The organism is Microcoleus sp. K4-B3 (genome assembly GCF_036704615.1).
GTDB lineage: Bacteria > Cyanobacteriota > Cyanobacteriia > Cyanobacteriales > Microcoleaceae > Microcoleus.
In genome coordinates this window covers 1-54,064 of record NZ_JAUBSF010000040.1, presented here as the reverse complement: position 1 = coordinate 54,064, position 54,064 = coordinate 1, and the positions used below count along the sequence as shown (strand labels likewise).

Sequence of the window (54,064 nt, the reverse complement as noted above, 5' to 3'; positions counted from 1 at the left end):
ACTAATTATGAAATGGAACCGAAAGATAAAAAATAAAGGCAACTTAGTTAATGCAGTTTAGATGTTTAACAGCTTATATCAAGGTAAGTTTAGATCGTCGAATTTTTTTGTATTTTCACTAAAAAAAGCGCCTGAGTTCCCTCAGACGCATACCATAAAATCAACAAATTGTCAACCCTAACCTAACCGTTCAAAGCCTCAGCACCGCCGCAAACTTCCAGGATTTCCTGAGTAATTGCCGCTTGCCGCGCCTTGTTATAAGTCAGCGTCAAACTACCTATCAAATCGCTAGCATTCTCACTAGCATTGTTCATCGCCGTCATCCGCGCCGCCAACTCGCTAGCAGCAGACTCTTGCAAAGCCCGCAGCAATTGGTTGTTCAAATACAAGGGCAAAAGAGCATCCAGAATTTGCGCCGGATCTTGCTCGAAAATCATGTCGCGGGGCAAACTCTTCATAGTAGGTGCAGAAACCTTTTCGCGCGATACTTGAAACTCTCCGCCTTTCGTAGTCAAGCGGAAGATTTCATCGTCTTGCACTTCAAAACCTTGGGGGTCGAGGGGCAGCAAGGTTTGAATTACCGGACGCGAACTAATTAGCGACACAAACTTGGTGTAAATTAGCTCAACTCTGTCCACAGTTCCCGACAGGAACAAAGAAAGCAATTCGTCAGCAATTTGTGCCGCTTCTGGTGCTGTGGGAATTTGTTCTAAGTTAGCGTAAGTAGCATCAATCGGCTGTTCGCGGCGCTGGAAATACTGAGTAGCTTTGCGTCCTACCAACACGTATTTGTAGTCTAAGCCTTCAGCTTTGATTTCCTTAGCGCGATTTTCGGCGTATCTGATGATGTTGCTGTTGTAGCCGCCGCACAAACCCCGATCGCCCGAAACTACCAAAAGTCCCACACATCGCACTTCGCGTTTTTTCAGCAGCGGCGAATCCAGGTTTTCAAACTGCAAGCGTTCCGCCAAACCGTACAATACCTCTGCCAGCCGATCGGCAAAAGGCCGAGTTGCAGTCACCTGTTCTTGAGCGCGGCGCACCTTAGCAGCGGCCACCAAGCGCATTGCTTCTGTAATCTTTTTAGTGTTCTTGACCGACTTAATGCGATCGCGAATAGTTTTCAGATTTGCCATAACTTTCTCCTTACATCCTTGCCCGCATCTTCTTAATTAAAACCGCAGATTAACGCAGAGTAACGCAGATCAACTTCAGATTATCTGCGTTAATCCGCGTTCATCTGCGGTTCAAAATTTCTACTTTTCTACGCAGAAACTAGAAAACTTTGCTTGTATTCAGTGATGCCTTCTTTCAGCAGCTTCTCAGCTTCATCAGTCAAGGCTTTTCCGCCTTGAACAATTTCGCCGTACTTCGGCTTGCTAGTCCGCAAATAGTCGCGCAAACCAACAGTAAACTTGCTGACTTTTTCCACCGGAATGTCATCCATATAGCCGTTAATACCGGCATAGATTACAGCCACTTGTTCGTTCATCGGCAGAGGCGAACTTTGCGGCTGTTTCAACAGTTCCCGCAAGCGCTGACCGCGCGACAATTGATTCTGAGTAGCTTTATCCAAGTCAGAAGCAAACTGAGAAAATGCTGCCAGTTCTTCAAACTGCGCCAATTCCAGTTTCACCTTACCGGCTACTTTTTTCATCGCCTTAGTTTGAGCCGCCGAACCTACCCGCGATACCGAAATACCGGGGTTTACTGCCGGACGCAAACCAGCGTTAAACAAGTCAGAAGAAAGGAAGATTTGACCGTCGGTAATCGAAATTACGTTCGTCGGAATGTAAGCAGAAACGTCACCAGCTTGGGTTTCGATAATTGGCAAAGCAGTCATGCTGCCTTCTCCTAAATCGTCGCTCAATTTAGCAGCGCGTTCTAGCAAGCGAGAGTGCAGGTAAAACACGTCTCCGGGATAAGCTTCGCGACCGGGAGGACGGCGCAGCAACAAGGACATTTGGCGGTAAGCTTGTGCTTGTTTGGAAAGGTCATCGTAAATGACCAAAGTGTGCTTGCCTTTGTACATGAAATACTCGGCTAAGCTGGCCCCTGTGTAGGGAGCCAAATATTGCAGTGTTGCGGGGTCGCTAGCATTGGCTGCTACGACGATCGTGTAGTCCATCGCGCCCTTTTCTTGCAGGACGTTGACGATGTTAGCTACTGTAGAAGCTTTTTGACCGATCGCCACGTAAACGCAGATCACGTTTTCCGATTTTTGGTTAATAATCGTGTCGATCGCGATCGCAGTTTTACCGGTTTGTCTGTCACCGATAATCAGTTCCCGCTGTCCTCTTCCCACCGGAATCATCGCATCAATAGCGGTAATTCCTGTTTGCATCGGTTCGTAAACAGAACGGCGAGAAACAATCCCCGGTGCCGGAGATTCAATCAAGCGAGATTCAGTAGTTTTAATGTCTCCTTTGCCGTCAATCGGACGGGCCAAAGCATCAACTACCCGTCCCAACATTGCTTCACCCACGGGGACTTCAGCAATTCTGCCAGTAGCTGTTACCACCGAACCTTCTTCGATGCCGAGTCCTTGTCCCATCAGCACAGCGCCGACGTTATCTTCTTCCAAGTTCAGTGCAATACCAACAGTGCCGTCGGCAAATTCTAGCAATTCCCCGGACATTGCTTTATCTAAGCCATAAATCCGGGCAATACCGTCGCCTACTTGCAGAACCGTACCGACGTTAGAAACTTTAACATCTTGGTCGTACTGCTCAATTTGCTGGCGAATAATGCTGCTAATTTCGTCTGGTCTGATTGCTGCCATGTCAGTTGTCAGTTATTATTTGTCAGTTGTCCGTTGTCAGTTGTCCATTGTCAGTTGTTCAAAACTACTAACAGTTAACCGCTAACTAAATTAGCTAATAGTTATCAGCTATTAACTATTAAGAATTCAAGCGAAATCCCAAGCGGCGCAATTGTCCTCGCAGGCTGGCATCAATCACTTGAGAGCCTACTTTAATCACGACTCCGCCGATTAAATCTGCGTCTATTTTGGTTTCAATTTCTACTTGCCTGGCGCTTGTCATCGCCTGCACTTTCTCGCGAACAGTTTGCTGCTGAGCGTCTGAAAGCGGGACAGCCGAGGTAACTTCCGCCAAAACAGTTTGGTTGAGTTCTCGGAGCTCGGTCAAGTATTTTTTGCCAATTCCTTCTAAAAAAAGAATCCGTCCTTTGTCTACTAACAGCCGCAAAAAGTTCCGCATCAACGGGTTCATTTCTGATCCCGCTATTCGATCGATTACGGCTTTTTTATCCTGCGGTTTCACCAGTGGACTGCCTAGAAATAGGCGGAGTTCCTCCGAATTTTCTAGCAGGTTCAGCAAAGAGCGGATATCTTCGCCGAACTGCTCTGAGAGGTTGTTAGACTTAGCCAGTGACATCAAAGCGGATGCGTAAGGCTGTAAGACTTCGGTGCTGACTTTACTCACTTTCTAGCCTCCCAGTAACGCAATGCTGCGATCGATTAATTGGTGTTGAGCGTTTTCGTTCAAGCTAGTTTTTAGCTGGCCTTCCACCCTTTCTAATGCCATAGATACAACTGCCGATCTGAGTTGGGCGATCGCTCTTTCTCGATCTGCTTCCAACTCTTGACCCGCTGTTGCTTTCATGCGTTCAACTTCCTGCGCTGCCTGAGCTAGAATTGCTTCTTTGGCTTTCTTCGCATTTTCTTCAGCAGCGGATCGGATCCGTTCCGCTTCTGCTTGCGCTTGAGTCAATTTTTGCTGTTGCTCTGCTAGAGCTGCTGCTGCATCTTTTTGGCGAGTTTCTGCTTCTTTAATTGCCTCTTCGATGCCGGAGCGTCTTTCGCTGAGGATGTTCCCTAAAAAGCCGCGCCCGAAGTAAAACAGCAATCCAATAACAATGATCAGGTTAATCAGGTTGGTTTCTAAAATATCGAAATTTAAACCGAAACCACCTTCCCCGCTAGCTTCTGTGGCTAGCAATAAAACAGTCCCCATGATACTCTTCCATAATTGCGCGTGCAGGTTTGGTGAACCGATTTTAGATTTGAGTATTTACCCAAAATCTAAAACTGTTCGATCGAGCTATTTGACCAGTGCAGTGCCTAATAGCTTTTCAAGAATTTGTCGGCTCAGGACATCTACTTCTTGCTCCAGCGAGCGCATTGCCTCTTGTTTTTGTTGCTCAATCTCTTGTCCTGCCTTTTCTCGCGCCACTTGAGCTTCTTTTTGAGCCTCAGCTACTTTTGCCGACGCGGTTTTTTGGGCATCTGCTTGAGCCACAGCAATTACTGCTTGAGACTGTTTGCGAGTTTCTCCCAGTTTTTGTTCGTATTCCTGCGCTAATTTCTGAGCTTTCGCCAAGCGTTCCCCAGCAGACACTTGAGTGGTGCGGATGTATTCATCCCGCTCGTCGAGCATCTTTGTCAGGGGCTTATAGAAAACAGCGTTCAGGACTACCATCAAAACTAGGAACTGCAACGCCATAAAGGGCAAAGTTGCATCAAAATCAAACACTTTTAGTTCCTCCTTTGTTTTGGGGCGGAAAGACATCCGCCCCTTTTTGCAGTCCTTCAGTATTAAGCGAAGGGATTAGCAAACAGCAGCACCAATGCAATAACCAGACCGTAGATGGTCAGGGATTCCATGAATGCTAAGCTCAGCAGGAGAGTACCGCGAATTTTGCCTTCTGCTTCCGGCTGGCGGGCAATACCTTCTACTGCTTGACCCGAGGCATTACCTTGACCGATGCCAGGTCCAATAGCGCCCAAACCAATAGCTAAACCTGCGGCGATAACTGAAGCAGCAGCAACTGTCGGATTCATGATAAATTTCCTTAACTTTGTGTACAGATTGAAAAACAGATAGTGCGTAATTGGTAATTGGTAATTGGTAATTAGTCATCAGTCATTAGTCGTTGGACTGCTGATTTCTGACATATCGCTATTAGCCATTAACCAATTCCAGAGTGTTAATCGTGGTGTTCGTCGCCGTGCCCTTCCAATGCTTCGTGAATGTAAGCTCCTGCCAAGGTGGCAAATACCAAAGCTTGAATCGCACTGGTAAACAGACCCAACATCATTACGGGCAGAGGTACAAACAGGGGAACTAACAGCACCAGCACCGCTACCACTAATTCATCCGCTAAGATGTTACCAAATAAACGGAAACTTAGGGAAAGAGGCTTGGTGAAATCTTCCAAAATCGCGATCGGCAACAAAATTGGGGTTGGTTCGATGTACTTAGTAAAGTAACCCAAACCCCGCCTGCTGAAACCCGCATAAAAATATGCCAGAGAAGTCAGCAAAGCAAGTGCTACCGTCGTGTTGATGTCGTTAGTCGGAGCAGCTAGTTCGCCTTCTGGCAACCTAATTAGTTTCCAAGGAACTAAGGCCCCCGACCAATTCGATACAAAAATAAACAGGAACAAAGTGCCAATAAATGGCAGCCAGGGACGGTACTCTTTCTCGCCGAGTTGATTTCTAGCCAAGTCTCGAATGAATTCTAAGGCGTACTCCATGAAATTTTGCATTCCGCGCGGAATTCTCTGCATATTGCGAGTTGCCGCCAGGGAAGCTATCAGGAGGAGAGCAATCACAATCCAGGAGGTGATGAATACCTGCCCGTGAACTTTGAGATTGCCTATGTGCCAGTAGAAATGCTTGCCAACTTCCAACACAGCGAAGGGAAGAGCATTAAAGGCATTTAAGACATTTAGCATTTCCATTCACAAGAAGTTCACACAGTGGAGGGTTCACCGACTGCCTGACCCATTGACGGGATCGGGAATGAACAGGCTTTGCAGCATATAAAACACGAGCGCGCCCTTATATGTCAGAAATCCCAAAAATACGGGCAAAATGTGTAGCTGATTCCACTGAGTTGCTACTACAATCAACCCAATAAATACAGCCAACCGATTTTTACTCAGACTCCTCTTTTGCGGGCCGAGGCGCTCAACGTCTTTGGCCAACATTCTCAAGTAAACCACACCTACGATCGCCCCAATCAAGTAATTTAGGGCAATGTTGAGCGAATAAAAAATCCACACAGAGATAAAAATTATTCCCGTGAAAGCGAGTGTGACTACAAACAACTGTTGCTGAAGTTTGTAGAAATCTTGCATAGCATCAGTGGACTCCGGTTCGGACGAACCTGTCTGAGAGATGTCCTGCGTTTGGGCGGTGGATGCGCGAGATTGATCTGACAAGGTTACTTGACTTTCAAAGCAGTCGGTGTTAGTTGACTCCCACTACAATTAATTCGGTTGAAACCGTCTTGTAGCGACAAGTGTGACAAACGTTACAGATCGCACACTTCACATCGAATAATACCACGTGCAGGTAACATAACTTAAAAAAAATGAATTTTTTGATGGGTTTATCAGAACGGTCTGCCTGAGCCACTTGACCTCGCTCGGCAAGCGTGCCGAACCGTTCCGAATCCTGAAGCTACAAGGCTTTTATGCAGACAGCCGCAGATTTTATGAATATTTATAATGTTGTCGCGATCGCCCGGACTCTGGACTCAACTTTAGCACTTTTGCGGCGACAGCGATGAACGGTGAGGTTCTAACCAGCAACCAGCGTCAATCGCTGCGGTCGAAACTACTCCCAGTTGGTGAGGGCAGCGGGGTACGGGATCGTTCTCCAGCCTGATGGGGGTACCATCATCGGTTCGTAGCAAGCAACAGTATCAAAGGTTCCAGGCTGTGCTTTGAACTCAACTTGTTGTCCGGGCCGATAGCCGAATGCTTCGTCCCAGTCTACATCTGCACAGAAGTCCACGATCGGCTTCCTGTAATTAGTAGTCTTTGATACTGATTTTAGAGACGATTTGTGAACGTTGCCAGCATTTAGTAGTTTTAGATACAAAAAATCAATTGACAGGAGTGTATGTACAGGCGGTTCGTGCAGTCTTGTGCGGGACGGTTAGCCAGAGTAGGAACTAGAGGCAGGGCAAGTGACCTATGATTCAACGAGGTGAAACTCTTTAACAGCCGGGAGAAAGTTTCTATTTTCGTGGCTCGATCGACTAAGCTTGATCAAAGCAAATCGCTGTAGAGGCTGCAAACTCGCCCACTGTGCCAAAGAAATTGTCACCCCGAGCTCTTGCGCTTTTGCAGAAACAGACTCCGGTACAGTTGCAGCATCCATCCACGGGGGATTTTCATCAACAGCCAAATCAGTTCCCGGTTTGCCTGTATGTTGAATTAATATTTTATTTAGCTGTTCTCGGTAATCAATAATTTCTGCTGGTGTCAAGCAAGGTTTCTCTACAAGGATTTCACGTTCTGCTTGGTTAAAATGATTCCAATCCTGCAACTTTAATTTAATACCGCAAGTATCTAACTTGAGACGTACCTGCATCGGGATGCAGCGCAGGGCTTCTACAAAGTCAGCTTCAAATTCAAAGAACATATATTTAGCAAGTTTATTTGAGTTGTGAATGATCTTTTTTTTATTAACCGCAGAGGGCGCAGAGGGCGCTGAGTAAGAGAGGAGGGGGAAGGTGAAAAGAAATTGATGGAGGTTTATTGCTCTCTATCAATAATTGCAGAAAATCGAGTCAGCATTTATAATTAAATAATATTACAAACTATTGACATGGATACCGTAGACTACCTTCGGATTAGCTTGATAGACCGCTGCAACTTCCGCTGTCTCTACTGTATGCCGGAAGGTAGCGAGTTGGACTATGTATTGCAGCAGCAGTTGTTAACTCACTCGGAATTGCTAACTCTGCTGCGGGAAGTTTTTATACCCGTGGGATTTACCAAGTTTCGGTTGACTGGTGGGGAACCGCTGCTGCGACCTGGGGTGGTCGAACTGGTGAGGTCGATCGCCTCGATGCCCGAAACGCGAGATTTATCCATGACAACTAACGGATTTTTGCTGGCGGGAATGGCGGAAAATCTCTACAATGCTGGTTTGCGCCGGATTAATATTAGTTTGGATTCCCTGGAACCGGAGACTTTTGATAAGATAATTGGTAGTCGGGGACGATCGCGGTGGACGCAGGTTTGGGAGGGAATTCAAGCGGCTTATCAAGCAGGATTCGACCCGCTGAAACTGAATGTGGTGGTAATTCCCGGTGTGAATGACAGCGAAATATTGGATTTGGCTGCATTAACTATTAACCGCAATTGGCACGTTCGTTTTATTGAGTTTATGCCGATCGGGAATGGGGATTTATTTGGCGATAAAGGTTGGGTAGCTTCGGCCGAATTGCGGCAACAAATTAGCGATAAATACGGGTTAGCCGAGTCGGGAGTGCGCGGAAATGGGCCGGCGGATGTGTTTCAAATTCCGGGGGCGAAGGGCACTTTAGGATTTATCAGCCAAATGTCCGAGTGTTTTTGCGATCGCTGCAACCGGATGCGTTTGTCTGCTGACGGGTGGCTGCGGCCTTGTCTGCTGAACGAAACGGGGCAAATTGACTTAAAAACTGCTCTCCGCAGCGGGACTCCTACAAGCGAATTGCGCGATCGAGTGCGGCACATATTAGAGATTAAACCGGAGATTAATTTCAAGCAGCGAGATTCGGGAACTACTCAAGGAAATTACAGCCGCACAATGTCTCAAATCGGTGGCTAAAACTCCCCTTCCAGGACTTGTTGGGCCGTCAAGTTCAACTGCGGAAAAGTCGGCGATATCAGCGCTTGTTCCCCTTGAAAAACCCCAACTTCGACATACTCACCTGATTCTAGTCGTAGTACCGCTACTATCTCCTCTTGAGGGTCAACAATCCAATATTCAGGGATACCCCGCGCTGCATATTGAGCTCGTTTACTAATGTAATCGCGATCGCGCCCAACTCTACCTGGACTAACAACCTCGACAACCAACTGAGGAGGTGGCATAGTTTGGGTGATGGTTAGCCTGGTTGCTGTCAGCAAGATGTGTTCGGGGCGCAAAACCACCAAATCTGGGTAGCGGTTAGCAGCATCGCCCTCCCGCAAGATAGGAACTTGGATTTCGCACAGGTGAAGTTTGATACACCGCCAAGGGATGCCAGTATTAACAAGCACTAAAAACAGATAGCTGACAATGGCGGTGTTGGGTTCGGATTCGGGCGGCAATGTTACTAACTCTCCATCAATTAATTCGTAGCGGTTGTCGGTGTCGTCCTCATAGGTGAGGTACTCTTCAAAGGTGAGTTTTTGTTTTTGGGCTTGTGTCATCTTTTACCTTCCAGGATTGCTATTGTTATTAAAATATTTACACATCCATTTTCTCCTTGTAAATCGGTGGCTAAAACTCCCCTTCCAAGACTTGTTGGGCCGTCAAGTTCAACTGCGGAAAAGTCGGCGATATCAGCGCTTGTTCCCCTTGAAAAACCCCAACTTCGACATACTCACCTGATTCTAGTCGTAGTACCGCTACTATCTCCTCTTGAGGGTCAACAATCCAATATTCAGGGATACCCCGCGCTGCATATTGAGCTCGTTTACTAATGTAATCGCGATCGCGCCCAACTCTACCTGGACTAACAACCTCGACAACCAACTGAGGAGGTGGCATAGTTTGGGTGATGGTTAGCCTGGTTGCTGTCAGCAAGATGTGTTCGGGGCGCAAAACCACCAAATCTGGGTAGCGGTTAGCTGCGTCGCCCTCCCGCAGGATCGGAACTTGGATTTCGCACATATGTGTTCTGATCAGCCTCAGTGGGATGAACCCGCTACTAGCCAGAGTGAATAGTAGATAGTTAGCAATGAAATTGTTGGGGCCCGATTCTGGTGGCAATGTTACTAACTCTCCGTCAATTAATTCGTAGCGGTTGTCGGTGTCGTCCTCATAGGTGAGGTACTCTTCAAAGGTAAGTTTCTGTTTGTGGGCTTGTGTCATCTTTTACCTTCCAGGATTGCTATTGTTATTAAAATACTTACACATCCGAGGGAAGCGGCGGCCGCAGTGATTTTCATTGAATTAACAAGCTGGGTAGCACTGTCCGATCGACACGGGGCGATCGGCTCGACACCACAAGCAAGGCTACAAAATGCACCATCTGGCGGGGTCTAGCGGGTTTTGGGATGATTCCACCTGTGGCAGTAGCAAGGCTGGCAGAGTTGCATCACAGGCAAAGTTTGCGGGTCTAGCGTGGGTCTAACGTCTGGCAAGGTTGCCACGGTCGGAGCGATCGGATTGGAGCGGTGGCGGTCTAGCTTTTTTGCGTCCTGTAAATCAGGATATGCCGATATCCTGATGTAGTAGCAAGGGTTACAGAGCTTAGGCTGAGAAATAGCGCTTTCCAATAAGCTAAATTCTGATCACAATAAAATAAATATTACTGAGAGGCAAACGACATGAGCCGAGAGGAAGCACTGCGACGAATTGAGAAGGTTGCTGATGAAAATTTGAGTGAATTAGATTTATCGGGGCTGCAATTGGAAGAAGCGCCGCTGGAAATTGCCAAGTGTATGTATCTGGACTCGCTTTCCCTCAGTTGCAATCAAATTACCTTCATCCCAGAGTGGCTCGGGCAACTGCGTAATTTGACACGCCTTGACCTTAGTTACAATCAGATTACCTCCATTCCAGAAGCGTTAAGGTCACTGTCGGATCTAATACGGCTTGACCTTAGTTGCAATCAAATTACCTCCATCCCAGAAGCGTTAGGGCAACTGTCCAATCTGATATCGCTTTTCATTGAGCAGAATCAGATTACCTCCATCCCAGAAGCGATTGGGCAACTGTCCAATCTGAGAACTCTTTTACTCCATGAAAATCAGATTATCTCCATCCCAGAGGCGATTGGGCAACTGTCCAATCTGAAAAATCTTATCGTCTATAATAACCAGATTACTTCCATCCCAGAAGCGATTGGGCAACTGTCCAATCTGGAAATCCTTAACCTCGGTCAGAATCAGATTACCTCTATCCCAGAAGCAATTGGGCAACTGTCCAATCTGGAAATCCTTAACCTCAGCCAGAATCAAATTACTCAAATTCCAAAGGTGATCGGACAACTATCTAATCTAAAACGGCTTACCCTTGGTAGCAATCAGATTACTGAAATCCCAGAGGCGATTCGTAGTATGGAGAATTTGGGAAAACTAGATTTGCGAACCATTCCCGATTCTTACTTCCACACCCGCAATCCAGCGCTACCTGAGCTAGATGCTGAGCGTCAGAAAATTAAATCTGAGGAATATTTTGACACTGAAATTCTTCAAGACGCCAGACAACGGATAACTGCTTCTATTGTGCAGCGACAGGGACAGGCTGGATTTCGACGTAAGTTGTTAATTGCTTACGGTGGTCGATGTCCAATAACTGATTGTGATGTAGAGTCAGCTATCGAAGCGGCACATATAATTCCATATCAAGGTACTCAAACCAATCATCCAACAAATGGTTTACCGCTCAGAGCCGACATACACACTCTGTTCGATTTGCATCTACTATCAATTCGACCAGATACCAATGAAGTAGTGATTGCCCCTGAACTCGTCGGTACCTGTTACCACGATTTGGCTGGTCGGAAACTGACTTTACCACAGGATCAAAAAACAGCACCCAATCAAAACGCTCTCAGCAAGCATTATGAAACTTTTCTCAGCAAGTGCAAAATTGGTTAAGTATAAAGGTTATAAGGTCTAGATGGGAAAAATTGACAAATCCGACCAAGATAATATCCGCTTCTATTCCCTGTGTAGTTGGGGTGGGAACCATTAGTGAAGATTGAATGTTATCATGTTGACATAGAGAAAATTTTGGGGGTTAATCAGATATGGTTATAACTATTCTAGGGCAAGCAAGAGGAGGAATAGCGCTAACAAGTTTTGACGCTGTATTTTACGCCATAACATTTCTGGTTCCCGGATTTATTATGGATTTAACATTATCTATTTTTGCCCCTAGAAGGCAGGAAGATTTACAAATTTCCCTCTTGCGATTTTTGACTCTGAGTTGTGTCAATTATGCAGTTTGGTGTTGGCTGATTTATTTAATATTTTTTACAACATATAGAGAGGTTTTATCTGGTTTTTACACTGCTGTATTTCTGGGAGTTTTTGTGTTTATTAGCCCGCTAGCAATTGGAGTCTTACTTGGATTTTTCAGCCAAAAAGAATGGATTAAAAAAATCTTAAATAGATTGGGATTAAATACAATTTCTAGCACTCCTACAAGCTGGGACTATAAGTTCAGTAAACTTAATGAGTCTGTATGGCTAAAAGTAATTTTGAAAGACGGCACTACAGTAGCAGGGTATTCCGGCATTAACTCCTTTGCTTCATCGATTAGCTCAGAGCGTGACTTGTATATTGAGGAAATGTACACGATTGATACTAATAACTCGTGGGAAAGGCTAATCCCCCCTCGTAGCATCTTGCTAAAAGCGGAAGAAATAAAGTATATTGAATTTTGGAACGATAAACAGGAGGAAGCTAATGTCTAACGAAAAGCAAGAACGGTTGGATGGCTACCAAGCCAAAAAGTCAAATCCCCCAGAAAAACGGACTCCACCCAAAGGTGGTTCTAATGTCACTCCTCCGCCTAAAGAGAAAAAAGAGAAAGATTAACGACACAATATCCCAAACGCCTCATCGAAGTTGACCTCCCCATCAAGCGGATTTCTGCCCCCGCCAGACGGGAAAAATCTATCCGTCACGGGCATATTTCAACGCTGCATATTTGGGGAGTTAACTGGTTCCCAGACTAGAGCCTGGGAACCGAGATCCAGAGGCTCTGCCTCGCTAACGGATAAAAACAAAAACAGGAGGCAGAGCCTCATGGAATGTGTTCCCAGGCTAGAGCCTGGGAACGAGCAAACACCTACGCTTTGCGCTTCCGACGGCGAATCAGCACACTCATCACTTGCTTCGGATTAGCTGCACGTTGTACGGGACTCCAATCACCGACTTCGGCAAATCCCAGGCGGTACAAAGTGAGTATGGTTTCCCTGACACCCTTGGGCGAACCTGTCACCGTTACACACACCACATCCTGTTCCGATTCTGCTGCTGAGTCGTCATTTGAGCGATCGAATTTGTTGTCGTCAGGCAAGAATTCCTGTGACATAATTATGTTCTCCTGGTTTTGGGTTTTCTAGAAAAACCCAAAAACCCAGCCGCCCCGCATTTCAACGCATAGCAGGGCGGCTACAGAGAGTGTTATCATACTCCGTTAGCCTCCAGACTGCTGATACCAGTTTGGCGGTTATGCTGTCCATTGCTGCTCGCAACAGCTTTGGGCAGTGCAACTAGATTTTTGGGCGACGCCGGCTACTTCCTCTACAAGCAAAGCAACCTCTAACTTCAAAGCGTAGCCGCAGAGGGGGGCCTGTGTCAATCCATTTGGGATTTGGGATTTTACGGGAAGTTACCCACAATCAGGAGACGGCAGTGCCGTTTCCCTACAGTTAATCTGGCGATGGTTACATCTGTTGCGAGGGGGATCGATCAATTATTTTGGGGTAGGGAAACGGCATTGCCGTGTCCTCAATTCCCCTGTTGTCGATTGTTATATCCGATCGGACGGTGTTAGCAAAATTAGCTGTTTTGATAAGATCGATCGCACTTCATCCAATCCAATCTCCACATTCCCTAAAATCTCCCCAACAGTCTTCTCTCCTTTACCTTGCCCAGGCGAGGTTCCCTCTTTCTCCCCCCCTTGGCAAGGGGGGGCTGGGGGGGGTACACAACCTTGCAAAAACTCAAATTCCGCACTTGACAAATTGATCAATTGGTAGTTGCAATCAAACACTTGTTGACTAGGCCAACCGTGCATACAACTACTCAACTCTGGAATTGCAGCCAAAAGTGCCTTATCGTCCGACCAATCAATTTTATTAACAGGCTTTTTGCCCAAGAAAAACTCGTAATGAGTGATTTCCGTATCCAACAATTCAATTAATCGATAAAGCTCCCGTTCCGTCAAACCCTGAGCTCTTTCTATCAATTCCGGCGCTTTCCCCACAAGTCTTTCTAACTGCCAATATCCGGGATTTGAGAAACCGATAAATTCCAATCCCGAAGCGTCAATTAACTCGAACAAAGTCTCAATATTGTAGTCAATTTCCTGGGGGTGAACGTACATATCAGCAAAACATTCGTCCCGCTGATTTTCTCCTGCCCAACGCTGTTTTTCGTACTTGACAAGACGGTTGTTTTCTGGTAAAGAAGCAAAGATTTGACGGCCGACTTTGACGCCATCGGGATAGTCACCTTTTTTCGGGCCTTGGAGAAGTCCGATCGCCCTTTGCATGAGTTGAATTTCCCAGCGTCCGAGCTCAGCATACACAAAAATGTGCATCAAACCGCCCTCCGCCAACTTCGCCGCCAGCGCTTGAATGCCCCGGATCGGATCGGGTAAGTGGTGGAGCACGCCCACGCAGTTGATCAAATCAAACTCGCCCTCTAACTCGGCGGCATCGTACAAGCTGAGGTGGCGAAAATCAGCTTCGCGCGCTCCCGATCGCCGACAGCGTTCTTGTGCTACCTTCAAAGCACCTTCACTCAGGTCGATCGCCGTCACCGAAGCTTCTGGATTGAGGTGAATCAGATAATCCGTACTCGAACCAGTGCCGCAGCCAGCATCTAAAATCCGAACATCTAGTTTTGGCGGCTTTTGGCCGGTGCAAAAATTGTAAGCATCAGGCCAACTCCAGCGCCAGTTGTACCCTGGAGGCGGTTCATCTGACAAAGGATCGGGCGGGAAAGGGAAAGTATCGTACAGCCGCCGCACGGCAGCACTGATATCAGGCGTAGTATCCATAGGTGAGGTAGTAGTGCGTGAGTTTTGAGATTGGTTGTCAGTAGCTACGGGCGAACAGCGCTACGCGATGCACTTCTATTGCTTCGTTACTCGCCACAAAAGTGTCGCTTCGCTTCGCTGGCGTTGGGCAAGCCTGAAACAGAGGGATCGGACGATCGACTAACCCCTGGTAGCCAAGCCCTGACAGCTTCTGCGTAATAAAACTTATCATTTTTTCTCATATAAGCTCTCTTAAATCTATACAATAAATCTCGACAGGCTTTTTAACAAACAAGGACTGTCAATAACCCACCGCTGAACTGTCGGGTAAAGCGGAGGCGTCTCTCAAGAGAGCAAGAGGCCCCGAAACAGGCAGAAGAAAATTTTTGATTTTCTTTTCCCTTAATTGACGGCACTGGCTGCAATCGCCCAAAGGCAACTCTCCTGCCGAGTCTTTTTTTCCACGGGTATACCGGCGGATCGCAGCGGAGGGAGTACCCCGTGCCTGCCTTCGGATCGGACATTTCCCCGCAGGCAGAAAGATGAAACCAAAACATTTTAATCTAAGAAAGTAAGCGCGCCCGAACCTCGTGACAGGTAAAGGCAAAAAGTAAACAAAGCAAAAATACCTACTTTGACCTGCATCAGAAGGCAAGGTTAGTCTGGTTAAATGCTGCAACTATTTGGATAGGGAGCTAAGGAGTCTAATGACTGTAAAGGCAAGTGGTGGAAGCTCGGTTGCGCGTCCGCAACTATATCAAACTGTACCGGTCGCAACAATTTCGCAAGCAGAACAGCAAGACCGCTTTCTACAGCGGGGCGAACTCAGCGAACTAGCAAGTTATTTCAGTTCCGGGGCTCTTCGGATCGATATCTCTGCGACGCTGACCCAAAACTCGGAACTGATCGTATCCCGCGCAGCCAACCGGATTTTTACCGGCGGTTCCCCGCTGGCATTTTTGGAAAGACCACAAGAACCTGCGATGGCTGTAGCAGGCGCGGCTCGCGGCGGCTCGGGGAATGTCTCTGAAGGCATGAAACTGGGAACTGTTACCTACGTTGAAGGTCGCGCAGGCGGCGGCGGCAACGGCTCAGGCGGCGGCGGATTCTTGGGGCTGGGAAATCTGTTTTCGGGCAACGGTGGCGGCTACAGCGGCCCAATCCCAGCAGGATTTCAGCCGATCAATGTCTCGCGCTACGGCCCGGGCAACATGACCAAATCTCTGCGGGACTTGAGCTGGTTTTTGCGCTACATCACCTACGCGATCGTAGCTGGCGACCCGAATATTATTTCGGTGAACGTGCGCGGATTGCGGGAAATCATCGAAAATGCTTGCTCTTCGGCGGCCACTATTGTGGCAATGCAGGAAATGAAGGCAGCATCTTTGGGCTATTTCAGAAACAATGCAGAGGCCGCGGCGATCGTCGGACAATATTTCGAGGTAGCGATTACCGAATTCAAAGCTCCCACACCTTCAGACAAGGTGCGGCAGCGCGAAAGCAACGACCAGCAAGGGCTGCAACTGCCTCAAATCTACTTCAACGCAGCCGAGCGACGGTCGAAATTCGTCATGAAAACCGGCCTGTCTTCGGCAGAAAAGCTAGAAGTAATCAAAGCAGCTTACCGCCAAGTATTCGAGCGCGACATTAGCCGCGCTTACAGCCAAAGCATTTCTGACTTGGAATCCAAAGTCAAAAATGGCGAAATCTCGATGAAAGAGTTTATCCGCCGGTTGGGTAAATCTCCTCTGTACCGCCAGCAATTCTACGAGCCGTTTGTCAACAGCCGCGCTGTTGAATTGGCAGCCCGTCACTTCCTAGGCCGCGGTTTGAGCTCGCGGGAGGAATTTAGCAAGTATTTTGCGATCGTCACTAAAGGCGGCTTGGCAGCTCTCGTAGATGCGATGGTTTATTCCCAGGAATATTCCGACTACTTCGGCGAAGAAACCGTGCCTTACCTGCGCGGTTTGGGCCAAGAAGCTCAGGAATGTCGCAACTGGGGCCCGCAAATTGATTTGTTCAATTTCAGCGCTCCGTTCCGCAAGGTTCCTCAGTTCATCACCTTGTTTGCGGGCTACACTCAGCCGCTACCAGACCAGCACGTTTACGGTGTTGGCAATGACCCCTTAGAAATTCAGTTCGGCGCGATTTTCCCGAAAGAAACTCGCAACCCCAAGAACCGTCCAGCTCCCTTCGGCAAAGACACTCGCCGTATCCTGATCCGTCAAGGTGCCGGGATTGAAAATCAATTGAGCAACCCGGATGCTCGCGGTAAGGCTCCAGGCTCTCTGGGCCCCAAGGTCTTTAAACTAGACCAGTTACCAGGCGGCTATGTGGCTTCCAAGAAAACTGCCCGCGGTGTCTCTAGCAGCTACAGCAACAGTTCTAGTGTCAAATATACCGAAAGTTCCACTCAAGCGGTGATTCGGGCTGCTTACCTGCAAGTGTTCGGTCGCGACGTGTTCGATGGCCAGCGCCAAAAGGTGGCTGAAATTAAGCTGGAAAACGGCGACATTCCGATGCGCGAGTTTATTCGGATGTTGGCGAAGTCAGACGTGTTCCGCAATATGTACTGGAGCAAGCTGTACGTTTGTAAGGCGATCGAGTACATTCACCGCCGACTCCTGGGACGCCCTACCTATGGCCGCCAGGAAATGAACGCTTACTTTGACATTTGCGCCAAGAAGGGTTTCTACGCGCTAGTCGATCAAATCATCGACAGTCTGGAGTACAACGAAGCTTTCGGGGAAGATACAGTACCCTACGAGCGCTACGTGACTCCCGGTGGTTTGTCGATGCGGACGATGCGATCGAGTTCCGTCGCTGACCAAAATCTCCAAGCTCAGATTGCGGACACGCCTCGGTTTATCGAACTCGGTGTAGCAGGCGATCGGGGCGATTTGGATCTGCAAAATCGGATTGCTCAAGGTGTCAGCAAGCGACGCGAACAAACTAAGGTTTTCAAGCTGACGACTACTTCGGACAAGGTAGCTTTGAAAACTTTAATTCAAGCTGCTTACCGTCAAGTTTTTGAACGCGACTTGAATCCCTACGTTGTGAAGAATGAATTCACGGCGCTTGAAAGCAAACTTGGCAACAATGAAATCAATCTCAAGGAGTTCATTGAAAGTTTAGGTTGTTCGTCGCTGTACGTCAAACAGTTCTATGCACCTTATCCAAATACTAAGGTGATTGAGTTGGGCACGAAGCACTTCTTGGGCCGCGCTCCCCGCAATCAAGCGGAGATTCGGACGTACAACCAAATCTTGGCAAGTAAAGGCATTAAGGGCTTTATCAACGCGATGTTGAACAGCGTTGAATATGCTGAGGCTTTTGGTGAGGATACTGTTCCTTACCGCCGCTTTCCGACTCTACCGGCTGCTAATTTCCCGAATACTGAAAGACTGTACAACCAGTTGACTAAGCAGAATGGTGAGATTGTGGTTCCGAGTTTTGAGCCTGCGGCTGCTACTGACAGAAGCTAGATTGATTTGAGGTTTGAGATGTTAAATTGCTGTTAATTTAACGTCTCAAATTAGTTGAAGGGCTGGTGTAGTTACCAGCCCTTTTTTTGTATAATTTGGAGTTTTTTTAACCGCAGAGGGCGCAGAGGGCGCAGAGTGAGGAAAGAGAGAGTGTGCTAGTGGGAGTTGTTTGCTTCATCGCGTGTTCCTCGACGTGAAAGTGTCAACTACAATGGATTATGTCGTGCTTAGCACAGATTTTTTGTTTAAGTCCCGCTACCAAAGATAAGGTGATTATGATTGACAAACAAACTGCATACAAAATTGTGAAAGACGAGATCGAAAGTTCATACAAACTTGAGGGCAATGAAGTAGTTATTATAGACGATCGAATCATTGAGGAAGATTTCGGTTGGATATTTTTTTACCAGAGCAGGCGCGCATTAGAAACAAATATGATTCGTTATAAAATAGTAGGAAATTATCCAATCATTGTGGACAGATTGGATGGCAGTATTCATTATCTAGATGTAGAAAATGGAATCAATGTTGGAATTAGTTTGTATAAGGAAAATAGGGGGAAAGTTATTGAAAATTATTCCGATATAAATGGCTTTCTTGAATGTTATATGGCAAAAACAGGCCAAGGCGACTTTTCGAGTGATGAAGCAGCTATTCAATATTATATTACTTACGCCAAATCAAGGAAAGTTCAAGAAGTAATAGAACAAGGGAAAGGCCTTCTAAAAAAAACACATTTTCCTTGGGAAAGGATAAGCGAGTTAACTGAGCGCTCTTTTGAAACTCCACAGAAAGCTCGACAATGGTTGGTAGAAATAATTTCACTGCTCGAATCTACTAAGTAGTCGGACATAGGCTCTACCTCTTTCTCGTTCCCAGGCTGAGCCTGGTAACGCATATCCAGAGGCTCTGCCTCGTGTTTATACAATTATTGAAATTGGTAAAATTCTAGCATCAGTTTTATTTTTTGCTGTAGTTTTTCCTCACTTTCAAGTTGACGTTGTTGCGAGCGATAGGCTGGTCACAGGTCAAAACCAGGCTTCAGCAGGTGTACGCGAACGAATGGTAAGATTTATGGAAAATAGCACTGTCAGTCGATTTGACATTTGAGATTTTAGATTTTAGATTTACTACACACATGAATCTGGGAGCTTGAACAAGAGTCTAAAATTTTGCTCTCTCTACGACTGTTGTCCTTCGCAAGTATCCGTTTTTGCTCGGTGCCAAATCTGCTGAATTGGTGCAGCCAACAGTTTTAAATTTGCCACTGGATTTGCTGCTGCAATTAGATTTGAGGTTTGAGATTTGAGCCAATCTGGACTTGATAATTGCATCGGGGCGGGTGCAAGTACCCGCCCTTTCTACATTCGGTTAACCGTACTAAAATAGCCACTTTGACGCGAGAACATTACCGCCAACTCTTCGTCTTTGATTTCAATATACAAAATCGCGATCGCCACAGACAGAGCGATTGCCTAGTTATCTATCGGGTATTAGTGACTTCCCTTAATGCCCAGCCTGCAAAAATTAGGTATAATTGGTGAGTGCGTATTTTGATAGAAGTACAAAAAAAATACCAATGTAGGCAAGCTCCCAACCCCGATAGTGATGAGTCATTCCTAATCTAAAATCTCAAATTTTATGAGCTACATCGAGATCTTGGCTGCCAAATAAAATATCAGAATAAACTGGCCACTTGTTCTGATTAGTAAAATTGCTAAATGAATAAGGTATTAGGGCATAATGTTGTGAAAGATGGAACAGGGTATGGAACTAAATTTACAGAAATTTTATAGGGCCTGCAATCCCAGCTACACCCTGGCAGTAGCAAATCAAAAAGACCGACAATACTATATCGATTTCTCATCAGTGCGGGGCGGCACAATTGTAGAACAATTGGAGCGCACCATCAGCCGCCTGTCCCCCGATGCACCTACCTGTCAATTATTCACCGGTCACATCGGCTCTGGTAAATCAACAGAATTGCTGCGGCTGCAAGCTCAATTGCAGCAACAAGGATTTCATGTTGTTTACTTTGAATCGAGTAAAGACTTAGACATGGCAGATGTAGATATCACTGACATTTTGTTGAGCGTTGCTCGTCAGGTGAGCGAAAGCATCGAGAAAATGAAAATCAAGCTGCAACCGACGGGTTTTAAAGCTTTGCTCAAAGGGGTTGCTGAGGTTTTTCAAACTCAAATAGATTTGAGGGCTGAAGCTAATGTCCCTGGTTTTGGGGAAATAAATGCCAGCACGGAGGGAGAATTTTCTCTGGCGTTGGGAATTGGAAAAATTACTGCTAAAGCGAAAGATGCTCCGAATCTGCGATCGGAGTTGAGGCAATATTTGGAGCCGCGAACAAACGTAATTTTAGATGCACTGAATAAGGAGTTGCTGGAGCCGGCTAATCAAGAACTCAAACGCCAAGGGAAACAAGGACTTGTAGTAATTATCGACAATCTCGATCGCATACACCTGTGCGCGAAACCGACGGGGCGGCTGCAGCCGGAATACCTGTTTGTCGATCGCGGCGAGCAGTTGGCAAGACTAAATTGCCACGTCGTGTATACAATTCCTTTGGTGCTGATTTTCTCTAACGATTTGGGCCAGTTGACCAATCGGTTTGGGGTCGATCCGAAGGTTTTGCCGATGGTGCCGGTGCAGTTGAGCGACGGTTCTGAGTGTTCTGAGGGTGTGGAATTGCTGCGGCAGATGGTTCTGGCGCGGGCTTTTCCGACTGTGCAGCCTTCGCAGCGCTATGCTTTGGTTGGCAAAGTTTTCGACTCTGCGGAAACTCTCGATCGCCTGTGTCGAGTCAGCGGCGGTCATGTCCGCAATTTGCTGCAACTGCTGTATAGCTGTCTGCAGAAACAAGACCCTCCTCTGTCGCGGGAAACTTTGGAAAATGTGATCGTCCAGCGCCGCCACCAGCTTACTTTGGCGATCGAACCGGATGAGTGGCAATTGCTGCGCCAAGTATCCGCTACTAAAACTGTGAGTGGGGAAACTAAATACCAAATCTTGCTGCGCAGTCTCTGGGTGTTTGAATACCGTTACGGCGAGGATTACTGGTTTGATGTCAATCCGATTTTGGCTGACGCCAAAGAGTTTCGGCACACAGTTGATAGTGGAGAGTTGACAGTTAACAGTTGACGGTTTACAGTCACTCGGCGAGGCAAATCGCTTCTGAACCAACGAAGTTCACTCCTAGCAGACTAAAGAATAAGGGCCCAACTGTAGCAGGATCTGGTATGAAAACTAACAAAACTCAACCGTTAACAGTCAACAGTCAACAGTCAACTAACAAAAATGATTAAAGGCACTACTAAACTGTTGGGAGTAATTGGTCATCCCGTCGAACATTCTCTGTCGCCGGCGATGCACAATGCTGCTATTTCCCACTTGGGAGTCGATTTTGTTTACCTGCCGTTTCCGGTAAAACCAGGGGATTTAAAAGCTGCTCTTGCAGGATTTGCGGCGATCGGCGTTCGGGGATTTAGCATCACGATTCCGCACAAACAAGCAATCTTACCGCTGCTGTCGGAAGTTTCCCCGATCGCCCGAGCGATCGGCGCAGTCAATACCGTATACCTGACTGACAAAGGTTGGTGCGGCACAAATACTGACGTTGAAGGCTTTCTCGCCCCCCTGCAAACCCCCCCAACCCGCCCTTACCAAGGGGGGGCTAAAGACGCGATTTCTGCCTTAGAAAGGGGCAATACGGCTGTTGAATCTAATTCGCCTCCTTACGAAACAGGGGCTGTTGAATCCTATCCCCCCCCTTACCAAGGGGGGGCTAAAGGGGGTTCCGATTGGAGTCAGAAAGTAGCGGTAATTTTGGGGAATGGCGGGGCGGCGAGGGCTGTTGTGGCTGGATGCGCTCAATTGGGATGTGCAGAGATTCACGTTGTCGGCCGCAGCGAACAAAATTTAGCGGAATTTCAGCAGAGTTGGGTCAATTGTCCGATGCCCGTGCAGAATTTGCAGGTGCATACTTGGGATAATTTGTCAATGTTAATTTCGCAGGCAGATTTGCTGGTGAACACGACGCCTGTGGGGATGTATCCGCAGGGAGAAAAGTCGCCGGTTGCGGCTGGTGCGATCGATCGAATTTCAGCAGGTGCGATCGTCTATGATTTAATTTACACCCCTAATCCTACGCAGTTTCTCAAAGATGCGCAGCTTCGCGGAGCGCGAGCTATTGACGGACTCGAAATGCTAGTTCAACAAGGAGCAGCCGCTTTAAAAATTTGGCTGGATAAAGAATCCGTCCCAGTCGATGTGATGCGCCTCGCCTTGCAGAAGCATTTAGGCTTAAGCTAAGTAGCAATTTACAACTGAATTCGCGCTAAGCTGAGAATTAAAATATACTTGCGCTGCCATTTATGAAATTTCGAGCTATCAGCCTTTTTTTTGCTACTTGCGCGATCGGAATTTTTAGTTTGGTATTCACTCCACCTGCTTGGGCTCTGACGCCGATTAAACTTTCCGACCTTTCTTATCGCGAATGTCCGGCAGAAATGGCAGAAGGAACAGTCACCAGCGGCAGTTCTATGGAAGCTAACTGCTTTTTGATTACTGGGAAAGCTGAAAATAGCACCGGCAAACCAGTTGTGAATGCCGATATTTTCGGCCGCATTTATGATGCCGACGACAATCCGGTGATGCAAAACCGGACTCGCTTGGGTTCTATAGAAGAAGTTCCTCCCGGAGTTAGCGATTTTCAGCTCAGAATTTCGGTTGCCGCCAATCAACGAACACCTTTGAAGCTCAAGCAATTTAAAGCTACAGGTTTTACTGGCGTGGTTCGCCGCTAAGGAAACTCTTTGAGATTTTAGATTGCTAATTTGAGATTTTGGGTTCGCTGTTGACAAACCGCGATGCAGTTTTAGATTTGAGATTGGAGATTTTAGATTGTTGAGTGGCTGGCAATTTCTCATTTCTAATGTATGAGTAACTCCCCAGCTTTTCAACCGGGGAGTTCATGTCACAATCTCAAATCTAAAATTTAGTTGCCGGCAGCTATATCTGCCAAACAATTTAGGCTAGATGCTTAAAAGCTTAAGCTTTTCCCACTACAATGATGTTTGCAAGCTGGTCAAAAGACCGATCAAGAATTCCGAGCCGAACTGAAGTACAAAAAACGCAATCAGCGGCGAAAAGTCAATCCCTCCTAAGGGGGGGATAATCGATCGGAATAGATTGAGGTAAGGGTCTGTTAACTGACTCAAAATGGAAAACGGGGGGTCGTACCAATTGATGTTAGGGAACCAGCTTAACAGCACCCGAAAAATCATCAGGACTAGATAGATTTGCAGAAATGTCGCTAGCGTGGTTGCCAAAAGGCCTATTGAAGAACTCATAAATTTTGCTTGTAGTTTTGAGTAAAGTTTACAGACACTTTAACTTTTAGTTTAGCATAGCTGGGGGAGTGGGGGGGAGTGGGAGTGGGGGGGAGAGGGGGAGCGTTTTTGTTGTTCCTTGTTCCTTCTGTCTCCCGCTTTTAGCTGGAAAGATGAAAAGAGAAATGTGCGACAGTTTGCCGATCGCCCGCATCGATCTGCCAGACTAATCTAAAATTTTAAATGGATTCAGGAGTCTTGGGCGATCGAACCCTCGCTGTTGTGGGCCTGCGAGTTCCCGTTTACGTCGCCGAGTTGCAACCGCACGTCATCTATTGCCTGATTTAGCTGAGCAATTTTATCTTCTAAACTCAGCCTTGCTACTTCCATGCTGTCGGCTTCGAGTTGACTGGCTTTCCTCTGGCGGATCTTTCTTGTCTTTGCTTCTGAAGGTTCACTCAGCAAAGCTTCCGCAGCGCGCCGCGACAGCACCGTGCCCAAAACTGCACCCACCAAGCCGCCAACGGCAGCTCCGGCAATAAATCCCCCTGTAAAACCCTCTCGATTGCTCATGGCTCAACTCAACTGCGCGATATTTCTTTGATTTGTTTATTTTGACACTCTCCCGGTGAGAAACCGGCAGACGATCGTTCGATTTTAGATTTTATACTTTTGATTAAAGAATTGAGATGCCGATCGGGAAAATGAGCGGGAGGGACAAAAGCCCAAAGGGGCATCAAGCCGGTTAGTTGTCAGGTAAGGCGAGAATTCCGACTTCAGAGTTAAAGCGGATCATTTCCAAAGATCGATCGCCATAAAGATCTTCAATGTGTTCCAAGCAGCACTCGATCGCGAAATCGTTCAATTCAGCCGGCTCAATGCCGTACATTTCCTGAAACACCTCTGAGTCTACCCGACAAAAGCGCGGTCGATCGGCATAAATTCCGCATTCTCGGGTCGCTTTGTCAAAATTGATACACCAACCGTCATCTCCGACTAAGCTCAAGTAGAGCGCTAATTCGTCTTCAGATAAATACTCGTCTAAGTCAGGGCGCTCTGTTGGGTCGAGGTAACAACAAGCACCGCACTGCTTTACGCAACGCCAAGTAGCCATAGTTTGATTTGAGATTTTAGATTTGAGATTTTAGATTCGGAGCAGAATGTGGAAAATGCCAAACTTTAGGAGATAGGGGCTCCTCAAGTATATCAATTGCCAGCGCCGGAGGCCCCGAGTCCGAAGGGGGCGGTGCGATTGTAGATTTGAGATTGCGAGCATTTTCTCGCAAGGGGCATCAAGTCCCCGGTTCCCTGTGACTGAGAGGTCGATCGTAGTTTACATTTTGTTGAATTTTGTAAAGTTCCTTAAAAAATAGGGACGATAGCCCGGTAAAATCAGAAGCGGATTTTCTAATTCAACAATCTAGACTTAATCACTACAGTCAGGAGGACACATGGACTTTATAACCGATCTTTTCAGCGGCCTGGGCGGTGTAAACTACCAACTCATTGTTCAGGTAGCTTTACTCGCAGCCGTCGTGCTTTCGGGCCCGATCGTGATTTTTCTGCTGGCAGCTAAAGGCGGCGACTTGTAATTTTAGCACGCTCCGGGGCGATCGAGAGTTGGGAGTTTTGAGTTTTAAATTATTCAAAATTTAAAACGCTCGATCGCCAATTTTCCCTGCTGCACGAGCTTTGTTATCAAATAGCGAGTTATCAAATACCGAGGGCGTGTTTAGCAGTTTGAATCAAATTCTCAAAAAAAGGTAGAGATACATCAACTTCTCTAGCATCTTTGCGGGAGTTGCCTAACAAACCGATGTTTTGTCCGGGTGCAACAGCCAAAACTTGCCCTTGAGAGTTGCGAATTCTCAATTCCTCGATCGAGCCGGCGGGAGACAGACTGCAAGAATAAGTGCGATCGCAATAATCAAACTCCACTTTTCCAAACATCGGCGGCCTGGAACTAGCAGCACCTGCGGGCAGCCGGACACCCAACAATTCTAACTCCACCGATGTCTTGCCATTAAAACTATTTTCCCGCAATCGGTAAGCAATATCAACCCGCCGAGGCAAAGGAAAATATTCGCCCCAACGCCAAGCAATCGCCTTCACACTAGCAGATAAATTTCCATCTTGAGTTGCAGTTAGTTTAACGTGACCTCCTTTACCAACAATTTTCTGTTCAGTTATGCAAACATTAGGCGTCCAAAATACAGGAGCCTTATTTTCAATCCCGCAAGGTTCCAGAGCATCAATTTGTCGGTAAAGGTCGAGATTAATCTCAGCCAAATCCGCTCGCACGTCTACAGAAACCAGCGGTTTTAGATGTTCCGGCTGCAAACATTGATTGGCAAAAATTGACAGTTGATTGCGGAATTGTTCGAGGTTGTCAGCCGGCATCGAAAAACCGCCAGCCGCTTTGTGTCCGCCAAATTTAGTTAATAAATCCGCGCAAAAATTCAGGCCGTCAAATACATTAAACTCAGGAATTCCCCTCGCCGAACCCCTGACAATTTTATGGGCAACCGCCCCTACAGCCTCATCCTCAAAAGTACCGATAAAAACGGGTACGCCGTAGCGTTCCACCAACCGAGAAGCTACAATCCCGATCACCCCGTGGTGCCAACCCGGTTGCACGACAACTAAAACTCGTTCTTGCTGCAAGTCGATCGCACTATTCTCGCACCAAGCGATGGCTTCCTGCTCAATTTCCTGGCACAACTCCTGCCTGCGCTGATTGATTTGTTCGCACTGCATCGCGTTTTTGAGAGCCAATTCGCGATCGTCCGTAGTCAGCAACTCTATCACAATTTGAGGGTCAGCCAGCCGCCCCACAGCATTAATCCTGGGCCCGAGCCGAAAACCAATATCTTCAGGCTTTAACGAATTTTGAGTTTGAGTTTTTGAGTTGAGAATTGAGGGACTTTCCGCACTTCCCGGCTGCACTCCAGCCACCTGAATCAAAGCCTGAATACCCGCCAATTGCGAGTGAGGCAACAGCCGCAAACCACGCTTCACCCAGCGCCGATTAACTCCTGTCAAAGGTGCTAAATCCGCAATAGTTCCCAACGTAAATAACTCCAGCAGCGGATTCACCAACCCGCCCACTTTCTGCATATCCTGAGCCAAAGTAATCGCCAAAACATAAGCAACGCCTACGCCAGCCAAACCCCGATAAGGTGAAGATTCCGCAATTAATTTCGGGTTGAGAATAGCATCTGCCGGGGGCAGTTTTGGCGGCAAATCGTGGTGGTCTGTAATAATAACTTTGACACCCAGTTCTCGCGCTCTGGCAACCGGGCCGTAGGCTGCAATTCCGTTGTCAACAGTGAGAATGAGAGCGACACCTTCCGAGTGAAATTCTTCTACAATGCGATCGTTAATCCCATAACCTTCTCGCATCCGGCTCGGAATAGCATAATCCACATTCGCGCCCAGAGCCCTGAGAGCTCGCAGCAACAAAGCCGTGCTCGTCATCCCGTCAGCATCGTAATCGCCGCAAATCGCAATTTTTTGCCCTCCCGAAATCGCCTCCCGCAAAAGTTTGACACTCGCAGCCAAATCTGGAAACTCATCCGTTGGCGCGGGCAAAACCAGAGATTCCGGTTCTATAAACCCGTGCACTTCTTTAACAGAATCGATGCCGCGGTTAATCAGCACCTGTGCCAGCAAGGGCGACAAACCGATTTCGGCGGCAAACTGTTCGGCTTGCTGTGTTTGAGGCGAATAAATTTGCCACCGTTGGTTCGGCAATCGGTGAAAATGCGGAGGCACAGATGTCGGTAGCTCTTGCACGGAAGCTGAGGTTTAAAGATACATAGTTAATCTTACCGAATTAAGTGCCTCAGTCCATCAATTTTAGATTTTAGATTTTAGATTGATGATGATGAGTTTTTTGGCTAAAATCCAAAGGTTGTTTGTAGGAAAGCTTTTTTTGGAAGCTCTCACCCCACCCAAATAGGGATACAAGCCCCCGATAGCAGTCGTGGAGACCAAAAAATTTTAGACAAAAGTTCAAACCAGCCAGATTTATCTGTGGAGTCAATCTAAAATCTCGAATATCCAATCGACTGGCGGCAGCCGCAGAACTAAGTTTACCAGGCATTTTCGCCGCCCGCGCTAGGGCGCTGAGCGCTAATTTAATCAGGAGACTTGCATGAGTGGCGATCGACCGCCTTGGTTTAAAATTGCATTACAGGTTCGGGTATCTGTCATTCCGTCAATTTTGCCCCGCGTTTTGCTGTGCGGTGGCTTTGGAGTTTTTATTTCCCTGCTGCACTTTTTAAACTTGCCGGTTTCCTTGCCCATTTTGTCGAGTATGGTACCGAGTGTTGTCCTAGGTTTACTGTTAGTTTTTCGGACAAATACAGCCTATGACCGATTTTGGGAAGGTCGAAAATTTTGGGGTACTTTAATCAACAACGTCCGCAATTTGGCGCGCCAAATCTGGGTAGCCATTGAGGAAAAAGACCCGCAGGATATCGAACTAAAAAAGTCAGCCCTGCGCCTGTTACCTGCCTTTGCAGTGGCGATGAAACTGCACTTGCGGCAAGAATCAGTAAATCCAGAATTAGAGCCGTTAATGTCCCCAGCGCAGTACCAAAATCTCAAATCAATGAACAATCCCCCGCTAGAAATTGCCTTTTGGATTGAGGATTACTTGCACGAGCAGTACGAACGCAATTGCCTCGATGTCTATCAGTTAACTGGTATGAAGGAGTTGATCAACTCTATGATTGATGTATTAGGCGGCTGCGAGCGGATTTTGAAGACGCCTATCCCTTTGGCTTACGCGATTCACCTGAAACAACTATTGTTGCTTTACTGTTTGGCACTGCCCTTTCAAATGGTGAACGATTTGGCTTGGGGAACCGGCCCAGTTGTAGCTTTAATTAGTTTTACTTTGTTCGGCATCGAAGAAATCGGCATTGAAATAGAAAATCCCTTCGAGCACGATACCAATGATTTGCCTTTGGACAGCATTTGTGCTACCATGCAGCGCAATATCGACGATTTAATTTCTTTATGTCCTCGCATTCACGATCGCGTGAAAGATAAGTAGAGTAATTCCATTTTCGGTTTTCGATTTGAGATTGGTATCGAAAATCTCAAATGGTATAACCTACGGGTTAATTTTTAACAATAAACCCCATTAACCCAGCCAATACTAACAATACAGGCGTCAGCCAATCTCCCCACCGCACGTAGAAAGTCCGAGTTTGCCGCCGATAAATAGTAGCATCTCGGACTTCATAGGTATTAATTCCAGACTTCCAAATCGTCTCACCGCGAGGATTTACAAAAGCAGAATAACCCGTATTAGTTGCGATAGCTGCCCATCTATCCGTTTCAATTGCCCGCATCACATCGAGAGCGTGATGCTGAGCCAGCATCGGCGGTTTGTAATGGGCATTGTTGGAAGCTGTGAGCATAAATTCGCCTCCATTCGCCGCCTGATATCGGAAAATTTCCGCAAACGCTGAATCGTAACAAATTCCGACAATGGCGCGGCCAAACGGCGTATCAAACAATTGTTGAGAATTGCCGGGTACTAAATGAGCATCTAAGGGAGAAAGCCGATTAATAATCCCGCCTAAGATTTCGTAAAAAGGGATATATTCGCCTAAAGGCACTAGCTTTAGTTTATCATAGCGGCCGACAATTTCTCCAGTGCGATCGATCGCCAATAAGCTGTTAGTGATACTATTGTCTTGCTGTCCGAATCCTCCAATCCAAGCCACCACACCGCGTTCAAGAATAGCTTGATAAAAGGAAAGAGTAGAACGCTGATACTCGTTTGTCCAGATAAAAGGCAAAGCTGTCTCTGGAATTAACACAGCATCGACTTTTCTGTCTGCTAACTGTTTGTATCCAGTGGTGTAACCTTCCAAAGCTCGCCGCCAACCCCCTGAGTCAAACTTAATCTCGTTAGGAATATTGCCTTGAATAATGCCAATTTTTAAAGCGGTTGCAGCTTCTTGATTCAAAGGGCGGTTGTATAAACTCCATCCTGCTATATGCAAAACTAAACACAGACTCGCAGGTAAAATATAAGGAATCCAATTCTTCCTTTTTCCTTCTTCCTTCTTCCTTTTTCTTTCGATCCAAGCTTCTGCTATTAAGCCATTTACTGCTACAATTGCCGCTGTTACTGCACTAGGCCCGGAGAGTTGACCGAGGTGCAATATTGCTAAATTGTGGGGGCTTTGCGTGTAAGATAGTGATGTCCACCACAGCGAACCTGTACTCCAAATACTTTCTAAGGCGCACCACAAAGCTGTGCCAATTAAAACGCGAGTTAACGCTGAAAGTTGAGCTTTACCCCCCCCAGCCCCCCCTTGTAAAGGGGGGGAGTTAAGAATAAGAATTGAATTTTTCCCGGATAAACTGAGGGAGTTCAGAATTACAAATAGCCACGCCCAAACGGCGACTAATGCTGCTCCCCAGAGGGTGATGAATGCCCAGCAAAAAAGTGCGATCGCCAAACTCGGCCACCAAGGAACTCCCAACCAAGTCATCGGGTGAATTCCCATAATCCAAGATAAAGCTAATCCGTGATAGCCAATTCCCCACAGTAAAGGAAGAAGGAAGTTCGGCAACGAGCACTGTACAAGATGTAACGGATGGATGTTGAGGAAAGAAGGAAGAAAGAGAAATTTTTGTTTTTGTTCTTGTATTTTTGGCTTTTGATAACTGACAACCAAAATCCAGAGGGGAACGAGGGCTACCCAAGCCAACAGCCAAGCATTTACTGGTGCGGTTGTCAATCCCATCAAAATGCCGCTGAAAAGTGCGATCGCCCAGGCTAATATTTTAGATTTATGAACCGCGAGTTTTTCAAATTTGTGCCTGTTAAATATCGCCACTTTGATGATTGCCAAAAATAATAATTCTTAATCAATATATCAGATCGATCGGGAAGTTCGACAAGGCGCAGTGTATGGGATTTAACGGATTTAACCGATTTAACAGAAAAAAATCTCTCAAATTATACTTGCCAAAACAAAAAGCGCCCCTATTTCTAGGAGCGCTTTTTGTTATTAATCAAAAGCTAAATTTAGCCGTTGATGGAAGGAGCAACCATTGCTACAGGGGTGACATCACCAGCAGCCAAGTCGAGGGGGAAGTTGTGAGCGTTGCGCTCGTGCATTACTTCCATACCCAAGTTAGCGCGGTTGATGACATCAGCCCAAGTGTTGATCACGCGACCTTGCGAGTCGATAATCGATTGGTTGAAGTTGAAACCGTTGAGATTGAAGGCCATCGTGGAAATACCCAAAGCGGTCAACCAGATACCGACAACTGGCCATGCACCTAAAAAGAAGTGCAAAGAACGGCTGTTGTTAAAGCTCGCGTATTGGAAGATCAAACGACCGAAGTAGCCGTGGGCTGCAACGATGTTGTAGGTTTCTTCTTCTTGACCGAATTTGTAACCGTTGTTTTGCGATTCGCTTTCGGTTGTCTCGCGAACCAAAGAAGAGGTAACTAAAGAACCGTGCATGGCGGAGAACAAAGAACCCCCGAAGACACCAGCTACTCCCAACATATGGAAGGGGTGCATCAGGATGTTGTGCTCGGCTTGGAACACGATCATGAAGTTGAAGGTGCCGGAGATACCCAAGGGCATACCGTCAGAAAAGCTGCCTTGTCCGATCGGATAAATCAAGAATACTGCGGTAGCAGACGCCACAGGTGCAGAGTAGGCTACGCAAATCCAAGGACGCATTCCTAAGCGGTAGCTCAGTTCCCACTGACGGCCCATGTAGCAAAAAATGCCGATGAGGAAGTGGAAAACTACGAGCTGGTAAGGGCCGCCGTTGTACAACCACTCATCGAGGGAAGCTGCTTCCCAGATTGGGTATAAGTGAAGCCCGATCGCGTTAGACGAAGGAACAACAGCACCAGTAATGATGTTGTTGCCGTACATCAAGGAACCAGCTACTGGTTCGCGGATGCCGTCGATGTCCACTGGAGGAGCAGCGACGAAGGCGATGATGTAACAGACGGTGGCTGTCAGCAGAGTAGGAATCATCAGAGTCCCGAACCAACCCACATAAATGCGGTTGTCGGTGCTAGTTACCCACTCGCAGTAACGTTCCCAAACGTTGGCGTTTTCACGACGCTGTAAGGTTGTTGTCATTTGGTTTATGATTGCTTAATTGAATTTTCAAGGTTCATTGTGGGGATGTCCCACGCTTATATTAGTAACATCATTCACTAAAGTTTGCCAAGGGATTAGCGGTTACTATTTAAATATTTTACAAACATTTACAAAAGCTTGATTTTTAGTAACTCTTTGTAGTTTTTTACAAAGTAATATTACACGCGGAAGGGGTTAAATATAGCGACCTGAAGAACTGAATCTATTATATTTAGGTGAGTTCAGGAGTTTGAGAAAATTATTTTTGTTCAGAGCAATCCTCTTTCTATTTAAAGATATCTTAATTAGGTATTGAAGAGATTATTTTTAATATTTATTCACAGATCGCTGGTGGATGCGGTGAGCGTAAATTTTTATCGGGAGAATACTGAAAACCGGGTTTCTAGTGCGATCGGGCTGCATTCTCAATAATCTCCAATCAACCGGGTTTTTTGACAAAAAAAGAAACCCGGTTTCTGAGGCGCTTGGCAATAGAAATCAACCGGGTTTCTGAGGATGAGTCCGCAAGTTATGCGTAAAAATTAGCCTTTAGCCTGGGGGCCAGTTCATGGGTCGTCCGCCGAGAATGTGAAGGTGCAGGTGGTCTACAGTTTGGCCGCCGTCGCTGCCGCTATTAATGACGACGCGATAGCCGTTGCTGAGTCCGAGTTGTTCTGCTACCCGTTTGACAGTCAGCAGCAAGTGTCCCATGAGAGCATGATCTTCCGACTCGGCATCGGCTAATTTGGCAATAGGCTGTTTGGGAATGACGAGGATGTGGACGGGCGCTTGCGGATGGATATCTCTGAACGCGAGGGCCAAGTCGTCCTCATAAACGATGTCTGCTGGAATCTCTTTGCGGATGATTTTGCTGAAAAGCGTTTCTTGAGTTGTCATGGGTGTTAACGAAGTTCGGTAACGGATGTAACGGATGTAACGGATGTAACGGATGTAACGGATGTAACGGATGTAACGGATGTAACGGATGTCGGGAAGAGGAAAGACGCAGCAGGAGAGAAGGAAGAAGAGAAAAGGAAGAGGCAAGAAAAGTTTTTCTTACCTCTTCCGATATTCATTAGTCATTGTTAATCATAATAGATGATGAATCAAGGACAGGCAAATTAAGGATAAAGAAAAATGCTTGCTAGGGTTTGGAGTGCATCGATCGTAGGAATTGACGCGGTAAAGGTTGGTGTCGAGGCTGATGTGTCGGGGGGGCTACCGAAAATTGTGGTTGTGGGGTTGCCGGATTCTGCGGTGCAAGAAGCTAAAGAAAGGGTTAAGGCTACGCTCAAAAATTCGGGATATGCTTTTCCGATGCGGAGTATTGTGATTAATTTAACTCCGGCGGATTTGCGCAAGGAAGGGCCGAGTTTTGATTTGCCGATCGCCATTGGCATTTTAGCAGCATCGGAACAAGTCAGCGGTGAACTTTTGGGAGATTATTTGTTTTTAGGGGAACTTTCTTTAGATGGGAGTTTGCGGCCTGTGGCTGGGGTTTTGCCGATCGCGGCTGCTGCTCAAAAAATGGGTATTTCGGGGTTGGTTGTACCGGCTGCTAACGCGCAGGAAGCGGCTTTGGTGCACGGAATATCTGTTTATGGTTTTGAGAATATTTTTGCAGTTACTGATTTTTTGAACAATCCTGAAGTTTATTCGCCTGTAGAAGTAAACGGTAGAGAAGAGTTAGCTAAAACGCGGTTTTCGGGTTTAGATTTAAAGGATGTAAAGGGGCAAATTCACGCGCGGCGGGCTTTGGAAATTGCGGCGGCGGGGGGACACAATTTAATTTTTGTGGGGCCGCCAGGGAGCGGTAAGACGATGTTGGCGAGGCGTTTGCCGGGTATTTTGCCGCCGCTGACTTTTGATGAAGCTTTGGATGTGACTCAAATTCACTCGGTGGCTGGGTTGTTGAAGGATAAGGGAAGCTTGGTGGGCGATCGGCCTTTTCGCAGTCCTCACCATTCGGCATCGGGGCCTTCTTTGGTAGGTGGCGGCAGTTTTCCGCGTCCGGGTGAAATTTCTTTAGCACATCGCGGCATTCTTTTTTTGGATGAGTTAACTGAGTTTAAAAGAGATGTTTTGGAGTTTTTGCGACAACCGCTGGAAGATGGTTATGTGACAATTTCTCGAACTAGACAATCGGTGATGTTTCCGGCTCAATTCACTTTAGTTGCTAGTACGAATCCTTGCGCTTGCGGTTATTACGGCGATTCGATTCAACCGTGTACTTGTTCGCCGCAAAAGAGGGAGCAATATTGGGCAAAACTTTCGGGGCCTTTGATGGATCGGATTGATTTGCAAGTGGCGGTTAATCGTTTGAAACCCGAGGAAATTACGCGACAGCCGACGGGGGAGGAGTCGGAACCTGTGCGGGTGAGGGTGCAGCGGGCGCGAGAGCTCGCTACTCGCCGTTTTCAGTCGGAATCTAGTTTGCGCTGTAATGCGGAGATGCAAAGCAGTCACATTAACAAATGGTGTCAGTTGGATGAGGCTTCTCGGAATTTATTGGAGATGGCGATTCGGAAGTTGGGGCTGTCGGCGAGGGCTAGCGATCGAATTTTGAAGGTTGCTAGAACTATTGCCGATTTGTCGGGGGATGAAAGCTTGAAAACGAATCATGTGGGGGAGGCGGTGCAGTATCGGACGATCGATCGCATGCAGTAAGGTAAGGTGGATTGGCGATCGTTTTTCAAGTCGTAAGTTGATATATTGCAGGTCGATATTTTGGTTCTGGAATGGGTTTTCCGGCAGTTGTTGCAGCTTCCAGCCATGCTGTTTTAGCCATCTGTACTTCCTGCAAAGCTGATTCTGGGGTTTCGCCAAAAGCGGAACAGTATTTTAAATCAGGAATATCGGCAATATAGCCTTCATCTTCGTTGCTGTAAAAAATATTGATGTGATAGTCTTTCATGGTTCATCATCCTTAATTTTGAGCTATGTCGTGTATTCCTGCTTCGTAAAATCCTTCCTCTTGAAGAAATTGAGTTAATTCCTTAAGCCCTTGGCGGCGGTTAAATTTTGGTTTTGTATTAATGGTTTTGTCTGACTCAGAAGTTCATTAGCCTGATCTTTCAACTTATCCACCTGTAATTTATCATTACCAACTGAAAATGATTCAAGCGCTTGCTTTAATTCTTTCAGTGTTTCTAAAGGTAAAGCTTGAGCTTTTAGTGATTGCTCCAAATCCTTCCTATAATCACCTAGAAGAGAGTCTAGATCATCAAAGTACCTTTTAATTTGTTGATCCAATGATTGCTCAATCAATCGGTTAGATTGTTCTTGAATTTTTTCGACTTTATTGTCAAAGAATTTAACTATTTCACCCTTGAAAAGGATTATGTTAACTGTATATCTTTCTTTATATACATGTTTGTCTAAGTTCACACCGAACCAACCAAAAAAGGTGCTAACTCCACCATAAATTGCGCTCAGTATTGGATGGTTAGCTACCATTGCCACTAAACGAGCACCAAACTGCACCAACAAACCACCAAATGCTCCTTCTAACAATGCTGTGAGTAAATCAGATAATCCATACCCTCTGAATTCAAGATCAGGGGTATTCACTTCTATGTGAATATCAACTAGCTTGAGTATATCTGGCTTAAAAATAACATCAAAATCTCTTTTTAACCGATCTTGAGCGCGTTCAATAATAGGCTTAGTTTCATTATCTAGTGACTCGGATAATTTTTGAATCCTGCCTTCAGTCTGTGTATCCGTCTGTTTACAAGCGACATCCAATTGACGTTCAATAATTTGCTTCGCCGAAGCTGCTATTTGCTCAGCGAATAGCTTGGCATCTTGCTTACTATCAAATTCAAATTCATCCTTATCTCTATTAAACCTGTTGGATATGTCGTCCCACAAATTGGAAAATACTTTTATAGCCGAATCTAAAACATACTTTTTCAATAGTGTGTCAAGTTCGTTTTTTACGTCTTTTTTGAGGTTTTCTAGGTTGGCGTTTACCGTTTCCTTTATTTGCTTTTTTGTTTGGGCAACCTCTTCATCTAGATTCTGACGGCAAGCAGTTAGACTATCAAGCTCTTTGTTAAGATCCTTAATTGCTTGCTGGAGCTTTTCAGCATTACTGTTAATGTAAGTCAGGTCATTTTTTGCATTGTTACATAAATCATCTAGATGAATAAGACAACGATTCAATGCAAACTCCATGCAGCGGGGGGCAACTTGTCGCAAAATTACATTAATTGCTTTTTCCAGAAAAGATTCAAACTTTGATACTTCCCAAAGGCTTACCGCTCTCTTTTGTAATTTATCTACAGTTGCCTCCTTCAGTTCATCCTCCCAATTAACAGGCCAGACTTCTCTAGCTAATGCTTCGGCAGCTTCAGGATCTTTAATATCTTGACTACTGAGAGATGATTGACGGAGAAAATCCTTAGCGCAGAATGCTTGCCTAGCAGAAACTTCAAATACGCGGTCTGTGTTGGCCAGTTTGAGGTTATTAGCAACAAATTCTTTTACCATTTCGGTATCTATGTCACCTGGACGACGCTGATCGATTTTATTAACTAAAACATATAAATTTTCTTGACTGCTTGTTCTGATAACTTTTTGAACTTCTGCTTTAATTTTTTCTGCTGCTTCAGCCCTCAATTCAGTAAAATTCAGGACAAGCAGCACAAGTTGGCTACGCTTAAGTTGCTTGGAAACTACAATTTCTAGTTTTTCGCTGACTCCGGCTTCACTTGGCCCAGGCGTATCAACGATTACAAGATTACCTAGCTTCTCTAGTTGTTGATTTTGCTGTGTTCTGAAAAAAGGAGTTTCGATAGATGGAATGTCATTGTCATTGAGCAACTGGAGAGGATCTTGATCTTGGGATACGGCCAAAATGTTGCAAAGACGGATAATATGATTCAACTCCGTCAGGATCTTGTTAATATTCTTACTGCCAGAGATTTCTTCGGAAATCCCAAAATCTGTATCACTGTGGATTTCTTGGAGTAAACTTGCTAAATGCGGATATTCACCAGTATGCTTAAGAACTTCTTCCATCCCTTCCTGCTCAATTTTCCGCCTGATAGCATCCAATGCTTTCTTAAATGCTTCACAAATTCTAGGACTCAATTTTAGAATCGGCTCTGCTGCATTTTCTTTCAATACAATCTCTGTTGGCAGTGTGGTCATCGCTGTAGCAGAACTTGGCAGGAGTTCTTGACCAATAATGGCATTAATAATTTTGGATTTGCCAGCATTCATCGGTGCGGCAATAGCCATCCTGAGTTTTAGGTCTGTGACTGTACCAATTTCCTTTGCAATTTCCTGTTGATATATCTGGTACTTGTTTTCTGAGCTATCCTCAGACTTAAGTTCTTTGCTAGCGCGACCCATCAGAGTGCTAACTTCTTGTAACAGGGCAATCACCTGTCTTTGCAGGTCTTGAACATTTGGGTTGGAGGCTTGAGAAGTCATAGGGTTTTTAGTTGGTGTTTATGGCGAATGGTAGCAGACATTGTATAACAACTTTAAGCAATTTGTAGTCGTTTCCCCAACGTCTGAGGTTCTGGTAGAGGTTTGCCATCTTCTTGATAAAGTTCAATCAATGTTTCTAACAATTCTTGTCCCTGTTTGGCCGCTTCCTCGTAAGTGTGTCCGTGAGTGCAAGGCTGCATGACATCGGTAAACTCCGGCAAGCTGACAACAAAAAGTCGATCTTCTTCTGACCACTGGATGATGAGACTGTAATGGCTATTCATTCTTCTATCTCCTTCAGCTTCTGCAAATCAGACATTACTCTTTTTTCATGGTAATTGGGTGCATCATCGCCATCATTACCTGACAGTGTAATTTTTTCAGGTAATAAAGGGTGTTCCCATACAGTGTGACTGCCCTTTCCCTGTCGGTAAGTAAACCCTGCTTTTAGCAATAGGCTTTTCAATTCTCGAATCTTTTTAGGCATGAGTGATGCCAGCTAATCAGGTTTAGGATATTGTAGCTGATCGCCCAAACTACAAAAATACAAAAACCTAGTTTCTTCACTCCAACCAAAGAAACCGGGTTTTTACGAAAAGACCCGTTGTAGCCTGCAGATTCGGTAAAAACCCGGTTTCTGGGCCCCATGCTAAATCCTATGGCTCTTGCATCGCCTCGCAGAGGTACAATAGGACGATCGCATTCCCCAACTCCCACCGTGATAGAGCGCTACACTTTGCCCGAAATGGGCAACATCTGGACTGAAACCGCCAAGCTTAAAAGCTGGCTGCAAGTAGAAATCGCTGTCTGCGAAGCTCAAGCCGAACTCGGCTACATCCCCGCCGCCGCAGTCGAAGAAATCAAAGCTAAGGCTAATTTTGACCCCAAACGAGTCCTCGAAATAGAAGCCGAAGTCCGCCACGACATGATCGCCTTCTTGACAAATGTCAACGAATATGTAGGCGATGCCGGCCGCTACATTCACCTCGGCTTAACCAGTTCCGACGTCCTCGATACCGCTTTGGCGCTGCAATTAGTCGCTAGCGTCAATATCTTGTTAGAACGTGTCGAAGATTTGAGTCAAGCTATTCGCTATCAGGCTCAACAACATCGCAATACCGTGATGGTTGGTCGATCGCACGGAATTCACGCCGAACCCATCACCTTTGGCTTTAAACTAGCAGGATGGCTGGCAGAAGTGTTTCGCAACCGCGCCCGATTGGTGAATTTGCGATCGTCTATAGCAGTCGGCAAAATCTCCGGCGCAGTCGGAACCTATGCTAATATCGATCCGCGAATTGAAGCGATCGCCTGTCAAAACCTCGGACTCGAACCCGATACCGCATCCACTCAAGTCATTTCGCGCGATCGACACGCCGAATACGTCCAAACCTTAGCACTTTTAGCCGCATCGATCGAGCGTTTTGCAGTAGAAATCCGCAACCTGCAACGCACCGACGTTCTCGAAGTCGAAGAGTTCTTTGCCAAAGGGCAAAAAGGCTCATCCGCCATGCCCCACAAACGCAACCCGATTCGATCGGAAAGACTCACAGGGATGGCGAGAATCGTCCGCGCCAACGCCGTCGCAGCCTTAGAAAACGTGGCGCTTTGGCACGAACGAGACATCTCTCACAGTTCCGTAGAACGGATGATTTTGCCCGACAGTTCTACAGTAACTCACTTCATGTTAGTAGAAACCACAGACTTAGTAAAACACCTGCTAGTCTATCCCGAAAACATGAAACGAAACATGAATCTTTACGGCGGAGTCATCTTCAGCCAGCGCGTGATGCTAGCCTTAGTAGAAAAAGGCATGAACCGGGAAGAAGCCTATAAAATTGTGCAATTTTGCGCTCACGAAGCTTGGAACAAATCTGAAGGCAATTTCTACAATTTAATTGCTAAGGACGATCGGGTAACAGCTAAGATGACGACCAAAGAAATTGATGATTGTTTCGATCCGCAGTATCAATTGAGGCACTTAGATTTAGTGTATCAGCGCTTGGGAATTTGAAGAAATTTGGAATTTTCTAGCTAAAGGGACTTAGACATTTTCACCTCAGTTTTTGTCTAAGTCCCACTAGGTTATGTCAAAACCTGCTTCGATCGACACAATTGCAGCAGCAATCGCTATGCTGTGAACAGAGCATCAGTCCCGATCGCCAATCGATCGCGTACCCGTCATGACCCAAAGCCTTAGTCCTATAACCCCAGTCCGCGCCTTCCCCGATCACACGCAACTCCCCGAATCCGACGGCACGTTTGTGAAAAACTTCCAAGAACATCCTCAGTGTATCCTGCTCACCGACTCCCTGGGAAACACGCTGCAAACCCTCCACCCCGACGGAATGTATGCGATCGGGCAAGATAGTGGCATCTACTGGCGCGAAACCGACCCACCAGAACGCGGAGCAGAAGCTCCCGACTGGTTCTATGTCCCTAACGTCCCACCCCTGGTAGATGGAGAAATTCGTCGCTCTTACGTGTTGTGGCGCGAGTATATGGTGCCGCTAATTGCGATCGAGCTTGCTAGTGGAAATGGTTCGGAAGAACGCGATAATACTCCTCTATCTCGCAGCTCAGAAGGTGTCACTCAGAAGCCTGGAAAGTTCTGGGTATACGAGCAGATTATTCGGATTCCCTACTACGCTATCTACATCATCAAAACCGGTGAACTAGAAGTCTACAACTGGGTGAATACTCGTTATATTCGCTTGGAACCAAACGAGCGCGGACACTACTCGATCGAACTAATGGGAGTGGAGTTGGGTGTATGGGAAGGTAGTTATCAAAATCAAACACAGCGATGGTTGCGTTGGTGGGATAACCAGGGTAATTTGTTGCTGATTGGAAGCGAACAAGCCCGACTCGAACGCCTTCATACGGAACAGGAACGCCAACGGGCTGAAGCTGAGAGCCAACGGGCTGAAGCTGAGAGCCAACGAGCTGAAGCTGAGAGCCAACGAGCTGAAGTTGAGAGCCAACGAGCTGAAGCTGAGAGCCAACGAGCCGATCGGGAACAGCAACAAAAAGAACGATTAGTGGCTTATTTGCGATCGCAGGGGATTGATCCCGATCTGATTTGAGCCTTCGCGCTCGGTGTGTTGCATTTAGCTTTTGGTTGTAATTGAGATGTTGCATTATTCTCAATAAGCCTTTTATGAACAGGCCCGAAAGCCTGTTGCTGACAATGGTGCAATATCTCAGTTGTAATCTACTCTCTAAGACTCACAATCAGAACAGCTATGAAATTTAATCGTTTTGGAAAATACCCGATCGCATTTATGCTAGTGTTGCTATGTGCGATTCCCTACGGGATAGCTTCGCTTCACGGTCTGCACCATACAACATTTGTCCGCGCCCAGGAGCCACCACAAGTGCAAATTACCCAACCAGGAACAAACCCAGTAGTACCTGAAAGTATTTTCATGAGTCAACTTCCCAGTTCGGCACGACTGGTTGACATCCGCACCGTAAATCCCAACATTCGCCTCGATATCCGGTACGCCACTACTAACAATTTCTTGAAACGAAAACTTTACCCTATATCGAAATGCGCTTTGAGAAGTTCTGTTGCTCAAAAGTTAGGCCTAGTTCAAACAGATTTGGAAAAAATCGGATTGGGTTTGAAAGTTTACGATTGCTACAGACCTTTCTCTGTCACTAAGCAAATGTGGGCAGCTTGGCCAGATCCGCGCTATGTTGCTAATCCTGCTAGGGGTTCGCGGCACAATCGCGGTGCTGCTATTGATTTGACTTTAGTCGATCGCACCGGCAAAGAATTAGAAATGCCAACACCTTACGATGATTTTACCGAAAAAGCTCACGGAGATTATCAAGGCGGCAGCGCGGAATCTCGGAAAAATCGTCAAGTGCTTAAGGATGCGATGAAAAAACACGGATTTATCGGTATCACAACAGAATGGTGGCACTTTGATTCGGAAGATTGGCATAAATTTGCGATTCTTGATATATCACTTGCCGAGATTCCTTAATTATACTATTTATTAAAAATGGCAGATTCTGGTAGGGACACGGCAATGCCGTGTCCCTACAAATATCAGGAAAATTATCGCAATTTAACCGAAAATTCGTATTCGTATCCCCGGAAATTAGAGTCTAATTGTAATGTGTAATTGCCAGTAACAGGGATTTTTCCAGTCCACTCTGTTTCATTGCCTTGATAAGGATCTCCGGCTAAAAGTTTGCCACCAGGAGTTATAATTTGCGGGAAAACCTCTTTGCGAGTCCTAACAGTCATTGTTTGACCTTTTCTGGCGCGAATCCGGTAAGAGTGGCTACCGCCGCCGATGATTCGACCTTTGACGATCGCCTCATCTCCTCCCGGCAGAAAATTAATCTGCTGGTTGACGTTAGAACAACTGCTTTCGGTGCGTCTTTTCGCAACCCAACCGGGAACGGGATCGGTAATTCGCAGCCAACCGTTTTGTTCTTCGGCGACTGAAACAAAGGTATTATTTTTAAGTTTTCCTACTATTTGGCTGCCCCTTACTTGCGGGATCGATCGCACATTTAGCGGTGGATTCGGATCGCTGACTACAGCCATAGTGATTTTGCAACCCGAATTTGGCGGTGTGACAACTACTGGCTCAACTGTTCCCTGCGATACTCCTGCAACTAGCGAGGATTGAAGTGCGGGGGTTTTTGCAGGTTGGGGTGGGGATTTCGGAGATTCCGCTGCCTGGGTTGGTGCTTGCAGAGATTCTGGTTGGCGAGATTCGGGATTGTTCGTCGGCGCTGCAATCTGGTTTCTGGTGGATGCCGGGGATTCAGCGACGGGAGGATTAAATGGTTTCATCGCACCCGACTGTATAGTTGCAACAGCCACTCCCACCGCTGTTGCCAGTCCTGCTAAGCTTACTGTGATGATTTGAGCTTTCGTAAATGACATAAAAAACCCTCTATGTATCTATACTAATAATTTTTGTTTGGGAGTTGGGGCGATCGCCAGTTAATTTATAGTGGAAATACCTAGTGCGGGCCACAGGGTCAGGATTTTTAGATAAAATTTCAGATCCATAATTGTCGCAATAATTTGAGTCAATATATACTGGACGCCTATACTGATGGTAATCTTGCTCTGGGTTATTTGCGCGCCAATTTACGAAAGTAAGCGTTCAGCGCGAGGTACATAAAATGTCAAAATTGATTCCTCTGAGATTACAACCGCCTCGCGATCGATTGTTGGAGGAGGTGAAGCAGGAAGTCCAAGCCGGGCGATCGCAGTCTTTGCACGCGGCTGTGCTGGCTAACCTCAGCCAAAACTCGCCGCCTGTTGGTGTTAACCGCTGTTGGGATGTGGAAGTGAAAGCCGGCAACCGTCCGAGTTTTCGGCTTCCTCCCAAAGCAAGCATTGCTAAAGTGTTCGATCGCACCGGCGGCAAATTGGTAATTTTGGGAGCGACGGGTGCAGGCAAAACTACGACGCTGCTAGAATTAGCTCGGGTGTTAGTTTCCCGCGCCCAAAAAGATGCTAGTTTGCCAGTACCAGTGCTGTTTGAACTCGGATCGTGGAAAGCAGAATCCGGGGCGATCGCAGATTGGTTAATTGCTCAACTTCACTTCAAATACGGCATCTCTCCTGCTGCCGGCAAAAAATGGCTTGCCGAACAACAATTGCTGCCTCTCCTCGACGGCTTGGACGAAGTAGAAACCCACCGCCAAAATATCTGCATTCAAGCAATCAATCAGTTTGTGGAAAGCGAATTTAAACCCAAACATTTAGTAGCTTGCAGCAGTTTTGAAGCTTACAAAAACTGCCAGACTAGATTTCGCCTGCAAGCAGCGGTTTTATTGAAACCTTTAACAGAAACTCAAATCCAAAATTATCTGCTAGAAGCCAGAAGCCGCGAACTTTGGTACAGCATTGAGCGGGAGCCGGAGTTGTTAAAATTGGCAAAAGTTCCCTTGCTTTTGAGCATGATGGCTTTGGCTTACGACGATATTTTAATTGAAGCTTGGAAGCGCATAACTTCCGCAGAAGAACAGCGCAAATATCTGTTAACTGCCTATATTCGCCACCAAATGACCGGGCAAGTCAAGCAGTATCCCAGAGGTAAGGAACTGCGGCCCGAACAAATTCGCCACTGGCTGGGGTGGTTGGCGAGAAGGATGGAACAGCAAGGAATTCAAGAATTTTACCTCGATCGCATACCGTCTAGCTGGTTACAAACAGGCGAGCAACGGCGCAAGTATCAGTTTGGAGTTAAGCTGGTTGGCGGGCTGATTTGGGTGATTTTGGGATTAATTACCACCCTAGTCTCCGGGTCAATTTGGGGATTAATTGCGGGTGCTGTTGCTGCGGTAATTAGTGCTTTGTTGCCGGGAATTCCGGGGATTGAAAGTTTGATCTTGCGCCTCGTGCTGTGGTCGAACGGCTACATTCCTTGGGATTACAGGCGTTTTCTCGATGCTGCGACCGATCGCTTGTTGCTGCAAAAAACTGGCGATCGGCGCTATCGATTTATTCACGATTTATTGCAAAAACATTTTTCGGAAATCTAAATGCCGGAGCTTGACAAAAACAAATATAATGGATGTAACTGTGAAGGAGATTCCAATATTCGACAAGCAAAAGGAAACTCAATGACTGTAAAATTCATTCTGAGCGAATACGTTGACAAAGCAATGGCTGAGGCTATGTATGACAAACTTGAAGATGATAGCTTTGTTGGGAAAATTCCGGTTTGCAAAGGAGTCATCGCCTTTGGTTCAACTTTAAAAGAGTGTCAAAATGAGTTGCGCTCAACTTTGGAAGACTGGATTTTGCTAGGGTTAAAATTGCGACATCGAATGCCCGTCATTGACAATATTGATTTAAATCAGGAGCCTAGCCTTGAGCCGTTGGACACCTTGTAAGCGTCGAGAGTTCATCCAGAAATTACAACAGCTAGGCTTTTATGGCCCTTTTTCTGGAAGTAAGCACCAGTTTATGATTTATCAGGAGTATCGCTTAACGATTCCCTCTAATGATGAGTATTCTGTCCCTCAGCTACGGATGATGATTCGGGAGGCGGAGGAGATTATAGAAAGGCAAATTACTCTTGAAGAGTGGAATAGCTTGTGAACTAACACACACTCATCCCAAAAAAATTTATGGTATTTTTGCCATTTTAAATAGCTGTTCCGCCGTAAATTCTAATCCATCAAAAAGTGCATCTTTTAAGAGGGTATCTCCCCTATAAGTCTGCGGTGCTGCATCGGGGTAAAAAACTGTAATGCTTCTAGCCTTGCTATCTACTAACCAAACCCGCAATACCTTAGCATCTAAATAATCTCTCGCTTTAGCAGCTAACTGACCGAAAGTTTGTTCTGGTGAAATAATTTCTATGACTAATTCTGGGACTACAGGACAGGCTTCATCTTGATTCCAGTCTGGAGATAAGCGTTGGTAAGAAACATATAAAAGGTCTGGTACTGGCACCCAATCTCGCCCCAGCCTGGTTAATCTTACCGCCCATTCTACACCAATTTCTCCCCGTTCGTCACCCCACTGTTCGAGGAGTTTTATTAGGCTTCTGGTGAGGCGAGAATGAAATTTTTTAGGTGACATCTTCGGTACTGCTTGCTCGTCAATAAATTCGTAGGTAATATCGCCTTCTCCTTCGGGAAGAGCGAAAAACTCTTCCAGAGTTAGTTGAGTTTTTGTCTGGAGCATAATATTCCTCTGCTGTGGGCAGGCAAGTTAGTATTATTTTAACTTAAATATTCATTGACATAATACAAATGTTATGATAAAGATTGGCAAAATCTCAGGTTTTAACTGCCGAATTTGCGATCGACTCCTAGATCGACACCCCCAAAAGGTTAAGATTCTAATCTGACCCTCCTGCAATCATTGCTTCACCTCCTATGGCAGAAACCTTATTGTTCAACGCCCTCCGCGAGGCGTTAGACGAAGAAATGGCCCGCGACTCCGCCGTATTCGTACTCGGCGAAGACGTAGGTCAATACGGCGGTTCCTATAAAGTCACCAAAGACCTCTACAACAAATACGGCGAACTTAGAGTGCTCGACACCCCGATCGCCGAAAATAGCTTTACAGGCATGGCAGTAGGCGCAGCAATGACGGGACTGCGGCCGATCATCGAAGGCATGAACATGGGCTTTTTGCTGCTGGCCTTCAACCAAATTTCCAACAACGCCGGAATGCTGCGCTACACATCCGGCGGCAACTTCAAAATGCCAATGGTAATTCGCGGGCCCGGCGGCGTGGGCCGGCAACTCGGCGCGGAACACTCCCAGCGCTTAGAAGCATATTTCCAAGCTGTACCGGGTTTGAAAATAGTCGCCTGTTCGACTCCCTACAACGCCAAAGGACTCTTAAAATCAGCCATCCGCGACGATAACCCGGTTCTGTTTTTCGAGCACGTCCTTCTTTACAACCTCAAAGAAAATTTGCCAGAAACAGAATATTTAGTGCCGCTGGACAAAGCAGAAATCGTGCGATCGGGCAAAGATGTCACCATCCTGACATATTCCAGGATGCGGCACCACGTCTTGCAAGCTGTGCCCGCCCTGGTAAAAGAAGGTTACGATCCAGAAGTAATCGACCTAATTTCTCTCAAACCCCTGGACATGGAGACAATTGGCGCATCCATTCGCAAAACTCACAAAGTAATTATTGTAGAGGAGTGCATGAAAACAGGAGGCATCGGTGCCGAACTAATTGCCTCAATCAGCGATCGATTTTTTGACGAACTCGACGCACCGGTTTTGCGCCTGTCTTCACAAGATATTCCCACACCTTACAACGGCAATTTGGAAAGACTGACAATTGTCCAGCCCACTCAAATTGTCGAAGCCGTCCAAAAAATGGTAGCATTGCGAGTATAAATAGTTATTGGTAATTTGTTATTTGTTGTTGGTTATTTGTTATTTGTTATTTGAAGACCGAAAAAAAGCTCGGAACGAACCAATAACCAATAACCAATAACCAATAACCAATAACCAATAACCAATAACCAATAATTAAATATGCAAAAACAACGTTCCATATTAGCCCTAATTTTTGTTTTAATCATCGCCGCCATTACTGTAATAGTAACAATTCCGACGCGGCTGGGATTAGACTTGCAAGGAGGGTCGCAACTCACAATTCAGGTAAAAACTACCCCCACAATTCCCAAAATTGACCAGGGAATGTTAGAAGCAGTGCGTCGGATTGTCGAAAACCGGGTTAACGGTTTGGGCGTTTCCGAAGCATTAGTCCAAACAGTAGGAGAAGACCAAATTCTCGTGCAGTTGCCCGGAGTAAATGACCCGCAGCAAGCAGAACGAGTTTTGGGCGGCACGGCCAAGCTAGAATTTAAGGAACAACTACCCGGGACAGAAACACAATTAGCCATTGAGAGGCAGTTGCAGCAGGAATTGCTGGTCAAACAAGCAGAATTGAAAACTAGCAAAAATGAGGCAGCCATTCAAGAAAATCAGGCTGCTTTGAAAAGAAGCAATGAGGCGATCGCCAAACTCTTCAAAAGCAGCGGACTCGGTGGCGAAAACCTCAAAGACGCTCAACCTCAACCCTTGGCCTCTGGGAACAACTGGAATGTTGCTCTCCGTTTCGATACCCCAGGAGGCGAACTATTTGCCCAACTCACTAAAAATTTAGCGGGTACCGGACGCACTATCGGCATTTTCCTAGACGAAAGAATGATCAGTTCTCCAGTCGTCGGCGTTGAATTTGCCCAGACAGGAATTACTGGTGGGAGTGCCGTAATTCAAGGCAACTTTACAACGCAAGAAGCTAACGATTTAGCAGTGCAATTGCGGGGTGGCGCTTTGCCTGTGCCTGTCGAAATTGTAGAAAATCGCACGATCGGCGCTAGCTTGGGTAAAGACAGCATTCAAAGCAGTATTAACGCAGGTATCGGCGGCTTAGTTTTAGTCTTGATTTTCATGGTTGCCTACTATCGACTTCCCGGCGTAATTGCCAATATTGCTCTGTTAATTTATGCTCTGTTAACTTGGGCAGCTTTCGTGCTTTTGGGAGTGACATTAACGCTGCCGGGAATTGCTGGTTTCGTGCTCAGCATCGGGATGGCCGTGGATGCTAACGTGCTGATTTTTGAGCGCACGCGGGAAGAGTTGCGGGCGGGAAAAACGCTTTATCGATCGGTCGAATCTGGTTTTTACCGCGCTTTTTCCAGCATTTTAGACGGCAATGTCACAACAGTTATTGCTTGTGCTGCTTTGTTCTGGTTGGGCGCTGGTTTAGTTAAAGGGTTTGCTGTAACTCTGGCATTGGGCGTAGTAGTGAGTATGTTTACTGCTATTACTTGCAGCCGCACTCTACTTTTGGTAGTGTTGGGCTTTCCGGCCCTGCGGAAACCTCAGTGGTTCTGTCCAGATTTGTCGAAAACTGCTAATAGTTAACTGTTGACTGTTGACTGTTGACTGTTGGTAGTTTTTTAACTAACTCCTTCCTTCCTTCCTTCTTCCATCCGTTACATCCCGTACATTGCTCGTTGCCGAACTTCCCTCTTCCTTCAAATTATGAAATTCAGTGTTATCAAACAGCGATCGCTCTGGTGGAGTATTTCCGCCGCTATAATCCTTGCAGGTATAGTGTCGATGGCAATTTCTTGGACTCGTCCCGACATCCGCGCACCGCTGCGGCCCAGCTTGGACTTTATCGGCGGCACTAGGCTGCAATTTGAACTCGACTGCACGAAACCAGAAAATTGTAAACCCATCGATATTGCTGCTGTCCGTGAAATTCTTGACACCCAAGGTTTAGGTGGCAGCAGCATTCAAGTTATCGGCAAAGAACAGCGAGGTTTATCGTTACGAACTAAAACTTTGGATGTCGAACAGCGGACTAATTTACAAACAGCTTTGAGCGAAAAGATAGGCACTTTTGCTCCTCAATCTACTCAAATTGATACGGTTGGGCCTACCCTCGGTAAACAATTATTTACTTCGGGATTGTTGGCTTTATTTCTTTCCTTTGCTGGCATTACTATTTATCTAACATTCCGGTTTCAGTTAGATTATGCCTTTTTTGCTTTCGTTGCTCTATTCCACGACGTGTTGGTTACTCTTGGTGTTTTCTCGTTTTTGGGTTTAGTTCAAGGAGTGGAAGTTGACAGTTTATTTGTGGTCGCGCTCTTGACAATTATCGGTTTTTCTGTTAACGATACAGTGGTAATTTACGATCGCGTGCGCGAAGTAATCAAGCTAAATCCGGGACAGTCGATCGATCAAATTGTCGATGATGCGGTTATGCAGACCCTGGGAAGGTCAATTAACACGACGATGACAACGCTGCTGACATTGTTTTCAATCTTTTTGTTTGGCGGCGAAACCCTCAAATACTTTGCTTTAGCTTTGATTGTCGGTTTTATTGCTGGTGCGTATTCCAGTATTTTCATTGCCAGCACGCTGCTAGCTTGGTGGCGCAGTCGCACTGGCAACTCTATCCCCGTCCCCGCAGAAGGAATCAACCAGTCAGAGGAAGTTTAGTTGACTGTTGACTGTTAATTGTTGACTGTTAATTGTTGACTGTTGACTGACAAATAACAAATAACTAATGACTAATAACTAATGACTAATAACTAATGACTAATGAAAGCGACGCAAATTTTCAAATTGAAGTCCAAAGGCTTCACAAACTAACAGTTTACGGCCGCTGGTTAACTGTGATATTGCTCTGGATTAGCGTCGGTTCTTTGAGCATTTGGGGTTTGCGCCGCGAAATCGCTTTGTGGTTGGAACACTTCACTTGGGCGGCGGTGCGCTACGGTTTATCTTTTCACCGCTGGCCGACTCTCGGTTTGGGTTTGTGCTTGGGAATGACTTTAGCTGTGCTAACTTGGCAAAGTCGCAATAGAGTGCGAGGATTGCCCCTGCGGGAAAAACAGGGTTTGGAACAACAAGTGCGCCGCATTCGCCAACAGGGGCCGAGTCATCCTTTGTGGAAGTGGGTTTGCAAAGGTTCGCGGTAGCCGACGGGCTTTATTCTCTAGTCTCAAGCCAGAGGAACGAAAGTTTGACAAGAAGCGGTTTCAACAGCCGAGTCCCTAACTTTTATTCCGACGGACATCGGACTGACATCCGTGGAGCGAATCCGTTGCCGAACTTCCGACGGAGATCGGACTGACATCCGTTACATCCGTGGAGCGAATCCGTTGCCGAACTTCCTTCTGCCTTCTGCCTTCTGCCTTCTGCCTTCTGCCTTCTGCTGTATCACGCAAAGCGAGGCAAAATCTGTGCTGGGGGAGACTGTTGAAGTGGAATCTCGATCGCAAATTCTGCTCCTTTTCCCGGTTCCGAAAAGCACTTCAATTCGCCGCCGTGTTGGTTGACAACAATTTCATAGCTAATCGACAGTCCCAAACCCGTTCCTTGGCCGACTGGCTTAGTAGTAAAGAAAGGGTCAAACAACCGCTTCCGAACATCTTCTGTCATCCCCGGGCCGTTGTCAGAAATTTTAATTATTACCTTTTTTTTCTCAATTAACTCCGTGCGAATCCAAATCGCAGGAAGCAGGCGAGTAGAGTTAGAAAGTGATGATTGACTATTTGTACAAGACTGCTTTCGATCGCCTGGGGAATTGTTATGGCTTTGTTTATCGACTTTTTCGTCTTTGTTCGACTCAACAAGAGCGTAAATGGCATTAACTAAAATATTCATAAATACCTGATTGAGCTGTCCGGGATAGCAATGCACCAGCGGCAAGTCGCTGTATTCTTTGTGAATTGCGATCGCCTCTTGCCCCGATTTCCCTTTAAGCTGGCTTTGCAAAAGCATAATCGTATTGTTGATACCCTCGTGAATGTTGACCTGCTTCATTTGAGCTTCGTCTAACCTGCAAAAATTCCGCAGCGACAAAACGATGTCGCGCACTCTTTCTGCACCTTGCTGCATAGAATTTAAGACTTTCGGCAAGTCTTCAACTAAATAATCGAGTTCTATTTTTTCTGCTTCCGCTGCAATTTCCGGTATGAATTCGGGACAGTGCTGCCGATAGATGTCGAGCATCCGCATTAAACCTTCCGTATACTCTTTAGCGTGGTGCAAATTGCTGTAGATAAAGCCGATCGGGTTGTTAATTTCGTGAGCTACTCCTGCTACTAACTGACCCAAAGAAGACATTTTTTCTGTTTGAATTAGTTGAGTTTGAGTGCGCTGAAGTTCCAGCAGGGCAAGTTCGAGCTGTTGGGCTTGATGTCTCAATTGCGCTTGCGACTCGCGCATAGCCACTGTTGACAACTCGTGAATTTGCAACTGAGACAGCAGCAGTTGGTGTACGTCTAAAAGTTTGTAAGTTTCGGGTTCTACCTGTACTACAATTGGTTCGTGGATTAGTTCGGGCGATCGCTCCAAAGACTGCCGCACGGCCGTCATAATCGAGGTTTCGCGATCGAGAACCAACATATCAGTTTTAGTAAAGCGGTAAAGTATGAACAAAGGCTGTTGAGAAAATAACTCCAAACTGTAGGGGCGGCTCATGTGTTCAAAAAAACGCCGCCGCGAAATCATCCCTGTAAACTTTCCTTGTTTAGTGATGATGATGCCGGGAACTAAAGGGTTTGCTTGAAAAATTTTAGCAACTTCGTCCCCCGGACACTCAGACTCTAGGAGAAAGTCGTAGAGGGTTAATTCCTGTAGAGTCGATCGCAAACCAAGCGGCGATTTCAGGGGACTCAACCCGTCATTTTCATACACTGCTCCCTCCTTTGGTAATTGGCAGTAGCGGTTGGATGCTGGAGTATGGCGTACTATTTTGACTGCATTTTCAACTTTTTTTATAGCTGGAAAATCAACTCTACTCTGCTCGCTCGAATCGAGTTAATTCAGCAGTATTTTTTTTGCCTTAAATAGTGCTGGTGTCACCCGAAATGAGCTTGCAGGTTAGATTAATTTAACAGCAGACACCCCTTTGAAACCTGACTGTGTAGTAAATTTTATCTCTCCAAGATTCTATTAATCCGAATATAGCAGTCATAACTATTTTTAATGTTTGATGACATTAATTTGCTTCAGATTGATAGACATCTGCGGCCTGTGGCAGTACATTTGGTATCACCCCTTGCGTAAAATTATATTACAATAAAACAAGACTAGCGACAAATCGGCAGCCGATCGCCCACTTTTATAATTCAGCCAAAACTGGTTTCGGGCAATGGCCAATAAATCTCAATTGTCAATTTTTTCGCACAAATGCCGAGCGCTCTCAACCCGGGGATTGTATTGCAGGTAGTCTCCGAGCCAGCGACAGCCGATTGCGACCAATTTGTCAACTTCTGCAGCTTCTACTTTAGCAGCATCGAGAGTCGAAAGCTTCACCGACGAATCTTTCCCGGCAGATGCTAAAGTTGTGCGATCGGGACTAAAACTCACACTCCACACATCGGCTTGATGTGCCCTAAAAGTTTGCAGCAAAGTGCCATCAGGGCGCCAAAGTCTCACCTTACCGTCCATACTGCCCCCTGCGAGCATCTTGCTATCGCCGCTCCAACTGACACTACCCAAACCTGCTGTAGAATCGTCTAGAGTTTTGAGCAACTTGCCGCGGGTGTTCCAAAGTTTCACCTTCCAATCGTGACTCGCAGAGGCAATCATCTCGCCGTCTGGCGAGAAAATCCAGCCCCACACTTCATCTCCGTGTCCTAAAAGAGTTTTCTCAAGTCGAAACTGTTTTTCTCCGCTGCCTTTCCCTAGTTTGACAGTTCGAGCTTGACTGCTGGAAGCCAACATATTGCCGTCGGCACTGAACCTGACTGATGTAACTGGTCTAGTATGTGCTTTTAAAGTTTGCAGCAAAACGCCGCCTGCATTCCAAATCTTAATAGTTTTATCATAACTGGCAGTAGCAATTAGTTGGAAGTTGGGCTCAAACTCGCGCTCCAAACTAAATCTAGGTGTCCTTTCAAAATTTGCAGCAAAGTTTCATCGCGGCGCCAAATTCTGGCAGTATTGTCAAAACTTGTAGAAGCAATTAACTGACTGTCTAGACTGAAAAGAACCTCAGTAATTGAATTGCTGTGTCCTGGCAAACTCAAAATCAGCTTGCCGTTTGGCTGAAAAACTTTAACAGTAAAGTTGTCACCCGCACTCACAATTAACTTGCCATCGGGGGTGAAATTAGCCGTGTGTCCGTTAGCCAAACGATTGCGTTCTCGGACTACATTTACCGTTTGGTGCAGTATATTTACTGTCTGTGCTTTTAGCGCTGGGGAAACTTCTATTTCTAGCAATTTTTTTGCCGCGCTGACTGCTGCGATTAAAGCTCCTAGCTGGTCGTAGCTTAGGGAAATACTGGCAGTGGATTTGAGGGCTTCAATTTGGGTAATAATCGCTTGTTTCTTTTGAGTGTCAGCACGAGTGGCAACTCGCTGCGCGTGCAATACGACGCTGGCAGAGATTGCACGCGCAGCGAGTCCGAACAAACTCCATTGGACTGTTCGCTTGGCTTTTTGCTGAGCTTGAGTCAAGACTAAATTTGCCTCTGCCAATATTTGTGAGGCTGTTTTTTCGAGTTCCAAAGCTCTTTGAACTTCCAGATTTTCTAATTCTTGGCTAGCTGATAGAAATTGATAATCGCGATCGCCCAAACTTTTGTCTGCAGCCCAGGTTAACGCTTCTGCGAGAGCTCTTCCTTGCAACAAGCGGGAAGTGTCGCTATGGTTGGATGCTTCCCAAGCGACGATCGACTCGGAGTAAGGCCTGCACTTTGCTAATTTTTGCTGTATCCATTCTCTGTTAAAAACAGAGGCGTAAATTGGGTTGTAAACTCTCAGTTTTCCTTGGTCTTTGACGATTAAACCAGAGAGTAACAGTTCCATTTTTTCGGAACTGTCTTCAGCTAAAGAAGCTAATCCCCCGGCTTGGGGGCTAAGATAGCTTAACTCTCCTGCTGGTTTTTCTGTCGGATTTGGGAGAGTCACGTCGGCTAAAATTTGTTGGTAAAGTCCCAGCAAACGGCTGATGCGCTGGGGATTTCTCAGGAGGCGATCGCGAATTGTTTTTAGGTGTTCGGGTTCGTCTTGAAATTCCCAGTTTTCCAATGTGCTCAACTGCACTAATTCGGCAATGAATAATTGACAGTTGGCTGCGCTATTCCAGCGGCTGCTAGTTTGTGCTGCTAACTTCTGAGCAGTTAATTGACAAATCTTGTGAGTGAGAAATGGCTGTCCTCCCGTCCACACTAATATTTCTTTGAGAATTTCTAGGGAATTTTCTCTTGTTTCGCCCCATCCTTGAGCTAAAGGTGTGGCTTCTGCAATATCAAATCCTTTGAGTTCAATGGCGCGACCTATATTAAACGGAGTTCGGGTTTTGTCAGATATTAAATTTTGAGGAGTAGCGACTCCAAATAATGCAAAAGTCAGGCGGTTATATTCGGAATTTTCGGCGCGTTTGTTGTAGCAGCCGCGCAACATTGCAAAAAAGTCGTCGCTGGAGAAGTTGAGGGAGAGAATACTGTCAATTTCATCGATAAAAATAACGATATTGCGATCGCTCGAAGGAAGCAATACCTGTTCGATAAATTCATTTAATCTGACGACTGGCGGCAAGTGTTCTCGATCGCGCCACCAAGTCCTGACATTCATTTTAATTTTAAGGCTGTTGGCGAGAGTGGCTGTAAAGCCGGCATACCAATGCACGGGAGTTATTTGGGCAGTGCCAATTCCTGTGATGTCAACAATCCCGCAGGCGGTGTTTTCTGCTTGCAAGCGGCGCGCTGTTTGCACCCGCAGACTCGATTTTCCCATTTGCCGCCCGGTGAGCACGTAGCAAAACTCGCCTGCTTTTAACGAGCCGTAAAGTTCGCGATCGGCTGCTCTGGTGACGTAGGTAGGAGCATTCGCCGGTAAACTGCCGCCAACTTGATATTCAAATTCTGTTGCTGGCAAATCGCACACGGAGCATAAAGGACTGTAGTTTAGACTAAATAAAGATGAGAACGGTGGCTTTCAGAAGAACTAGAGCCACCGCGCCGGGAGAGAATAAG

Annotated in this window: 55 protein-coding genes; 22 read left to right on the top strand and 33 right to left on the bottom strand. The window is 46.2% G+C overall.

Features of this window, described 5'->3' with window-relative positions; genetic code table 11:
- Positions 1-182: 182 nt before the first annotated feature.
- The 10 genes from QUA78_RS17830 to QUA78_RS17785 all read right to left on the bottom strand — a co-directional run bounded on the left by QUA78_RS17830 (position 183) and on the right by QUA78_RS17785 (position 7,399).
- Positions 183-1,136, bottom strand: a complete 954-nt coding sequence (locus QUA78_RS17830; RefSeq protein WP_333307384.1) for a F0F1 ATP synthase subunit gamma — start codon at positions 1,134-1,136, stop codon at positions 183-185.
- 128 nt (positions 1,137-1,264) lie between these two features.
- Positions 1,265-2,782, bottom strand: a complete 1,518-nt coding sequence (atpA, locus tag QUA78_RS17825; RefSeq protein ID WP_172184543.1) for a F0F1 ATP synthase subunit alpha — start codon at positions 2,780-2,782, stop codon at positions 1,265-1,267.
- Positions 2,783-2,900: 118 nt separating this feature from the next.
- Positions 2,901-3,446, bottom strand: a complete 546-nt coding sequence (atpH, locus tag QUA78_RS17820) for an ATP synthase F1 subunit delta (protein ID WP_172184541.1) — start codon at positions 3,444-3,446, stop codon at positions 2,901-2,903.
- Between the two features lie 3 nt (positions 3,447-3,449).
- Entirely contained in the window at positions 3,450-3,977 is a 528-nt protein-coding gene (locus tag QUA78_RS17815; RefSeq protein ID WP_172184539.1) for a F0F1 ATP synthase subunit B, read from the bottom strand.
- 87 nt (positions 3,978-4,064) lie between these two features.
- On the bottom strand, positions 4,065-4,532 hold the full coding sequence (locus tag QUA78_RS17810) for a F0F1 ATP synthase subunit B' (RefSeq protein ID WP_333305559.1): 468 nt from the start codon (positions 4,530-4,532) through the stop codon (positions 4,065-4,067).
- 26 nt (positions 4,533-4,558) lie between these two features.
- Positions 4,559-4,804, bottom strand: coding sequence for an ATP synthase F0 subunit C (gene atpE / locus QUA78_RS17805; RefSeq protein WP_172184535.1), 246 nt, complete (start codon positions 4,802-4,804; stop codon positions 4,559-4,561).
- A 146-nt stretch (positions 4,805-4,950) separates the two neighbouring features.
- The gene (gene atpB / locus QUA78_RS17800) at positions 4,951-5,706 is read right to left on the bottom strand and encodes a F0F1 ATP synthase subunit A (RefSeq protein WP_333191903.1); all 756 of its coding nucleotides are present in this window, start codon (positions 5,704-5,706) and stop codon (positions 4,951-4,953) included.
- Between the two features lie 27 nt (positions 5,707-5,733).
- Positions 5,734-6,189, bottom strand: coding sequence for an ATP synthase subunit I (locus QUA78_RS17795; RefSeq protein ID WP_172184531.1), 456 nt, complete (start codon positions 6,187-6,189; stop codon positions 5,734-5,736).
- A 397-nt stretch (positions 6,190-6,586) separates the two neighbouring features.
- Positions 6,587-6,853 carry a hypothetical protein gene (locus QUA78_RS17790; protein WP_333398942.1) on the bottom strand — a complete coding sequence of 89 codons (267 nt, stop codon included), beginning with the start codon at positions 6,851-6,853 and terminating at the stop codon, positions 6,587-6,589.
- A gap of 93 nt (positions 6,854-6,946) precedes the next feature.
- Entirely contained in the window at positions 6,947-7,399 is a 453-nt protein-coding gene (locus QUA78_RS17785; protein WP_333305554.1) for a nitrate reductase associated protein, read from the bottom strand.
- 186 nt (positions 7,400-7,585) lie between these two features.
- On the opposite strand from QUA78_RS17785, the gene moaA reads away from it, so the two are divergent.
- On the top strand, positions 7,586-8,575 hold the full coding sequence (moaA, locus tag QUA78_RS17780) for a GTP 3',8-cyclase MoaA (RefSeq protein ID WP_333305552.1): 990 nt from the start codon (positions 7,586-7,588) through the stop codon (positions 8,573-8,575).
- Here the strand turns inward: moaA and QUA78_RS17775 are convergent.
- Positions 8,572-9,162: a Uma2 family endonuclease gene (locus tag QUA78_RS17775; protein ID WP_333305550.1), complete on the bottom strand. Its 591-nt coding sequence runs from the start codon at positions 9,160-9,162 to the stop codon at positions 8,572-8,574. The two genes, moaA and QUA78_RS17775, sit on opposite strands and share 4 nt — an antisense overlap.
- A gap of 70 nt (positions 9,163-9,232) precedes the next feature.
- On the bottom strand, positions 9,233-9,826 hold the full coding sequence (locus QUA78_RS17770; protein ID WP_333305548.1) for a Uma2 family endonuclease: 594 nt from the start codon (positions 9,824-9,826) through the stop codon (positions 9,233-9,235).
- 458 nt (positions 9,827-10,284) lie between these two features.
- Between QUA78_RS17770 and QUA78_RS17765 the strand changes: the two genes are divergently transcribed.
- From QUA78_RS17765 to QUA78_RS32915, 4 genes are all read left to right on the top strand, one after another.
- Positions 10,285-11,559 (top strand): leucine-rich repeat domain-containing protein, encoded by a 1,275-nt coding sequence (locus QUA78_RS17765; protein WP_333305547.1) that lies wholly within the window; start codon positions 10,285-10,287, stop codon positions 11,557-11,559.
- Positions 11,560-11,711: 152 nt separating this feature from the next.
- The gene (locus QUA78_RS17760) at positions 11,712-12,380 is read left to right on the top strand and encodes a DUF6338 family protein (RefSeq protein ID WP_333305545.1); all 669 of its coding nucleotides are present in this window, start codon (positions 11,712-11,714) and stop codon (positions 12,378-12,380) included.
- Positions 12,373-12,504 carry a hypothetical protein gene (locus QUA78_RS17755; RefSeq protein WP_333305543.1) on the top strand — a complete coding sequence of 44 codons (132 nt, stop codon included), beginning with the start codon at positions 12,373-12,375 and terminating at the stop codon, positions 12,502-12,504. Before QUA78_RS17760 ends, QUA78_RS17755 begins: the two co-directional genes overlap by 8 nt.
- Positions 12,505-12,527: 23 nt before the next feature.
- Complete coding sequence (locus tag QUA78_RS32915) at positions 12,528-12,644, top strand: DUF1156 domain-containing protein (RefSeq protein WP_445302398.1); 117 nt, start codon at positions 12,528-12,530, stop codon at positions 12,642-12,644.
- Positions 12,645-12,757: 113 nt separating this feature from the next.
- On the opposite strand, the gene QUA78_RS17750 is transcribed toward QUA78_RS32915, so the two are convergent.
- The 3 genes from QUA78_RS17750 to QUA78_RS17740 form a co-directional block, all read right to left on the bottom strand.
- Positions 12,758-13,003 (bottom strand): hypothetical protein, encoded by a 246-nt coding sequence (locus QUA78_RS17750; RefSeq protein WP_333305542.1) that lies wholly within the window; start codon positions 13,001-13,003, stop codon positions 12,758-12,760.
- Positions 13,004-13,141: 138 nt separating this feature from the next.
- Positions 13,142-13,273: a hypothetical protein gene (locus QUA78_RS17745; protein WP_333305540.1), complete on the bottom strand. Its 132-nt coding sequence runs from the start codon at positions 13,271-13,273 to the stop codon at positions 13,142-13,144.
- Between the two features lie 171 nt (positions 13,274-13,444).
- Positions 13,445-14,698 (bottom strand): class I SAM-dependent methyltransferase, encoded by a 1,254-nt coding sequence (locus tag QUA78_RS17740; protein WP_333398941.1) that lies wholly within the window; start codon positions 14,696-14,698, stop codon positions 13,445-13,447.
- Positions 14,699-15,384: 686 nt separating this feature from the next.
- Here QUA78_RS17740 and QUA78_RS17735 point away from each other — a divergent pair.
- Both QUA78_RS17735 and QUA78_RS17730 read left to right on the top strand, forming a co-directional pair.
- Positions 15,385-18,162, top strand: coding sequence for a phycobilisome rod-core linker polypeptide (locus tag QUA78_RS17735; RefSeq protein ID WP_333398940.1), 2,778 nt, complete (start codon positions 15,385-15,387; stop codon positions 18,160-18,162).
- Positions 18,163-18,437: 275 nt separating this feature from the next.
- Positions 18,438-19,007, top strand: a complete 570-nt coding sequence (locus QUA78_RS17730) for a YrhB domain-containing protein (RefSeq protein ID WP_333304648.1) — start codon at positions 18,438-18,440, stop codon at positions 19,005-19,007.
- Between the two features lie 336 nt (positions 19,008-19,343).
- Here the strand turns inward: QUA78_RS17730 and QUA78_RS17725 are convergent, their stop codons facing one another.
- On the bottom strand, positions 19,344-19,496 hold the full coding sequence (locus QUA78_RS17725) for a hypothetical protein (RefSeq protein ID WP_333304647.1): 153 nt from the start codon (positions 19,494-19,496) through the stop codon (positions 19,344-19,346).
- A gap of 433 nt (positions 19,497-19,929) precedes the next feature.
- On the opposite strand from QUA78_RS17725, the gene QUA78_RS17720 reads away from it, so the two are divergent.
- From QUA78_RS17720 to QUA78_RS17710, 3 genes are all read left to right on the top strand, one after another.
- Positions 19,930-21,315: a P-loop NTPase fold protein gene (locus QUA78_RS17720; protein WP_333198162.1), complete on the top strand. Its 1,386-nt coding sequence runs from the start codon at positions 19,930-19,932 to the stop codon at positions 21,313-21,315.
- A 156-nt stretch (positions 21,316-21,471) separates the two neighbouring features.
- Positions 21,472-22,485 (top strand): shikimate dehydrogenase, encoded by a 1,014-nt coding sequence (locus QUA78_RS17715; protein WP_333304646.1) that lies wholly within the window; start codon positions 21,472-21,474, stop codon positions 22,483-22,485.
- Between the two features lie 62 nt (positions 22,486-22,547).
- A complete protein-coding gene (locus QUA78_RS17710; RefSeq protein WP_333304645.1) occupies positions 22,548-22,979 on the top strand; it encodes a hypothetical protein in 432 nt (143 codons plus the stop codon).
- Positions 22,980-23,237: 258 nt separating this feature from the next.
- On the opposite strand, the gene QUA78_RS17705 is transcribed toward QUA78_RS17710, so the two are convergent.
- The 3 genes from QUA78_RS17705 to QUA78_RS17695 form a co-directional block, all read right to left on the bottom strand.
- Positions 23,238-23,525, bottom strand: a complete 288-nt coding sequence (locus tag QUA78_RS17705; protein ID WP_006631083.1) for a YggT family protein — start codon at positions 23,523-23,525, stop codon at positions 23,238-23,240.
- Positions 23,526-23,753: 228 nt separating this feature from the next.
- The gene (locus tag QUA78_RS17700) at positions 23,754-24,077 is read right to left on the bottom strand and encodes a hypothetical protein (RefSeq protein WP_333304644.1); all 324 of its coding nucleotides are present in this window, start codon (positions 24,075-24,077) and stop codon (positions 23,754-23,756) included.
- Positions 24,078-24,249: 172 nt separating this feature from the next.
- Positions 24,250-24,618: a YkgJ family cysteine cluster protein gene (locus tag QUA78_RS17695; protein WP_333304643.1), complete on the bottom strand. Its 369-nt coding sequence runs from the start codon at positions 24,616-24,618 to the stop codon at positions 24,250-24,252.
- A 337-nt stretch (positions 24,619-24,955) separates the two neighbouring features.
- On the opposite strand from QUA78_RS17695, the gene psb30 reads away from it, so the two are divergent.
- Positions 24,956-25,096, top strand: coding sequence for a photosystem II reaction center protein Ycf12/Psb30 (gene psb30, locus QUA78_RS17690; protein WP_193976083.1), 141 nt, complete (start codon positions 24,956-24,958; stop codon positions 25,094-25,096).
- Between the two features lie 121 nt (positions 25,097-25,217).
- Here the strand turns inward: psb30 and recJ are convergent, their stop codons facing one another.
- Positions 25,218-27,299, bottom strand: a complete 2,082-nt coding sequence (recJ, locus tag QUA78_RS17685; protein ID WP_333304642.1) for a single-stranded-DNA-specific exonuclease RecJ — start codon at positions 27,297-27,299, stop codon at positions 25,218-25,220.
- Between the two features lie 361 nt (positions 27,300-27,660).
- Here recJ and QUA78_RS17680 point away from each other — a divergent pair, with 361 nt between their 5' ends.
- Complete coding sequence (locus QUA78_RS17680; protein ID WP_333304641.1) at positions 27,661-28,566, top strand: bestrophin family ion channel; 906 nt, start codon at positions 27,661-27,663, stop codon at positions 28,564-28,566.
- A gap of 67 nt (positions 28,567-28,633) precedes the next feature.
- Here the strand turns inward: QUA78_RS17680 and lnt are convergent, their stop codons facing one another.
- The 3 genes from lnt to QUA78_RS17665 all read right to left on the bottom strand — a co-directional run bounded on the left by lnt (position 28,634) and on the right by QUA78_RS17665 (position 32,541).
- The gene (lnt, locus tag QUA78_RS17675) at positions 28,634-30,277 is read right to left on the bottom strand and encodes an apolipoprotein N-acyltransferase (protein ID WP_445302392.1); all 1,644 of its coding nucleotides are present in this window, start codon (positions 30,275-30,277) and stop codon (positions 28,634-28,636) included.
- Between the two features lie 284 nt (positions 30,278-30,561).
- Positions 30,562-31,644 carry a photosystem II q(b) protein gene (psbA, locus tag QUA78_RS17670; protein ID WP_333304640.1) on the bottom strand — a complete coding sequence of 361 codons (1,083 nt, stop codon included), beginning with the start codon at positions 31,642-31,644 and terminating at the stop codon, positions 30,562-30,564.
- Between the two features lie 549 nt (positions 31,645-32,193).
- On the bottom strand, positions 32,194-32,541 hold the full coding sequence (locus QUA78_RS17665) for a histidine triad nucleotide-binding protein (RefSeq protein WP_333398944.1): 348 nt from the start codon (positions 32,539-32,541) through the stop codon (positions 32,194-32,196).
- Positions 32,542-32,781: 240 nt separating this feature from the next.
- Here QUA78_RS17665 and QUA78_RS17660 point away from each other — a divergent pair, with 240 nt between their 5' ends.
- Entirely contained in the window at positions 32,782-34,311 is a 1,530-nt protein-coding gene (locus QUA78_RS17660; RefSeq protein WP_333398939.1) for a YifB family Mg chelatase-like AAA ATPase, read from the top strand.
- A 25-nt stretch (positions 34,312-34,336) separates the two neighbouring features.
- On the opposite strand, the gene QUA78_RS17655 is transcribed toward QUA78_RS17660, so the two are convergent.
- The 4 genes from QUA78_RS17655 to QUA78_RS17640 all read right to left on the bottom strand — a co-directional run bounded on the left by QUA78_RS17655 (position 34,337) and on the right by QUA78_RS17640 (position 37,573).
- On the bottom strand, positions 34,337-34,558 hold the full coding sequence (locus QUA78_RS17655) for a type II toxin-antitoxin system HicB family antitoxin (RefSeq protein WP_333307102.1): 222 nt from the start codon (positions 34,556-34,558) through the stop codon (positions 34,337-34,339).
- A 74-nt stretch (positions 34,559-34,632) separates the two neighbouring features.
- On the bottom strand, positions 34,633-37,086 hold the full coding sequence (locus QUA78_RS17650; protein WP_333307101.1) for a dynamin family protein: 2,454 nt from the start codon (positions 37,084-37,086) through the stop codon (positions 34,633-34,635).
- Positions 37,087-37,139: 53 nt separating this feature from the next.
- Complete coding sequence (locus QUA78_RS17645; protein WP_333307099.1) at positions 37,140-37,370, bottom strand: type II toxin-antitoxin system HicB family antitoxin; 231 nt, start codon at positions 37,368-37,370, stop codon at positions 37,140-37,142.
- Positions 37,367-37,573, bottom strand: a complete 207-nt coding sequence (locus QUA78_RS17640) for a type II toxin-antitoxin system HicA family toxin (protein ID WP_333398938.1) — start codon at positions 37,571-37,573, stop codon at positions 37,367-37,369. The genes QUA78_RS17645 and QUA78_RS17640 overlap by 4 nt, the downstream gene beginning before the upstream one ends.
- Positions 37,574-37,804: 231 nt before the next feature.
- Between QUA78_RS17640 and purB the strand changes: the two genes are divergently transcribed.
- From purB to QUA78_RS17625, 3 genes are all read left to right on the top strand, one after another.
- A complete protein-coding gene (gene purB / locus QUA78_RS17635; RefSeq protein WP_333398943.1) occupies positions 37,805-39,100 on the top strand; it encodes an adenylosuccinate lyase in 1,296 nt (431 codons plus the stop codon).
- A 169-nt stretch (positions 39,101-39,269) separates the two neighbouring features.
- Entirely contained in the window at positions 39,270-40,172 is a 903-nt protein-coding gene (locus tag QUA78_RS17630) for a Uma2 family endonuclease (protein ID WP_333304712.1), read from the top strand.
- A 159-nt stretch (positions 40,173-40,331) separates the two neighbouring features.
- On the top strand, positions 40,332-41,081 hold the full coding sequence (locus QUA78_RS17625; protein WP_333304711.1) for a M15 family metallopeptidase: 750 nt from the start codon (positions 40,332-40,334) through the stop codon (positions 41,079-41,081).
- Between the two features lie 74 nt (positions 41,082-41,155).
- Here QUA78_RS17625 and QUA78_RS17620 read toward each other — a convergent pair whose 3' ends face one another.
- The gene (locus QUA78_RS17620) at positions 41,156-41,998 is read right to left on the bottom strand and encodes an SH3 domain-containing protein (RefSeq protein WP_333304710.1); all 843 of its coding nucleotides are present in this window, start codon (positions 41,996-41,998) and stop codon (positions 41,156-41,158) included.
- Positions 41,999-42,243: 245 nt separating this feature from the next.
- Between QUA78_RS17620 and QUA78_RS17615 the strand changes: the two genes are divergently transcribed.
- Positions 42,244-43,611, top strand: a complete 1,368-nt coding sequence (locus QUA78_RS17615; protein ID WP_333304709.1) for an NACHT domain-containing protein — start codon at positions 42,244-42,246, stop codon at positions 43,609-43,611.
- On the top strand, positions 43,612-43,965 hold the full coding sequence (locus QUA78_RS17610; RefSeq protein WP_333398937.1) for a hypothetical protein: 354 nt from the start codon (positions 43,612-43,614) through the stop codon (positions 43,963-43,965).
- A 235-nt stretch (positions 43,966-44,200) separates the two neighbouring features.
- Here the strand turns inward: QUA78_RS17610 and QUA78_RS17605 are convergent, their stop codons facing one another.
- Positions 44,201-44,764: a Uma2 family endonuclease gene (locus QUA78_RS17605; protein ID WP_333304707.1), complete on the bottom strand. Its 564-nt coding sequence runs from the start codon at positions 44,762-44,764 to the stop codon at positions 44,201-44,203.
- Between the two features lie 194 nt (positions 44,765-44,958).
- On the opposite strand from QUA78_RS17605, the gene QUA78_RS17600 reads away from it, so the two are divergent.
- From QUA78_RS17600 to QUA78_RS17585, 4 genes are all read left to right on the top strand, one after another.
- A complete protein-coding gene (locus QUA78_RS17600) occupies positions 44,959-45,942 on the top strand; it encodes an alpha-ketoacid dehydrogenase subunit beta (protein ID WP_333198180.1) in 984 nt (327 codons plus the stop codon).
- A gap of 141 nt (positions 45,943-46,083) precedes the next feature.
- On the top strand, positions 46,084-47,481 hold the full coding sequence (gene secD, locus QUA78_RS17595; protein ID WP_333304706.1) for a protein translocase subunit SecD: 1,398 nt from the start codon (positions 46,084-46,086) through the stop codon (positions 47,479-47,481).
- Positions 47,482-47,601: 120 nt separating this feature from the next.
- Positions 47,602-48,570, top strand: coding sequence for a protein translocase subunit SecF (gene secF, locus QUA78_RS17590; protein WP_333304705.1), 969 nt, complete (start codon positions 47,602-47,604; stop codon positions 48,568-48,570).
- Between the two features lie 95 nt (positions 48,571-48,665).
- A complete protein-coding gene (locus QUA78_RS17585; protein ID WP_333304704.1) occupies positions 48,666-49,052 on the top strand; it encodes a hypothetical protein in 387 nt (128 codons plus the stop codon).
- A 23-nt stretch (positions 49,053-49,075) separates the two neighbouring features.
- On the opposite strand, the gene QUA78_RS17580 is transcribed toward QUA78_RS17585, so the two are convergent.
- The 4 genes from QUA78_RS17580 to QUA78_RS17565 form a co-directional block, all read right to left on the bottom strand.
- Complete coding sequence (locus QUA78_RS17580) at positions 49,076-49,210, bottom strand: hypothetical protein (protein ID WP_333304703.1); 135 nt, start codon at positions 49,208-49,210, stop codon at positions 49,076-49,078.
- 83 nt (positions 49,211-49,293) lie between these two features.
- The gene (locus QUA78_RS17575) at positions 49,294-50,775 is read right to left on the bottom strand and encodes an ATP-binding protein (protein WP_333304702.1); all 1,482 of its coding nucleotides are present in this window, start codon (positions 50,773-50,775) and stop codon (positions 49,294-49,296) included.
- A 471-nt stretch (positions 50,776-51,246) separates the two neighbouring features.
- Complete coding sequence (locus tag QUA78_RS17570) at positions 51,247-51,960, bottom strand: WD40 repeat domain-containing protein (RefSeq protein WP_333304701.1); 714 nt, start codon at positions 51,958-51,960, stop codon at positions 51,247-51,249.
- Positions 51,927-53,966, bottom strand: a complete 2,040-nt coding sequence (locus QUA78_RS17565; RefSeq protein ID WP_333304700.1) for an AAA-like domain-containing protein — start codon at positions 53,964-53,966, stop codon at positions 51,927-51,929. The genes QUA78_RS17570 and QUA78_RS17565 overlap by 34 nt, the downstream gene beginning before the upstream one ends.
- Between the last annotated feature and the right edge of the window lie 98 nt (positions 53,967-54,064).

Bases quoted from the DNA above. Each gene is read 5' to 3' on its own strand.
- QUA78_RS17615 (WP_333304709.1), top strand. From the start codon at position 42,244: ATGTCAAAATTGATTCCTCTGAGATTACAACCGCCTCGCGATCGATTG.
- QUA78_RS17655 (WP_333307102.1), bottom strand. From the start codon at position 34,558: ATGAAAGACTATCACATCAATATTTTTTACAGCAACGAAGATGAAGGC.
- QUA78_RS17775 (WP_333305550.1), bottom strand. From the start codon at position 9,162: ATGACACAAGCCCAAAAACAAAAACTCACCTTTGAAGAGTACCTCACC.
- QUA78_RS17740 (WP_333398941.1), bottom strand. From the start codon at position 14,698: ATGGATACTACGCCTGATATCAGTGCTGCCGTGCGGCGGCTGTACGAT.
- atpE (WP_172184535.1), bottom strand. From the start codon at position 4,804: ATGAATCCGACAGTTGCTGCTGCTTCAGTTATCGCCGCAGGTTTAGCT.
- QUA78_RS17585 (WP_333304704.1), top strand. From the start codon at position 48,666: ATGACTAATGAAAGCGACGCAAATTTTCAAATTGAAGTCCAAAGGCTT.
- QUA78_RS17610 (WP_333398937.1), top strand. From the start codon at position 43,612: ATGCCGGAGCTTGACAAAAACAAATATAATGGATGTAACTGTGAAGGA.
- QUA78_RS17760 (WP_333305545.1), top strand. From the start codon at position 11,712: ATGGTTATAACTATTCTAGGGCAAGCAAGAGGAGGAATAGCGCTAACA.
- QUA78_RS17720 (WP_333198162.1), top strand. From the start codon at position 19,930: ATGGAACTAAATTTACAGAAATTTTATAGGGCCTGCAATCCCAGCTAC.
- QUA78_RS17620 (WP_333304710.1), bottom strand. From the start codon at position 41,998: ATGTCATTTACGAAAGCTCAAATCATCACAGTAAGCTTAGCAGGACTG.
- QUA78_RS17715 (WP_333304646.1), top strand. From the start codon at position 21,472: ATGATTAAAGGCACTACTAAACTGTTGGGAGTAATTGGTCATCCCGTC.
- QUA78_RS17705 (WP_006631083.1), bottom strand. From the start codon at position 23,525: ATGAGTTCTTCAATAGGCCTTTTGGCAACCACGCTAGCGACATTTCTG.
- QUA78_RS17785 (WP_333305554.1), bottom strand. From the start codon at position 7,399: ATGTTCTTTGAATTTGAAGCTGACTTTGTAGAAGCCCTGCGCTGCATC.
- atpA (WP_172184543.1), bottom strand. From the start codon at position 2,782: ATGGCAGCAATCAGACCAGACGAAATTAGCAGCATTATTCGCCAGCAA.
- QUA78_RS17710 (WP_333304645.1), top strand. From the start codon at position 22,548: ATGAAATTTCGAGCTATCAGCCTTTTTTTTGCTACTTGCGCGATCGGA.
- secF (WP_333304705.1), top strand. From the start codon at position 47,602: ATGAAATTCAGTGTTATCAAACAGCGATCGCTCTGGTGGAGTATTTCC.
- QUA78_RS17630 (WP_333304712.1), top strand. From the start codon at position 39,270: ATGACCCAAAGCCTTAGTCCTATAACCCCAGTCCGCGCCTTCCCCGAT.
- QUA78_RS17580 (WP_333304703.1), bottom strand. From the start codon at position 49,210: ATGTCAGTCCGATCTCCGTCGGAAGTTCGGCAACGGATTCGCTCCACG.
- moaA (WP_333305552.1), top strand. From the start codon at position 7,586: ATGGATACCGTAGACTACCTTCGGATTAGCTTGATAGACCGCTGCAAC.
- QUA78_RS17695 (WP_333304643.1), bottom strand. From the start codon at position 24,618: ATGGCTACTTGGCGTTGCGTAAAGCAGTGCGGTGCTTGTTGTTACCTC.
- QUA78_RS17600 (WP_333198180.1), top strand. From the start codon at position 44,959: ATGGCAGAAACCTTATTGTTCAACGCCCTCCGCGAGGCGTTAGACGAA.
- QUA78_RS17640 (WP_333398938.1), bottom strand. From the start codon at position 37,573: ATGCCTAAAAAGATTCGAGAATTGAAAAGCCTATTGCTAAAAGCAGGG.
- atpB (WP_333191903.1), bottom strand. From the start codon at position 5,706: ATGGAAATGCTAAATGTCTTAAATGCCTTTAATGCTCTTCCCTTCGCT.
- psbA (WP_333304640.1), bottom strand. From the start codon at position 31,644: ATGACAACAACCTTACAGCGTCGTGAAAACGCCAACGTTTGGGAACGT.
- QUA78_RS17645 (WP_333307099.1), bottom strand. From the start codon at position 37,370: ATGAATAGCCATTACAGTCTCATCATCCAGTGGTCAGAAGAAGATCGA.
- lnt (WP_445302392.1), bottom strand. From the start codon at position 30,277: ATGGGATTGACAACCGCACCAGTAAATGCTTGGCTGTTGGCTTGGGTA.
- QUA78_RS17755 (WP_333305543.1), top strand. From the start codon at position 12,373: ATGTCTAACGAAAAGCAAGAACGGTTGGATGGCTACCAAGCCAAAAAG.
- QUA78_RS17830 (WP_333307384.1), bottom strand. From the start codon at position 1,136: ATGGCAAATCTGAAAACTATTCGCGATCGCATTAAGTCGGTCAAGAAC.
- QUA78_RS17815 (WP_172184539.1), bottom strand. From the start codon at position 3,977: ATGGGGACTGTTTTATTGCTAGCCACAGAAGCTAGCGGGGAAGGTGGT.
- QUA78_RS17665 (WP_333398944.1), bottom strand. From the start codon at position 32,541: ATGACAACTCAAGAAACGCTTTTCAGCAAAATCATCCGCAAAGAGATT.
- QUA78_RS17730 (WP_333304648.1), top strand. From the start codon at position 18,438: ATGATTGACAAACAAACTGCATACAAAATTGTGAAAGACGAGATCGAA.
- psb30 (WP_193976083.1), top strand. From the start codon at position 24,956: ATGGACTTTATAACCGATCTTTTCAGCGGCCTGGGCGGTGTAAACTAC.
- QUA78_RS17700 (WP_333304644.1), bottom strand. From the start codon at position 24,077: ATGAGCAATCGAGAGGGTTTTACAGGGGGATTTATTGCCGGAGCTGCC.
- QUA78_RS17625 (WP_333304711.1), top strand. From the start codon at position 40,332: ATGAAATTTAATCGTTTTGGAAAATACCCGATCGCATTTATGCTAGTG.
- QUA78_RS17750 (WP_333305542.1), bottom strand. From the start codon at position 13,003: ATGTCACAGGAATTCTTGCCTGACGACAACAAATTCGATCGCTCAAAT.
- QUA78_RS17660 (WP_333398939.1), top strand. From the start codon at position 32,782: ATGCTTGCTAGGGTTTGGAGTGCATCGATCGTAGGAATTGACGCGGTA.
- QUA78_RS17735 (WP_333398940.1), top strand. From the start codon at position 15,385: ATGACTGTAAAGGCAAGTGGTGGAAGCTCGGTTGCGCGTCCGCAACTA.
- QUA78_RS17810 (WP_333305559.1), bottom strand. From the start codon at position 4,532: ATGTCTTTCCGCCCCAAAACAAAGGAGGAACTAAAAGTGTTTGATTTT.
- QUA78_RS17725 (WP_333304647.1), bottom strand. From the start codon at position 19,496: ATGCAATTATCAAGTCCAGATTGGCTCAAATCTCAAACCTCAAATCTA.
- secD (WP_333304706.1), top strand. From the start codon at position 46,084: ATGCAAAAACAACGTTCCATATTAGCCCTAATTTTTGTTTTAATCATC.
- QUA78_RS17765 (WP_333305547.1), top strand. From the start codon at position 10,285: ATGAGCCGAGAGGAAGCACTGCGACGAATTGAGAAGGTTGCTGATGAA.
- QUA78_RS17770 (WP_333305548.1), bottom strand. From the start codon at position 9,826: ATGACACAAGCCCACAAACAGAAACTTACCTTTGAAGAGTACCTCACC.
- QUA78_RS17680 (WP_333304641.1), top strand. From the start codon at position 27,661: ATGAGTGGCGATCGACCGCCTTGGTTTAAAATTGCATTACAGGTTCGG.
- QUA78_RS17650 (WP_333307101.1), bottom strand. From the start codon at position 37,086: ATGACTTCTCAAGCCTCCAACCCAAATGTTCAAGACCTGCAAAGACAG.
- QUA78_RS17605 (WP_333304707.1), bottom strand. From the start codon at position 44,764: ATGCTCCAGACAAAAACTCAACTAACTCTGGAAGAGTTTTTCGCTCTT.